Genomic DNA, 57,671 nt, shown 5'->3' on the forward strand with positions numbered 1-57,671 from the left:
GCACTGAGTTTTTTTACCACTAAGGCACGTTAGGCACTTAGGGTGCACTGAGTTTTTTTACCACTAAGGCACGTTAGGCACTTAGGGTGCACTGAGTTTTTTTACCACTAAGGCACGTTAGGCACTTAGGGTGCACTGAGTTTTTTTACCACTAAGGCACGTTAGGCACTTAGGGTGCACTGAGTTTTTTTACCACTAAGGCACGTTAGGCACTTAGGGTGCACTTAGTTTTTTTACCACTAAGGCACGTTAGGCACATAGGGTCACTAAGATTTTGGTAGCTTAGCAAATTCCTCTGTAACTAAATGTACTGCTGATTTTACAATATTATCGGTGTGAAAATTAAGCAGCAGGCCTTTGGGCTTTTCTGTTAACATCAAATAGGACAGTAACTGAGCTTTGTGTACCGGTAAGACTATCTCTACTGCTTTGAGTTCGATAATAATTATATCGTTCACCAGAAGGTCTAAACGCAAAGGTGTTGACAACTCTCTACCTTTGTAGGCAATTGGCACTAAGACCTGACGCTCCACTTTTAATCCCCTGATCCTTAATTCCTCAACCAAACATTCTTCGTAAACGGACTCTAGAAGTCCTGGGCCTAAGTGCTTATGCACCTCAATAGCGCAACCAACAATTTGATAAGCTAAATTATTGATGAATGATTGCGTCATACCTTAGTGTACCTTACTGCCTGAGTGCCTTAGTGGTTATTACTATTCAAACTCATTCTTAACCTCAAACCCCGCCTCCCTCAACACCTGATCCCGCCGGAACAACTCAATATCCGCCGCCACCATCTCACTACACAGCGCCTGCAAATCATAAGACGGCTCCCAGCCCAGCTTGACCTTGGCTTTGGAAGGGTCACCAATGAGGAGGTCCACCTCGGTAGGGCGGAAGTACTGCGGGTCTACAGCGACGACCTCGCTGCCGACCTGCAGGGCGTACTCCGGATTGGAACTGCTGCTGACGATGCCAATCTCGTTCACGCCCTCGCCCTTGAATTCCAGCTCCACGCCGATCTCGCGGAAGCTCATGCGGACGAAGTCGCGCACGCTCGTGGTGACGCCGGTGGCGAGGACGAAGTCCTCTGCCTGATCCTGCTGTAGCATCAGCCACATGCCTTCGATATAGTCTTTGGCGTGGCCCCAGTCGCGCTTGGCATCCATGTTGCCTAGGAAGACTTTGTCTTGTAGCCCGAGGGCGATTTTGGCGACGGCGCGGGTGATCTTACGAGTGACGAAGGTCTCGCCCCGCAGGGGACTCTCGTGGTTGAAGAGGATGCCGTTGCAGGCGTACATGTTGTAGGCCTCGCGGTAGTTGACGGTGATCCAATAGGCGTAGAGCTTGGCGACGGCGTAGGGGGAGCGGGGGTAGAAGGGGGTGGTCTCCCGCTGTGGGACTTCCTGTACGAGGCCGTAGAGCTCGGAGGTGGAGGCCTGGTAGAAGCGGGTCTTTTCCTGCAGCCCGAGGATGCGGATGGCTTCGAGGATACGGGTGGTGCCCAGGCCATCGGCATCGGCGGCGTACTCCGGGGCATCGAAGCTGACCTGCACGTGGGACATCGCACCAAGGTTGTAGATTTCATCCGGCTGTACTTCCTGTATGATACGGATGAGGTTGGTGCTGTCGGTCAGGTCGCCGTAGTGGAGGATGAAGCGGAGGTCTTCCTCGTGGGGGTCCTGATAGAGGTGGTCGATGCGGGCGGTATTGAAAAGGGAAGCGCGGCGTTTGATGCCGTGGACTTCGTAGCCTTTTTCGAGCAGGAGTTCGCTTAGGTAGGCGCCGTCTTGGCCGGTGATGCCGGTGATTAGGGCTTTTTTCTTCATGTTTTGTTTTTTGTTTTTACCACTAAGGCACGTTAGGCGCTTAGGGGTTTTACCATGGAGTTTCATGGAGTTTTTACCACTAAGGCACGGAGGCACTTAGGGGGGTTACCACTGTGCGCCTCTGTGGTGAGTAAAACCATGGAGTTCCGTGGAGTTTTGTGCACTGTGTGCCTCTGTGGTGAATTTAACCATGGAGTTTTTTCTTATGCTGTGTTGCCACAATTACGGGAAAATAGCCTTTAATTCCTAAACCACTGGCCTAGTTTGCGGAGGGGTTTGAGTATTGTGGTGTGGGGATAGGGTTTTAGCCCGTTGACCTGCCAGGCGAGGTGGTCTTCGCGGTTGGCGCGGATGCGGTGGCGGAAGCTGGCGTTGCTCATGCCACCGGTGCGCATTTTGACGAGTACTTCAGGCAGGTAGGTGGCGGAGGCTTTGTGCTTGTAGAGGAAGCGGAGCATGAGCTCATAGTCTGCTGCGGAGCGGAAGCGGAGGTCGAAGCTGCCGTATTGCTCAAACAGCGCGCGGCGGGCGAAGAAGGTGGGGTGGGGGGGCATCCATCCGTGCAGGAAGTTGCGGTGGCGGTAGGGGCCGGACTTCCAGTGCCGGACTACGTTGAATGGTGGTTGGGCTGTGACGTAGTGCAGATCGCCGTAGAGGGTGTCGGCTTGGGTGTCTTTAAGCTGCCGGGCTACCCGTTGGAGGGTACCGGGGGTAGCGTAGAAGTCATCGGCATTGAGGAAGGCTATGTACTGCCCGGTGGCGTGGGCTATGCCTTTGTTCATGGCATCGTAAAGCCCGCTGTCTGGCTCGGAAATGATTTTGGAGACATGGGGGTACTGCCGGGCAATGGCGAGGGTGTTGTCCTGGCTGACGCCGTCAATGATGAGGTGCTCGATACCGGGGTGTTGCTGCCTGGCAACGCTTTCCAGCGTATCCGCAATGGTGGCGCTACTGTTGTAGCAGACGGTGATGATGGAAAACGTGAGAGAAATGAGAATGGAATTTAATGCCTTCGTTCGATTGGCAGAGCCGGGCTAAAAACTTGGTGCTCTCTATTTTCTGACCCTTTTAGACTGTGTTGGGATTTCACCCTTTGGGCTGCATTTGCCAAATTTTATCCTGTACTTCGTTGCTCTTCAGTCGCTTAGCTCAGGCTAGGCTCCCTCATCGCGCCCCCGACGATGAATGTCGGGATCAAAGACTTGTTCAGAATAAAATTTGACTACATTCGCTCCAAAAGCGAATTCCCAACACAGTCTTAGTCTTGCACCCTCCGCTCTTTCTTAGCTACCGCCGGATTCCCCTGATAAATGGTGAAGGCTTCCAGATTTGAGGTTGCCACAGACTTGACCGAAAGGACCGCATGGCTCCCGCACCTGACGCCCGGGCAAACCAGGGACTGCGCCCCAATCCATACGCCATTTTCTAGTGTAATGGGGGCGGTGATGAGGTCAAAACTGCTTTTTTTGTAGTTGTGATTGCCACAGAGCAGCATAGCGCCCTGAGAAATGCAGCAGTGGCTGCCAATATCGACCTGATCGAGGTTGTCAATCCAGGCGCCTTCGCCTATCCAAACGTGGTCGCCGATGCGGAGCTTCCAGGGGAATTTGATGGTTACGGATGGCTTGATGACCACGCCGGTCCCCACCTTTGCTCCGAAGGCCTTCAATACCTGAATTTTCAAACCATTGATAATGGCCAGGGGATGGCGGAACAGTATCGCGCTGCAGAGCAGCCAAAGCAGTTCTTTCCAACGGGGAGCGCCACGCTGAAAAGCTTTGTTTTGGTAGCGGGAGAGGTCGGTTTGGGGCATCCTGGAAAAGGGCTACTTGGAAAAGAGCTTTTTGTAGGATGAAACCAGGTCTTGCTTTGCAAAATACTCCTTTGCAAAACGATGGGCAGACCTGGACCATTGTTCGTACTCATGAGCGGTCATTGTTAAAGCATGATGGAGGGCTGTTTTCCAGGCTTCCGGCTCAGATAAGGGCAGGTCCCAGCCTGCTTTATGTTTTTTTAGCCACCGCCACGGCGTTTGATCGCTAATCAGCACGGGCGTTCCAGTAGCTAAAGCCTCGAAAATGGCATGCCCAAAGTTTTCACCATGAGTGGGCAGTATAAAAAAGTGGTGAGCCAGCAGTGCGTCTTTTACCTTGGGCGGAGGCTGTTCACCCGCATAGCTTACCGAAATATTGGCAGGCAGTTTTTGGATGGCTGCTTCACAGTCTTTCCAGTAGCTCGGATCTTCCATAGGGCCAATAATGGTCAACTCCACGGGGTGGCTAATGTATTGCAGTACCTGCAAGGCATGGAGCAACCCCTTGATCGGGTGGATGCGCCCCACAAAAAGGAGTTTCCAGGCCGGAGCGGGGGCAGCTTTGACGGGCTTCCGGGCTTCCGGCTGTACGGGAAAGTTAGAAAGCTGTACTACCTTTGCAGCAGGGCCAAAAACCGAGCGGATATCTTTGGCTTCCGTGGCATCGGTGGCGTGAAAACAGATGCGGCGTTGCAGCCCTATGGTGTGCAGGAGGCTTAGCAAAAGCTTTTTTTTAATTGGCTTGAAAGCCAGGGCTGAACTCCGCAGCATCCCCCGTGGAGCCAAAACCACTTTTCCCCGGTGCGCTCCCCTGAGGTGCAACCATAGCGGCCAGAGCGTGAAGTCCGGGGAGAACATGCTGTTCAGGTACAGGGGGAGGGTAGGGTGCTGCCGCAAAATCGTTCGGATGCGCTTGCGCCGGTCAGCTGGGCTGAGGTATTGCACTTGTGTGGCAGTGCCTTCGTAGGCCACCCAATGGTTGGCGCGGATGCCCTCGTAGGGCTGCGTGTCGCCCAGGTCCCGGTCTCCGGTCACCACCAGCATGGGCATAGTAGGGGACAGGCCTTTTACCAGATTGACGGTGGAGGAAATGGGGCCGCCGGCCCGGTAGCCCGGAGCAAACCAATCAGTTAGCAGGAGTGCTTTTCCCAAAGGGTTAGCCATTGGCACTGCTGACTTTCTGGTAGAGCGACCAGTATTGCTGAGCGATACGTGCGGGCTCAAACCGCTTCACATTTTCAAATCCTGCCGCAACAAGCTGCTCCCGGTAAGCCGGATCGTTCAGAACGCGCTGTACGCCGGTACGGATGCTGTCTGTATCGGAAGGGTCAACCATGCAGGCGGCACTCCCGGCTACTTCGGGCATAGAGGAGCAGTTGCTGGTGATGACCGGGCAACCGAGGGCCTGTGCTTCTACGATAGGGAGCCCAAACCCTTCCAGCGTAGAGACGAATGCCAGGGCATCGGCATTACGGTATTTTTGTACAAGCGCTGCTTTACTGATCTTGTATGCATTGTGATAGCGGATGCGATGTTTTTCCAACAGGGCTTTCTGAACAGGCGTCAACTTGCCCACGATATCTAATGTCAGAGACAACCCCTCAATTGCCCGAATAAGGCCCTCCAGGTTTTTGTTGGCTTTGGTGCCAATGTGGAGTACAACCGGCGGGTGGTTGATGGCAGCGGATGGTATTGGAGCCTCTGCTACCGGCAGCGTGAGCGGGTTGGGGATCACTGCAATCTTTGCTTCAGGAATGGGAGCCAGTTCCAGCAGGTCTTTTTTGGTGGCCTCGGAAATCGTTGTGATGTACCGGGCGTGACGGGCTGGTAGGAACACCCAAAACCAAAAAAGCAACCGGCGCTTCAGCCCGCTGCTCCGCTTTAGGAATTCAAAATCATGGAAGGTGACCACGGTGCGCCCCCGTTCCAGAAAAGGAGTGATGTAAGTGATGTCACCGGTAACGTGGTTGACCACTCCTTGCTGCCTCCGGGCATTCAGCCCGTTTTTCAGGCGGGGGGCCAGCCCCTTGCTCGGGAAAGGCAGTGTATACCACTTTGGCGTTTCGGGGAAGCAGCCCTGCAAAGCTTCAAATACCTGCTCAATGCTGTACTGATGCGAAAAAGCTTTGCGGAAAAACAGGGTCACCTTCACCAGTCAGACCTTCCAGTTTAGAATATTCCTGGCGGCCCAGAAGAAGCCAAAGACCACAATACTGGCTTTGACCATATGATTGAGCACGACCACCAGTTCTGTTTCCGCCTTGACCACCTGAAGGAAAATCAGGGGCAGGAAGGCGATAAGCAGCAGATTTTGTCCGGCGTTTTTCAACAAAAAACGCCAAAATCGGGCCAGGAAAAAACCCCAGGCGCCCATAAAGAGAATGCCGCCAAAGACATTGTAGTTGCCATAGGCTTCCCCGACGATACTTATACCCATTGAGGTACCTTGGCTAATGTCCAGCCCGGTGAACCTCCGAAAGTTTTCCCGGCCGCCGGCCCGCGTTTTGTTGGGGTTTAGGAACCGTGGCAGGATTGATGCGGATATAGCTTGTCCGATGGTCTCGCCCCCAATAAATGGTGTCCGGGCAGGGATTTCATCCATGATGGCGCTGATGATCCATCCCTGATTAAGCCGCACATTGTTTTCTGTGCCGCTAAGCTGTTCGGCATTGCGGTTGTCCTGAAACAGAGCATCAAGTGCCAGGTCAGCGAATAACTCCAGCTTGTTGCCGCCGTACCCCTGCCAGACCTGCATTCGGTAGGCGGCTTTGATGGTTTGTAGAGTGGAAAGCGATAGAACACCGATGAGTATTGTCAGGTAAATCTGTGATTTGGAGGGCTGGTGCTTCAATGCCCAGAACATGTAGAAAAAGACCGACCAAAGCACGAGATCGTGGAACATTGCCTGCCTCAGTGCGCTTAAAAACAAATACCCCAATGCCAGGTAAAAGATGTTGCGGAGGCGTGGGTCATTACTAAAGAAAAGCACAATAGCACCGACAAACTTAAAGTTGGAGGCCAGGAATGCAAAAAAGCCCAATGTGCCCGGCAAAACACCGGAAATCAGGTCAAAAAAGACGCCAATCAGAAATACGCCCAGGCCATATTGTTTGTAACGCTTTAGTTGCGTCACAGGAATAGCCAGCCTGCCATAGCGACCCAGCCCGCCCAAAGTAGACAGTACGAAAAAGCCATAGGCGGGTACGATGTAGCCCATGTACTCTGCCTCGAGTACGTACATATAGTATTTATAATGGTTTGTAGGAAAGTTATACTCTATTATTGGGCCAATAATCCACTGTAGCCCCGCTAACAACAATAATAGTTCGATGATAGGCACCCCTTTGCCCAAACGCTGGGTAAAGCGTAATAAGACAAGCAAAACTACCGTCAATCCGATAATACTAAACGGTTCCATACAGGATCATAAAGCGTTAGCTTAGCGCTTGAATTAATGGTTGCAACTCCTGATTACAATAGTAGGTAGTATTCATCAAAGGCAACTCTAAACTAGCTAAATGAGTAGAGATTAAGCTGGAGTCCAGTTCATTGTAATTTAAGGAAAGTACTTGAGGTCGATTCTGACTATTTAGATAGGGTCTGCAACCAGCCAGTTCCTCAGGAACCCATACATTCAAACCACAAGCCAAATACTCAAATAACTTATTGGGGGCATTATAAATATAGTTCAGGTTGTGCCCATTATACAGAACCAGGCCAATGTCGAATGACTGAGCTATATTGGGTATATCTATATAATTTACACCTGCTTTAAAATAGCGGATTACTTCCTCGTCCTGCCCTTCCAGGAATTGTTGTACTTCCTGGCTCACATTATAGGCATAAATATCCAAACTCATTTGATCCTGGTGCTGTAGGACAAAATCTACTACAGACTTTATATGTGTATTTTCGAATGACAAAGCCCCAATATAAAGCAATCTAACCCTCGGCGAAGCCAGTCTACTTTTACGATGTTTTTGCCAGGATTCTGGTGGGTAATTGGCCAGGGTATGTAAAACCTGAGAAGGAATAAAAGGGTAATCCTTATGAAACAGCGCTAATCTTTGCCGATTCGTTTGAGATATCCAAACTGCTTTTTTATACAAATACGTTCGCTCCAAATGGTGAAAAAATCGTATTGACCCCATGGCAGCCTCATTAAATTCCTCAGGAGCGTAATACTCATGGTTATGAATAAAAACCTTGACCCTGGATCTGAAATACCTCTTATAAAGATAAGCAGGAGCTGCCGAATGGGGTTCATAATATAGGATAGCATCTGGCCGGAAACGCCACATATACCATAGCGGCTTGATCACCAATTGAAGATAAGCCCAAATTTTCAACAAAGGGTTAGCAACATAAGCGGGATAATCACTCCGGTATACCGGTATACTAGCCCTGTTGTAAACGGGTCTATGCTTAGTATTATGAGTGGAATAAACCTTCACGGTAAATGGCTTCCTCTGATGGATGATATCTAATAAGTTAGTAACCGGAGGATAGTACTCTAAAGGCAATAAATGTAAAATAAAAACCTTTTTCAAAATAATACGAATCAGGATGGATTGTTGGATATAATTCCAGTGGTCCGGCAGACGTCCCTTAGTTGGGACTCATAATCATATGCACTTTTACGTACTCTATCCAAACCGCGTTTGGTCACCGCTCGCAAGGCTTCATCATTTGCTAGAAAATATTTGACCCGCTCTACCATATCTCGCTCATCCTTATAAAAAATGGCTTCTCCTTCCCCGAAAAATTGACCAATCTCTTCGTTATACTCGGTCACCAGGGCGGTCCCACAGGCCGGTATTTCAAACGTACGAGTCGTATGCATCTCGGGAAAACGTTTGGATAACAACCCCAAACTTAAAGCCGATTCAGAGACTGCCTTGACATAGGCATCATTAATTAGACGATCTCCCAGGTAAGACAAGGGATAATCTTGATTCTGGGTAACAAAAGGTTTCCATTTTTTTCCCGCCAGGGCTACCGGTATACCTTCACGTAATAAAGCAAGCAAAGCTGCCCCACGTGACGGCTCATAAAGGCCAATAAAAACGACCCGCTTTTTTTTCTGGTCAAAGGAATGGCGAGGATAATGCAACGCTTTATTGTAGCCCTGGGGAATATATAATAGTTTTTCTTCTCCAATAAAAGCCCGATAATGCAGCAAATCAAAAGACTTGGTTGTAATCACAAAGTCGTATAAGGGTAAACTGTCGTAAAAAAAGTGGGAGACATTTTCTTTGAAGGCAGTATCGGGCGTATAATGAACTAACAACTCGCTACTTTTACTAAGCTGCTGCGTGACCTTTTTAGTGATAAAGACCGCCTTGTCTACCCAAATTACATCGTAATGACCGGAGAGTTGTTCTAAAATATAGGTATTGGTAGCCCCAATAACCTTACCTTTCTTAAACCGAAAAGCCAGAGAGCGCCAAATGGGATGGCAGCGATAAAAGGGCACATGGGTATCGATATATTCAAAAGAAACCGGTGCGGTGATGCGCCTCAGGGCTTCTGCTCGCATTTTGGAGGTGGTGCCTTCTGTATACTGCCCAATGTAGAGTACTTTCATTTATGTCAACAAGGTCTTTAGATGGTCTGCAACGCTCTTGCCAATGGCTTCCCACGAAAATTCACGCTGATTGTACGCAAAGGTACGCGCTCGCATTTGCTGATACCCTTTGGTATCGCAAAGGGCCCTTTGCAAATAATCTGAAATTTCTTGAATGTCATAAGATTTACAGAGAAAACCTGTTTCCTCGTGCCGCACCAATTCTGGAATGGCAAACCTATCAATACTGATCGTAGGGCAGCCATAATAGCCCGCTTCTGTAATCACCAAGGGGTTGGTATCCTCTCTGGTCATGTGCATGAGCACAAAGCTTTGACTCATAAGATCCACCATTTTTTGGCGCTCTGTTGGATCTTCTTTGCTTAAACGCCCGTGGTAGATGACGACTGGATCATCTAATAGGTTCGGTGGTGGAGCCCCACCAATAATCTGTAGTTTTAAACTCGGATACTTGGGCTCTAAGGCTTTCATGGCCTGATAGCTGTAGTCTCCTCCTTTTTGATAAAAGTCATTGGCAATGACCAATAAATTTAAGTCCCCCTTGTAAACATCCATCACGGGCAGCGGGATGCTGCCTCCTCTACCAACTGGCTTAAAATTATGAATCTTTTCAAAGGTCTTGGCAGTTTGCTGCAGCCCCCAACGCGATTCAAAGAAGACGGCCGCTGCATTAGACAGCCATTGTTTTTCCAAAGACAAAATGCGCTGGATGTCACTGTGGCTAAAGTCTTTATACGCAAAGGTGTTTTCAAAAAACTGTTGAAACCCCACATCGCAGTAGGCCGCGTAAGGAGTTTTAGGCTCACATAACACCCAGGGAGTGATGCCTTTAAAAAAAACCAGATCGTATGGGGCCGTGATGGCCTCAAAAGCTGCTTGTATGGCTTTTAAACGCTTATTGGAAAAAAAGAAAAAATGCCCAGGACGTTTTAAGAGCTTTCTGTTGATGTTGGACATCAGCTTAGACAGCCTGCTGTAGCCTGGGTTGATTTGGGCATAGGTACAGTCAAAATGTTGCTGTAGCTCTTGGTACATGTGAAAATTCACAGCATTGGCACCACCTGTTTGGCTTTTTTCTGGAATATTTGATATGTAGAGTACTCTACTCAAATTTGTATGGTTTAAATACTACACAAAATTTGAGACCAGCTCCGTCCACAGGCATCTTTAACAGCTTTGACCTTTCTAATTGACTTGGTCTCCCATAATAGTCTTATTATAGTTCTGGATAAGCGTTTCTTATAAAACCTCTTCGCTTGCGTTATATGGGATTGTTCTAATGGACAATGCTCTGAATTTAACATCTCCATAGATAACAAAAAATTGTTAATCAAATAGTCATGAGATTGCATACCTTTTTGATATTCTTGATCATCATGTTCCCGCCAATATACCAATCCTGGTTCTATTTTTAAAATAGAATGCGCTCTGGCCAAACGCAACCAGAACTCTGTATCGCCAATATACCTCTTGCCCGAGAATCCGCCCATTTCATCAAAAACAGTCTTTTTTATAATCGCTAAAGACGGCGGAAAGCCTAGGACTCCTCGCATCAAAAACTCTCGATAGTAAGCTTCTTTTGGCGCCATTACAAAAGGATATGGCTCAGTATCTTCTGCTACTTGCTGCGATACTCCTAAAGCACACTCAGGATGGTTCTCCATAGTGTCAACCATAATTTGCAAACCATGGGGGTAAATGAGATCATCGGCATCGAGGTACTTTAGATATTTCCCTTGGGCATAAGCTGCCGCCTGATTCCGATTGGGATAATCCCCTAAGTTCTGTTTATTCTCATAGACCTTAATACGAGCATCTTTAGCCGCATAGCTTTGGGCTATGGCTACTGAAGCGTCTTTAGATTGGTCATCCACTATGATCAATTCCCAGTCTTGATAGGTAGAAGCCAGCACACTCTCAATACAGTCGGCAAGGTATTTTTCACGGTTAAAAACGGTAGTTAGAATTGAAACTATAGGCTTACTCATATTGACAACTTAATTATACATCATTGCCTGATTTGAAAAACAACTTAATTTTTACTTGAAAACTTTGTAAATCGGAGAATCGAAGGAGATATTCTAGATATTTCATCCACCTTAAAATAAAATGTCTACAAACTACTATTCCAATTTTCTTACACCTCTAAAATTTAGTTGATTAAATGAATGTGTTTGGCTATTTTGTTTTTTTTTCATTTTATGAAAACATATGAACACTAATCATTCAATAAAGGCGGATGGATTCCAAATACAATAAACTCTTTAACTTGGATTTAAAAACAAAAAACAGATTGCAAATGAATGATGTCTGGCATAATATGAATCTTGGTGACTGCAAAATCCAATAGCCTAAACTATTCTTTATTAACCATTAAATTCTATATTAAGTTTAATTTATAAGTTTTTGGTTAGAGCTATCGTTATGATTATGATTTATATTTTTTTTAAGAGTATTCCAGCCACCAATACCTAATATTCTTTTAAATATCATCTTTATTATTGTTACCAAACTAACATGTCCATTAAGTAGATTTTTGTATTTCCGATTAATATCTTCTAACTGTCTAACTTTTAAATCGTATAACTCTTTATGGACAACATCTGTCAGTAAAGATTGTTCTATTTTTTTTTGAAATGCGTAGCCTTTTGGTGCAAAAATCACCATATTTTGTTTATAACATGTTTGGCATGAACTTTCCCAAAATAATGGTCGTAAGACATTATGTAGAACATAATTTTCAGTTTCAAATAAATTAACCCAGTATGACAACCATTGTTCATTAATATGATTTTGACCTGGTTGAAATGGAACTGCAGCCGAAAACAAAATAATTTTTCCAGCGTTCACAAGATTTTTTACATGTATTTTAGCTGAATCAGGACTTAAGTGTTCTGCCACTTCAAGACTGATAACAAGGTCATAATATTCATTTAGATTTAAAGGCTGTTCTAGGTCGAACTCTAAAAATTCGTTTTCGCCTAGATACCTATTTAACAAATCCGTTCTCGCCCAAGATCCATCAACACCCAATACTTTCTTAACACCATGACTCTTACATACATATAAAAAATTTCCAACACCGCAACCAACATCAACAACGCTCCTAGGGTTAAATAAATTAAGGATTTTTGGAATAATAATCTCTGGATCTTTTAGATTATGTTGCAACTCATCGTGAATATATTTCATTTTAATCTCTTTTAAACTTTTTAGTTAGGTAAGCTTTTCCAAATAAGTAAGTCATTAACCATAACTTACGTGACTCTGCTACACCATTATAAAGTAACTGGTCATAAAAACTATTTCCATATTCTTTCTTAAAATTATTTCCCCAATTACTAGGGTCTCTAAATGCTTCTATTCTGTGCTTTTTTGTTAATAAAGAAAAAATTGATTGATCCTGAAGATTATGTACAAACTTCTGACCATATGTTGGGTGATAAGACTTAACTTCATCACTTATATGATCATAAATAGTACACGTATTTAACCACTCTTGTATAAATCCTAAGGTATACTTAGTTTTACGATATAAGCTATAGCTTGCGTAACGTTGTCTTGATTCTAAAATACTATTTTCCAGTAAACCTAGATCTTGGCAAAGGTTATATTTGGTATATTCATATTCAAAATTTGGAGAATCAAAAACCATTAAGGAACTTTTTTTCTTTTTCATCAGTTGGGTTAAAGGTTTTACATCATCAATAAAAATTGTATCAACATCACAGTAAATTAATATATCATCCTTACCAAGTTTTTGAAGAGTTTTTAAAATTATATAAGGTTTCCATAAAAATAATCCGTTTCCCTTTTTAATATCAAGAATTTTCTTGTTGTTTAAATAGAAGGTTTTATCCCTATAGATATCGCTATCTGAGTATTCTATGATTTTATCAATACCACCAAAATTTTTAGCCGTATAGGATTGGAATTTTTGCATTTTGGCATAAGGCTTATTTGCATAATTTATTAAATATATCATTTTTCTCCTCTAATTTTATAAACAAATTCTGGTGCAATAGATAATTTTCTCAGGTTTACCTGATTAAGGAATGCTAATTGCGCATAATCATCATATGCCTTCTCGAAAGTATAATCTTCATCTAGAAGTTTTTTTAAGCCTTGAATTATATCTTCCTGTTTTGTGGTTAGATTACTCATGCATTCAATAGGTTGTTTAAACTTTAATCTTAGTTTGCATTTTATCTTTATATCACCATTGTTGCAGGGGTACTTCTTACATCTAGGCATTACACAATAAAAAGGCATCCTTGCGGGCATGGGTTCTGCCCACTGCCCACCTGATAAGGCCAACCAGGGGGTTCCCAAACAAGGTGCTAAAAAGGCAAAACCTGTATGAGGGGACAAAAACACGTCGGCGCGTTGTATAAGTCCTAACTGATTGTCCAAACCAACATCATAAGCGTTTATGGCGCCAGGAATACTGTTAATAAAGTCGGTAACAGTCTCTTTTGCCTTAGCCGTGCTCACTTTGGCTTTACTATGCACCCTGCTTAGGCCAGTTATTATAAAGGTGGCATTGGGGTAAGCTAAATGAATGGTATTAAATATCTTTTTCCAAGTCCTAAAACTAGGCCAAATGCTTTGTCTAGAAGCCCCTTTAAGCATTACTGCTATGAGGGGATACCCTATACGAGTTGGCAGCTTAAAACTTATTTTCTCTGTGGGAATTTGTATGGTAAAGGCACTGTAAGGTGCCGATGTTAATGCCTGCGGATGGGCATCTGGAGTATCGTTATAGCCATGCCATAGCCTGGCTTTAAAGTGTTTTTGTAACAAACGATTACAAGCTAAAAGAGATGATGTAAAATCCTCTGGGGTATATAACAAACGTTTTGGGAACACCACATAATCAAAGGTATCGGGTAGTTTTAACTGGGAAATTGACTCGGTGTGCTTACCATGTTCGTCATCTATAGGGTAGACTGCTTCAATAAAATTGCAATAGTCACCAAGTAAATAAGGACTTTTGTGATGAACCAAAAGATGAATTTTCAAATTGGGATGCGCTTTGTGGTAATTAGCAGCTACCTCAAGTGCCTCTACCAAATGCCCCACAGCCGGATAGTACACCCAAACTATGAGCAGCGATTTAGATGATATTTGTTGTGTTTTCGCTAACAAAATTAAAACTTCTCAGGTTCATTATAACGTCAAATTAAGTAAATTCTATTACTTTCTAAAAGTAGACCTATTTTAGCGGACTTATTTTAACAATCTATATAAAATCTTCAAGCTAATGTGCTTAGATAGAATAAAACGTCCTATCCGTAATTTATCTGCCCTGCTCATGACATGTCTAGAAGACCTGTAATATTCCAACCAAAATTCTGCTTGTTTTTTAGCTCTTTGGTGTTTTAATTTATTTGTTATTTCTGCATATGTATATTCATCAACAATATTAAAAACCAATTGATGCGTTTGTAAAGCGGAACCATCTTGAAACGTTTGCTGCGTAGCATTAGATTCATGACTACGATATAGAGCTAACACCTGATTTGAAGAAGCTATAGGGTAATTATTGGCAATACGGATCCACATTTCCCAATCTTCCATGCAGTTTAAACGGCGATCAAATGTCCCTATTGTTTCATAAACGTCGCGCTTCACCACCATAGAGGGAGTTTGAATGTATTGTTCGGTATATAATTTAGCCAACATATCGGGGACGATACCTTCTTCCGCTTGCAGCATCCCTGTCATCCCCGTCCAGCGCCCTTGGTCATCGATATATAGCGATCTACAAAACGCAGCACCTGCATCAGGATGGTCCTTTAAAAGTTGGGCCATGGTCGTATAAAAACCAGGGCGTACCATATCGTCCCCATGCAATTGGTGAATGTAATTTCCTTTACTAGCCTTTAGGCCTGTTTCATAATTTCGAACTTTGCCTACATTTTTTTCTTGGCGTATAAACTTAACTCGTCCCTCACCATAATGCTGTACCACCGCTTCCGGATCATCTTGGGTGGAATGGTCATCCACCACGATGATTTCCATGTGTTCTGGCCCCAAATCTTGGGCTAAAACCGACGCTAAAGTTTCTTTAAGGTAATGGGCGCAGTTATAGGTGGGGATGACGATTGACCAAAGTGGTCGTTTTGTCTCTAATGGTACAGGGTCTAAAACAATAAAATGCAATTCCTCCGTTTTTTTATGCATCATAGCCAATTAAGGGCATTTTTTTTCTTAAAACAATTTCCAATACTTTACGCGGCAAGCGAATGACCCACCAGTTATTGAGTTTTTTGATATCATAACGGTACCCCCCTAACTGCTCTTGGTGGGTTCTATTAAACCAAAGTGTCTTCCAAAAACCCCACCAATTATGAGGGTATTTATACCGGTAAGGTGGTGGTATTTGGTACACATTATCTGCCTCGGTATACACCAAGTCGCGTTGGCCTTCATGTAGATGATAAGCCTTAATACTGTAAGCGGGGTTCAATACCTCGTAACCGGCTTGCTCCAATTCATACATTAATCGGTTATCACAGCGCGGCACTCCTAAAGGAAATGCGGCTTGTAAAGTGGCTTTAATTGATCCTTTAATTATCCAAACATCCTGGCTACTGTTCTTATTATAAAGTTGCGGTTGTTTAAAGCCTGTGGTATCCCAGCGCGATAGGGCCAAGGCTTTACCCTCTAGATCTAAATACTTAAGCACCCCTAGATGTTCATCAAAATAAATATCGGTATTGGCGATGATGTGGATGTGATCACTTGGACTATTTTGGTTGATGTACTCAAAAAAATCTTGATAGGTTGGCCTTTGGCTCATGGGTACCACCCTTAACTTTTTATGGGCAAAGGCGCTTAAATCGCCTCCCTCATTAAACACCGTAATGCTAGCCAACGCCTTATTGGCCAAATTATGGGTTAAGCACTGCTGCAGTTCTGCACGTCGCGCTGCTTTTTTTTCAGGGTAGTAGGTAGTGTAAAGGTGGATTTTCAAGTATACTACATTTTATAAAAAAGTTCCTATTTTATTTAATAAGGAACGAGTTATAAGATAGATTTTTCTAAAAAACTGAGAGTTAACAAATGTTAAGTACTTTTTTTTTAAATTAAATTCCAAAACATAAAAATAGTATTGGTATAAATTGTATCGGGTTTCTTTACTTAAATCTAAAAACTTATAATTGAATTTCTTTAAATCTTTTTTATGGAGGTAAGTAACAATAGCCTTCGTTTTCTTATTATAATATGATTGATAAATTTTAGAACGATTAGATTTTTCAATGATTGGTAAATCATTCTTAATGTCAAATTTAGTTTTCAAATAATTAAACACCTCAGGTAACTCTTCAAATTTTCCAATATAATCTAAGGGTAAATCAAGTATTTTTGAGTATTCAAAACTCTCATATTCATGAGGTGCTGGCTTATAATTTAGTAAAAAATTATATAAATCTTTAGATTTTTCATTTTCATAAAATCCTCTTTTCCAAGCTGAAATCATCCGGTCAAACGGATTCCTAACTAATGCCATTTTAAAATAATCTGACCAAAGTATATCCGTTAATAATGACTTAGTCTGAGAAGCACTCAAATGTTTAAATTTATAATTGTCGACCTTAGAATCATAATTAAAGGCATTCTCTATACTTGTTCCTCCTGTTCTAGGAATATGAATAAATACAAATTTTCTATTATGATCTATCATAGGACATTAGTTTGTTTTTAGGATTTCTAACTTTGTTTCGCCCATATGAAAGGCAGTTTCCGAAAAGGAACTGCCATGAGATGCATAAATTTTTTCTGTTTTTGATAACATATATAAATCTATAACTGCATTTTCAATTCCTTTTCTAGTGGTTCTGTTCAACTCAAAATCATTAGTGTGGATTGCACCGGGAAACTTTTTGATTAAATATGCCTTTACTTGGGAATCGTCTGTTGCTAAAAAAAACTTTACATCTTGATTATTTTCAATTTCTTTATGTATGATCTGCTCAAACAATATAATTGGACTATTTTCAATAGCTTTTATATGATCTGTACGCCGTATATGTAATCCTATGACTTTATGATTTCGTAAGCTTAAGTACTGACTATCTATAATATTTTGTATGTAATTTTTTGGTTTAAATAAAGAATAATCCTCTGGATATAAAAAACGATGACAAGTATGGAATGAGATAACATCGTACTTAGCTAATTTATTTAAGTTTTTTTGCTTTTTAAAAAATTCTGTAACTATTTAGGTGTGGGTTCCTGCGGCAGCGTAGCTGCGAAGGAACGACTCGCCCCGCCAAGCGTTGAGCAACTCTTCATAGGCAGACAAGCCGTGCTTTTTTGCCGTGCTGCAAAAGCTTTTGATCCTTGCATAGTGCCGCGCACCCTGTAGGGTACGGAAGCAGCCACTGACTTTTAGCTTCGTTTTTAACGGGCGGATATCACGTTCGGCCAGGTTATTAGTGAAGGGCACTTCGTGCTCCCGCGTGAACCTCAGTACTTCTTCTTCGTATCGTTCCAGCCTTTCGAGCAGGTTCCTCCCTTTTGTTTTCTTCGCCCGGCCTTTTGGGCGGAGTTCGGGCGGCGGCTCTTCACGGCTGGCTTCTTTTAAGATTTGCCGGTAGCGGGACAGGACCGTTTTATATTTTTTAGCCGGCAGCACTGAGCTCCCGCCACTGCTAAATTCGTAAGCGTACATTAACAAACTGTGCATCTTGTCAGCCCACTGGCGCTCATGGTTTTCAGCTAGGCCTCTAAGCTCGCGCAGCAAGTGCGCCCCACAAAGCGCATGGCGGGCGTTTTCCAAGCCAAAATAGCTTGCCCAGCAGTCGTGCACCAGTGTGCCTGTATAGTTTTGAGCTATGCTTTCGTCGCTGTGCAGCGCCTGTGCGCCTCTTTTCTCATGCACAAACAGATAAGTAAACAGGCCACAGACAAAATTATGTGCCCAGTGCAGTTTGCCTGCCACCCGGGCACCGCTTTCGTCAGCATGCGCTACGGGGCTGGACAATGCCTGCTCTTTGATAACCGCCTCATCATCGGCCAGCTTCCCGTACATGCGCTGTACGGAAGTGGATACTGTATTCTCATTAAGCTCATACCCTGTCAGGCTGGCAAAGAGCTCCCCTATGCGCCCTACGGGCATGCTTTGCTCCACATTCAGCAGGCTGACTAAGGCATGTACCCTGTCGCCGTATTGTACGGGGGCTGGCACGCCGGACGGGAAGCTGCCTGTATGCTGCTCGCCACAGCAAGGGCAATGTTTGACCTCCAGGCGGTGCTCTTCTATTTGCAAAAGCTTCGGGGGGAGGTCAAAAACCTGGCGGCGCTCTAAGCTTATGCTTGGCACAGTGCTTTCCAGGTTCTGGCCGCAGCTGCATTTTTGCTCAGCTACCGGGTGGACAACAAGGCGGTCTGCTGCAGACGGGGCGACCATCTCAAGCGTCTTCCCCTTATGCCCAGACTGGCCTCCCTTCTTGCCGCCTTTCTTGCGCGGGAAAGCAGGGGCCTTCTTCAGCCCATCGCTGCTCGGAGGCCGCGACGAAGTCCGGCTGTTGGCTTTCAGCTGTGCTTCCAGCTCTGCAATACGAGCCAGCGCTGCTTCCAGCAGTGATTCCAGCTTTGCTATTTGCTCAGCTTGTTGCGCTATGATCTCGTCCTTGTTCACCTGTGCTAGTTCGCTATTTTTTCGCTATTTTGCAAATTGACCTAAATAGTTACAAAATTCTTTCACAGCATCATTTCTTATATCTGGTGAAATAGAATAAAAAGCCGAGTAAATATTTTTTAAAATCCTAGGCAACTTGTTTAACTTCTTTAAGAATAATGGTTCTGTACTGAGCATCTTAATTTCTGGAAGAGGCTCAAAAATTTCTTCAAAATTTGCTCCTACTTCATGATTATTCTCCCAAATAACAAATAATTTTTTTTTAAATAACTCCTTTAGAATGTAAGCAGAGTCTATACTCCTCATTCTATTACACAACCCCCCTTCAGTTTTTAAATAAATGCCGGATTCTATTTTTTTCATTTTACAAATTAATTAGATAATTTCATTTAACACTTAAAAAATTGATTTCCTTGCTATCATTCTTGTTGTAATAATTAATAAATCTGACAAATAAAACGGTGCATGATACTAGTGTTTTCTAGCCTTGGAATGTTATATAAATTTAAGTACGCCTCCCTCATTAAACACCGTAATGCTAGCCATCGCTTTATTGGCCAAATTATGGGTTAAGCACTGCTGCAGTTCTGCACGTCGTGCTGCTTTTTTTTCAGGGTAGTAGGTGGTGTAAAGGTGAATCTGGGACATGGTTGAATTGCTTATATTCTAATGTGTCGGGTCTAACAATTTTAAAAGGGCTTTGACTTGGTGTTCAGACGTATAATGCTCTTTAAAGTGGTTGTAGGCCTGTTGCCCCATAGCCATGACTTTAGCCCTATTCTTAGCTAATGCAAGCAAATATTCCGCAAACTCAGCTGTGGTATCTGCCACATAACCTGTCTCCCCGTCTATAATTAATTCTGGTAAAGCGGCATTATTAAATACCAAAGCCGGCGTTCCGCAGGCATAACCCTCTATGATGGTTTGTCCAAAGGTCTCCTCATAAGAGGTGGACACCACCACATCGGCTGCTGAAAATACAATGCTTTTAAACTCGGGTTGCCACACGCTACCCATAGGCTTAATGTTCAGCTCCTGTTTTATATCAGTGGGCAAGTCAGCCCCCATAGTTAGCACATGCAAATTATTTATCTGTTTTGAAACTCGTTTTATAACCTCTAAAAGCCGATACATACCCTTTCGTTTAGTAGATAGTGAGGCTGAAACCGATAGGACTATAACATCTTTTGTACTAAAACCCAAAGCTTGTTTGGCAATAGCTTTATCAATTTTTACCAGTTCACCTTCCGGAAGTCCCAGCGGTACACAATGAATATGGTCCTTATTGGTTATGTTGGCTTTTTCTATGACGTCATAGCTAAATTGGCTATTGGCAATAACATTGAGGCCTTTAAATGCGGATAAATATTGTCGTTTTTCTTTTTTTAGTGTCTTTTCTAAATTTCTTACAAAGGGCTGTTGAAAGCGCTTATCATCAAATAAGGTATGGAATCCTCCTAAAATCATAGAAAAATCGTGCGTGTACCAAAACACCTGTGTTTCCTTAGGAATATTTTTAAAAAAGCTTTTATAATCTAAAAAGCCCGCCACCCAATGTATAATAATAACATTGGCCCATTGGATTAAGGGGTGCTTGTGAATTTTATAATCGGAATGGGGAAAAGAGTACATCTCAGGTGCGCAATGCTGATGTACTTTTTTAAGTTGTAATGCATTTTTCTGATCTGCGGTAAGCAAAACCCCAAACCGCTCTAATATACGATGGTAAAATCTTGGAAAAAATTTAGGAAATACCTCTACATTTTTTACATCGCTAGTTTTTTGTAAACAAAGAAACTGGCTTTGCACTCCAGCATCTAGCATGCTTTTATGCAAGCGTATAGCGGCAATACCAGCACCACCAGAATCTTTTGTGCTAATATGTAAAATTTTATAACTTACCAACGTTTAAACAACTTAATAAGCTGTAAGCGATAGTGGTAGTACATCCTCTCAAAACGCCTATTAAATGTACTTGTTTTACCGAAACGATAATAGCGTTTTAAATAGGTAGTTCCTAATTGGGAAATTCTAGGCTGTTGATACCGCACATCTATCTCCGTGTCATAACTAAAGGCCGTGGCATCCTCACCTGGCAAGCAATGCGCACCACTACCATCTAACCCTATATTTTTAGATAGGGTTACATTTGGATATAAACATAAGCCTTGGTTAAGAAAAATAGAGGTATACCACATAATGGCCCAGGTGTTGATTTGCCCTGTGATATTATGTTTTAACTGTTCATGAAAATTAAGAACTCCATCCAAATTAAACGCTTTCATGATAGCAGGGGCTTGAATCTGTTCGTATAAATCTTGGGCATCCCAGTTAGCGGCATCCCAAGCGCTTTTCCAAGTCGCCCATCCCCAGCAACTCATAAACCTTAAAAAAAATGTCTCTGGCAAATTACTTATAGAATTGGTATAAGGTAAATAGGAGGCGATATGCATCACTTTAGACTCATTTTTATAGAGCTCTAAAGCCTCATTCATATAAGTTAAAAAACCCTTAGCCGTAACAATGTCGTCCTCTAAGACTATCACTTTACCAAATTGATTAAGGATTTTGGTGACGCCATCTTTAATGGAAACTGCTAATCCTTTATTGTTTTCTGACTCAAACAAGGTTATGGTTTTACACCATGTTTTTTCTTTTACAATAGTCCTGGCGTCTTGTATAGCATTAAGCGTTTCTGAAGTAGCATTAGCTTTTGGTCCGTCGCAAAACACAAACAAATGGGATTGATTCGCCAGCTCGTTAGCTTGCAAGGCTTCTAAAGTTTGACGTGTATGCTTTGGCCGGTTGTAAACAAAAAGGGCAATGGGTGCTAGCTGCATTAGCTATTAATTTAATTATTTAAATCTATCATTTCCTCCCAATAAGCCTTGGCAATTTTTTGAATATTCCACTCATTCAAAGCCAACTCTTTATTTTTCAATCCGTGATTAGCTTCTTTTAGCTGATATGCTTTTTCAATGGCTATTTTCAAACTTTCATCATCGCCAACTGCAAAGGTTGGATTACCCGTTTCTTTTAAAAGCTCCCCAATATCGGCAGTGTTTTTTCCCACCACCACTAACCCAAAGGTACAACCTAAAGTAATATTGCCTGAGTTGAGCTCGTTGGTTCTTGGTATAAATAAAAAATCAGCCGCATTCAAATAATAATGCGCCTCTTCTTCTTTTACAAAGCCTAAATTAGTCCGAAACGTCTTGTTTCTAGAGGCTAGCCACTTTTCAAATTTCCAAACCCATTCTCGTAGCCTGATATAGCCAATATTTTGCCTTTGAATCTTCCAGCCAGGGGCTAACAATACCTTATTACGGTAAGGGATGGCATCAAAAGCTTTTTTAATTAATGGTTTTTCATTTTCTTTTATGCTGCCGAATACGAGCATTACATGGGCATCAGAATCTATGTCCAAATACTCACGCGCCTCAATTTTTGTTGATTTACTAGGCAAAGACGCATAGTTATGGTGTGGAATGACCACATGTTTGATATAGTCTAAATCGGGATACCATTGCTTAAATTGTTGGATACTGAAATTGGCAAAGTGGATCACCGTTTTGCAATACGACGCCACAGTTTTATAAAGCTTTAAAAATTCCTCATCATGACGGGCATGGGGGTATTGCACATGGCGGGTGTAAATCAGTTTCGAATTTTTAGACCAATATTCTAAGCAGATAATCATTTTATTCCATAAAGCCTTAGGGATGGATTCTTCTGGCTTATATAAATAAGATTCCAACTCAAAAGATAAGTATTCTGGCCAGTGGATATGAATAATATCATAGTCCTTTTCCATTTTCCAGAATTCATTGCAATCCCAGGTCACTTCAGCATATTGCTCAAGGCCTTCTTTCAAATCAACGACAAATCTGTTTCCAGGCGTTGGTATGTTGGCGAAGAGTATCTTTAAGCGTTTTTCACTCATGGTAGTCTTTTGTATAGGGTGTTTTTGGTTGTATTGACCTTTCGGCTGCGCTTATTAATACCTGCTTTTATTGACTTCTCGACTGCGCTCGAAGTGACATTATCTCTGTCAGGTCGAGCATTGGTTGAAATGAAACGCTAGTTTCATTGAAAGCACCGTGCGTAGCAACTCGAAACCAGTGTCAGGTCGAGCGCAGTCGAGACTTTTTCACTATAATTACTTATTAAATAACCCTTCAATTACCTCTCGACTGCGCTCGAGGTGACAATCTTTGAAAGCACCGTGCGTAGCAACTCGAGACCAGGCGCAGTCGAGACCTATCCCTTCAAATTCCCTGCAGCAATCTCTCTGGCCTTAACCGCCTCATAAACCCGTCGCATCCCTTCTTTAATCGAAATTTTAGGTTCCCAACCCAAGTTGTCCTTTACCCAACTCATATCGCAATACCGGCTATGCACCCCTACAGGTTTATCTAATAAGGGTTTAATCTCAGGATTGTACCCAGCAAATTCTGTAAAAATACTAATAAGGTCTCTAAATGAGGTTAAAATACCTTGACCAATATTTATAGCCCTACCATCATGAATCTTATCCATAGCAACGGCAATAGCGTCTAATACATCATCAATATGCACAAAATCGCGCCCCTGATGCCCCGACCCCCAAACCTCAAAAGGGGCTTCTTTAAATACAGCACGCCTAGCAATAGCTGGTGTAGGATAGGAATAGTCTTGATCCTCACCATAGCCTGAAAACGGACGTATACAGGCAATGCGTACCCCGTAATGTTTAGCCGTGATTTGCGCTAAAAACTCGCCCGTAAGCTTGGTCCAACCATAGGTCATATCGGGTTGACCCATTCTTGTAAAATCGATATCAGACTCTTTCAACTGAATGGCATTGTCCTTTGTTTGTAAATCTATAGGATAAGCAGCGCTAGAACTTGGGTACAACACCCGCTCAGGTTGATGACGGCTCACCCAGTAAAAAAACTCAGCATCGATAGATAAATCTAAGGCCACCTGAATGGGATCACCATCAATCATGGCACGCCCCCCGACAATAGCAGCAAAATGGTACACATCGGCAAAGCGATCAATGTCAAGTCCCCATACCGTATTTACGTAATCGGGATCTTTCACCAAGGTTTGTAAGGTATTTCTAAAATCGTCTTGTATAAAGCATAGGCGCTCATCGGTACCGTAGATTTCCATAGGGCCCACTTGCTTTTGATAAGGAGCCTCTAACCAGGTTTTAGGGTGCTTCCCTACCGCCAAGTTATCAATAAAGACAATCCGGTCTTGTGTGGTATTGTAAAGGCGTTTCACCATGTTGCGCCCTACAAAACCGCAGCCGCCTGATATTAAATGTGTTTTCATCAAAGTATAGTTTCTATTTGAGTAATTTGTTTTTTAAAGAAATGATTCGAAGCGTTATACCGTTTTTACCAAAGACCTTCCAAAAATTGAAATCGAAATCCCCATAGGCTTTTGTTATCGACTTAGGATGTTTAAACAGCTGTAATGCCAGCGCTCTTAAAGCCTTTATTTTATGACTGTGTCCTGAATAGTAATTGATATAACATTGCTCAAATACCGCATATTTATCAGCCTCTAAGCCTTTAGTTTTAAATTCTTGTTTTAAGCTTTGCCACCAAAGATCTTTATATTGATCGTGATCTTTAGTCACCGTCATACGGTTGTGCGCATGAATACCTCGCATGGAGACTGGCCGTTTTATTTCACCAGCATATAAGGTACAAAAGCCTGCCAAACGCCGCCATAAATGAATGTCTTGGCGTAATCTTAAGGCCGTATGAAAATTGCCTACTTTTTTAAAAACATTCTTTTTTAAGGTAATACCGTTGGTACAAAATTCGCCTTTCACTTTAGGATGCCTATGAAACAGCACCCTAAACAGTTCCTTTGGCGACACGACATCACTTAAGGTTAATACTTCCTGATAGCCAAGCCCTTTTTCATAAAACTGCTGTTTCGCTTCCTCAGTTAAAAAGTGGGTGCCCACACAGCTATAGACTCCCTCGGCATCCGAGTGCTTCGCAAAAATCTCTTTATCTTTTTTAAAGCGATTGGGCAAATAGTAATCGTCAGCATCTAAAAAAGCGATATAATCACATTTAGCTTTTTGAATACCTAAATTGCGTGATGCTCCCGCACCATGATTGCCCTTATCGGGGTGTTGATATAGCCTTACCTTTTCGAACTCCTGTTCTAAAGCTTGCGCTACCCCCAAGGCCTTATCGGGTGAGGCATCTTCAACCAAAATGACTTCGCCAACCTCTTCCAAATGCACGGCAGATTCCACCGCTTTTCGCAAATAGGCTTCGGCGTTGTACACTGGGATGATGACGGAGACTCTAAACATTTTAGTTACTTATTGTCTTTAACCAATGACTCACATGAATATAGGCCCAAAATTTCCATTTATAAGTATCTGCATCAGCACTATCTAATTTTTTAGTAAATTCTTTATTGAGCGCTTTACCATCAAAATAAGGATTATTTAAAAACTCAGAACTGTTAATTTGCTTAAGAAACCAATCTTTTAAATCGGTTTGAAACCACTCTGTAGTCGGCGCATTAAATCCGGTTTTTAATGTATTTAGGCGGGTCTCGTCTGGTAAAATACCCTTTACTGCTTCGCGCAGAACAAGCTTAGTATAGCCACCACCTACTTTAGATTCTGATGGCAACGAAAAAATATATTCTACTACCCGATAATCCATAAATGGCATGCGGCATTCTATACCATTAGCCATAGATGCCCTGTCGTATTGATGGAGTAAAAATGGTAATGGCGATGAAAAAAATTGCTGGTACAAGGCCTCTTCAAAGCTATTGGGCTCGAGATTATTAAACACTAAAAGATTGTTGGCTTGAAAGTGTCGAAGCCCCATGTACGTTATTACTTTTTTTATGGGCCATTTTAAAATCTGCTTGATATCTGACCAAGCTTGTTTTAACAAGTGGTTATAATGACCACGCACCCAACTTGAAGCTTTAGGGTGCAACTTGCTGTACGTGTTTTTAACGTCTAACAACCATAAAAGTGCTCCTTTCTGCAAAGCACCTTTCATAGCATTATAGCCTAAGTAATAACCGCCTAGCATTTCATCGGCCCCTTGGCCATCTAAGGTTACTGTAATATTTTGTGATTTTATATAACCATAAAGCTGCCAAATTGGGAAAAAGGCAAAGGCAGGCATTGGTCCGTCTGTTTGCGCTAGAGCTCGTTCCAACCTTTCTTCTGAAGGAGGGCCAACTATTTCTACATCTAAGTTGATATCAAGTTGCTTGGCCAGTCTTCGTGCATCTTGTGTTTCATCAAAAGAAATACCTGGAAAACCTGCGCAAAAACTCCGATGTGTAAAATTAGAAAAGCGTTGGTTTTCATCCGCTTTAAAGGTGCTGATCAAAGACGATATGGTCCCGCTATCTATACCACCAGAAAGGCAAGTACCAACTGGGACATCACTTCTAAGCCTTACTTTACAAGCATCAGCTAAAAGTATTTTTAATTCTTGCGCTTGCGCCTTTAGTGTTTTTGGTACCTTTTGCTTCTTCAGTTGATACCAGCGTTCTATGGATACTTTATTGTTAACTAATAAGAAATTGGTTCCAGCAGGTAATGACTTAACTTCATTTAGATAGGTTTGTGCTGTACCGTGATAAGAATGATCAAAATTTAGTATCGCCTCAATTGTTTTCTTATTTATACTAACACGTTCACCCAAGTGTTTATGTAAAGCTTGAACTTCTGAGGCAAAGACCAACTCTTCACCATCCCAAAAGTAATATAATGGTTTTATACCAAAACGATCTCTACTTAAAATAAGTTTGTTGTTATCAACGTCATAGATAGCTAACGCCCACATTCCGTTAAATTTGTTGAGCATTTGCGAACCCCAAGCCTCATAAGCTCGAAGAATTACTTCTGTATCTGTTTCAGAATTAAATTTATAGCCTAAGGTTTTAAGTTCATCTCTAACTTCAATAAAGTTATATATCTCCCCATTTAAGGTAATTACAAATTTACCATTTTCACATTGCATAGGTTGTTTTCCTGCTTCTGATAAATCTAAAATAGATAAACGTCTATGCCCTAGAGCAAGATGTTGTCTCTCGTTAAACCATATACCTCTGCCATCTGGCCCTCTGTGGGTAAGATAATTCGTTAAATTATCAATCTCATTTAGAGCAACGCTAGTATTAATTCTATATATTCCTGCTATTCCACACATTACATTTGTGCTATTTGTTCAAAAGCCTTTTGATATTCTGCTTTAATGATGGTATTGTTAAAGCGACTATAACAAGCTTCTTTACTACGATTTGCAAAATTTTCTCGAAGTTGATTATTATTTATTAAATTATAAGATTGTTCAATTAATGCTTCTATATCCCTATATGGGACTATAAAACCTGTTTCTTTATCCAATATGATTTCTTTATTACCCCCCGTATCAAAAGCCACAAAGGGTAATCCTGCGGCTTGTCCTTCCAATATGGCATTACTGAAATTTTCTTCTAGGTTTGGAGTTATACCTAGGTCACATTGCATCATGTATATAACATTAGTTTCCCAGTTTATATGTCCTGGTGTATATAAATGATCTTTAAATTCTTTTAATTCGTAAACTAAGTCATCTGGTAAATGTCCAGACAAATAGAAAAATAGATTATTATCATGAGCTAATAGACGTCTTACAATTTCAAAAATATAGCGCTTTCCTTTTACAACAGAGCCTGCTGATGGAATATATATAATTTTTCTATCCCTTGGCAACGTAGTATTAGTTTTAGCCTGACTTTCTAAAGCTTTAAAGTTATCTTTCTCCATAAAGTTTGGTATTCTAAATACCGGTTTATTATTATAAGTACTGCCCTCATAACGCTGAATCATATAATAAGAAGGAGATATTATAGCATCTACTTTTCTCATAGCGCTCTGTTCCATGCTGTAAGCAATATCTAAATCTAACCAATCAGAATTTTCTAAAAGTATGTGATTTTTAAACCTACTGTAATTATGATGAGCAAAACAAACTAACTTAGTGCCTTTTGGCTTTTGAAGTAGATATGCTGGTATGTTAAAATCTGGAAGAAGAATTATATCTGGTTTAAAGCGTCTTAAGTATTTATGACTCTTTAAAACAGGGATAAAACTACTTATTATGGCTTTTACATTTGAAAGCTTGGAACCTTTACTTTTGGCTTTGTATCTACATTTTACAAGCGATAAAATAAAGCGATTAATTAAAGGAATGGTCGCCAATTTCACAATTTGTTCATCAAATTCATTCACTGTTTCATTGAAGGCAAATACTTGAATGTCGTATTCATCTTTCAATAAATTATAAATATTATAGTGCGAAGTAGATACACCCCCGCCTTTCGGTGGAAAAGTTTGGGTATATAAAGCTATTTTAAGTTTAGTCATGTTTTAAATTTTGATACAGGGCATCAAGCTGTGGAGCTATCACCCGCCAATCGTATTCCTGTAGTATCCGTTCCCGCGCTTGGTCTCCTTTAGAATGGGCATAAGCTGCTTCGGTCTTTTGCACTAAATCTTCCAAGTTATCTGCCTCATATAAATACCCATACTTCTCAGAATGGATCACTTCTTTGGTGCCATAAGTGTTCACACCAACGACTGAACGCCTCAGCGCCATTGCCTCCATAAGTACCGTAGGTAAGCCTTCAGAACGGCTGGTCACCACAAACACCTTACAAGCCGCAATGGCGTCTAATAAAGCTCCATGCTCCATAGTGCCTAAAATGGTTAAATTAGAACCTAAGGGTACGTTAAATTTTTTATTTAAAGCTTCCTTAGAAATCCCCCTCCCTATAATGACAAAGTCCTTATCAGGAAGAGCATTGGCGAGTCTTAAAAAATCACCGGCATTCTTAATATCCGAAATTCCCGAGGCAAATAGAATAAAATCCTTTAAGCCATATGTGGCGATAAAACGCTCTGCATTGGCTTTATCACATTTGGTCACATTCACCCCATTGGGTATATACACCGTATCAATCTGGTATTGTTCTTTTAAAAAGGCTTTTAACCAATGGGCAATAGCTATTTTGACATCGGCTTTTTTGGCTTGCTCAACCAAGGCCTTATTAATAGCTAACTGCCAGGGTGCCAAACCCTCGTCCCAATCCTTTTCAAAATAAAGGGTATGATAGGTATGTACCCATTTAGCCCCTTCTTGTTGAGCCCTTTCGCAAACTGAAATAAACCAAGGATCAACATGGGAATGCAGCAAACGATGACGCAGCAATGGCGGTGTTACCACCGCTTTATAATAAGGAAGCAATTGGTGTTTTAGTAAAAACTTAAGTAAAGCCTCATTTGGCAATGTCGTTGTTCGTGTTTTAGAAAAAATATGGATACTCTGCAAATGGTGCGATACTCCTCCTAAACTGGCAAAATACGGTCCTATAAACACCTCGGCTGCCGATCTTTTATACCCAAAGACATGACGTTGCACCCACAACCGTCTTAAAGAAGCCATAATACCTTGTTGCCATTGGTGCAGGTAAAACCATGCCGATTTAAATTTTCTTAAAAGCACCTTTATGAAGCCGATGTATAACGGGTTATTAATCCCAAATAGTGATCTACCATCTGTTCAATAGAAAAATGGTCTTTAATTCTTTGCCGATTATAAGCTCCTAACTCTTTGGCCAAAGCCTTATCCTCTAATACTTTTATCATCTTAGCAGCCAAATCCTTGTCGTCATTAGGATGGCTTAAACACTGTTGGGCATAAGTATCTCCTAAAGCCTGCTCATGCCCTGGTATGTGGGTAGCCACAACGGGCTTACCCAAGGCCATGGCTTCCAATACCGCGTTGGGGCAACCCTCTAAATTAGAACTGTGTACCACCATGGCCGATTGCCGTATTAAATCGTTAGTATGGGGCGTGGTCCCAATAAAATAAACGCTATCCGCCACTCTAAGATCAAAACAAAGTACTTTTAGCGCCGTCTCCATCCCTTTAAAAGTCCCTGCTAAAACCAAAACGCCGCTTTTGTTGCGGGCTTTGAGTTGGGCTTGTACCTGCTGCCAAGCTTTTATTAAGGTGGTATGATCTTTAAACTTATAAATACTGGCCAACATACTAACAATCATCGTATCCTTAGATAGCTTAAGATGATCGTGCCAGTCTATGGCCTTTTCCTGTACCTCAGGAAGCACAATCCCATTATTAATAATGCTTACTTTAGATGCTGCAACACCTAATTTCTCAATCAAAACATTCCGTCCTGGCCATGAGTTAGAGACGACTACGGGCACATTGTTGATAGACCAACGTTCTAAACGCGACCCATACACTTCTCTACCTTCGTCACGCTGATTCCAACAAGCAAATTGAGCTCCTGTCAGCTTCCAAACAAGCCCAATATATTTACTATTCAGCGTAATAAACGGAATAAACGCATAGGGCTTTAACCCTCGTAAAAATAGCGTTAATTTTAGTAGTGGTATAAGGTTACGCTTAAAGGGTTGATAACTGTTAAACGGATACACCGTGTAAGGGATACCCTTAGATTGTAATACGGTCTCGGTAGATCCTCCAGAAAAGGCTATAAGTTTTACCTTAAAGCCTCGTTGTAACAACTCCTCGGCTAATAAAATGGCTTGGCGTTCGGCACCACCCATACCTTTTAAGGTACCAATAACGATAACAATAAGTTTCCGTTTAAGGTCTTGAACTTTTGGCATTTTAAAAGTATGGTCTGAGGCTCTTAATTGATTCATAACATAGCTCGCTTAGCCCATAATGTAATACTATGGGGAAAGTGAAGAAATTTAAAGCTCTTATACCACGTCTCTAGCATTTTTAGCCATTTTGCATGAACCATTCATCTAAGACCAACAACAACCAAACTTTAAAGCCATTTTTTTCATCTAATAGCTGTTGCAAGACTAATGGCTCAAACAATTGCCTTAAGATACCATTGGGTGCCTGAAATCTTTTTTTAATAGCCTCAAAATTAGTACCTGTAAATAGCCATTGCTCAAGAGGGATTTCAAAACCCTGCTTTTTTCTCTCTATAAAAGCCTTATCAAAATCCTTGACTAATAATTGTTTTAAAAGGTGCTTGCCTTGCCATCTGCCGTTTTTTTGTTTTAACAATAGCTCAGATGGTATAGTAGCAGCTAATTCAAATAGCGTTTTGTCTGTTATAGGCGTGCGCACTTCTAGGCTATTAATCATGCTGGCAATATCTACCTTGGTTAAAATATCGCTTGGCATAAACACCTTGATATCGAAATACTGTGAACGGCTGAATTCGCTTTGCTCTCTATAATCCTCGCCATATAAAAACTCTATCTCATCGTGTAAGTCGATCAAAAATTTATAAGGTGCCTGCCAAAGTTGTTCTCTGCTTCGGTCATCCATTCTGCTACGGTAGCGTAGGTAATTACTCAATTTATCAGTTGGTTTGGCAAGTTTGGGGTAACGCTTGGGATAGAGTTTATTGGCTAATGGATACAAGGATGCCACAATATTATTTTTGAAGACATTATTTGGCTGGTGTCTGTTAATTTTCTTTAGCCAAAGCGGATAATGACCATAACCGGCAAAAGCTTCATCGGCACCATCACCCGATAGCACCATTTTCACATCTTTAGATGCCAGCTCGCTTACATAGAATGTTGGTATAGCAGAGAAATCTCCAAATGGCTCCCCATAATGTTTAACAAGTAAAGGTAAAATTTCTAGTGCATCTCCATCTAAAGTAACACTGGTGTGGTCGGTTTCATAACGGGCTACTACCTGCTCTGCAAAATGGGTCTCGTTGACCTGTGAATCTTTAAAACCTATAGTGTAGGTTCTAATGCCAGAACCCAAATACTCAGTCATATACTTAACTATGAGTGTGGAGTCTATACCTCCCGATAAAAAGGCACCAAATTCTACATCCGATAATGTGTGCATGGCAACAGAGGTTTTAAGGCTATGCTCCAGTTTGTTCAACCATTGCTGTTTGGTTTTTCGCTTAGGGCTAAATTTAAGGTCCCAATATTTCTTAATATTCTTTACGGTACCGTCAAAACCTACCACCATAAAATGCCCGGGCATTAACTTTTTAACCTTTCTGTAGATGCTACGAGGTGCAGGAATGTATTGAAATTTCAGGTATTGGTCTATGGCATAATAGTCAATATCAGCCTTAAAGTCAGTAGTTTCCCTGAGTGCGCTAATTTCAGAGGCCCAAGCAAAAGTGTCAATGTCATTGTAATATACTAGTGGCTTGATGCCCAAATGATCGCGAGCCATAAATAATTCCTGCTTGGTTATGTTTAAAATAGCAAAAGCGAACATACCTCTGAAATGTTTCACGCAATTATTACCATAGTACTCATAAGCCTTCAAAATCACTTCGGTATCTGAAGTAGTTTTAAACAACACTCCCTTAGATATAAGAGTTTGTCTAATATTCTTATAATTATAGAGCTCACCGTTATAGGTGATCACTAGGTCTTCGGTATCGTTTTTCATTGGTTGTTGCCCCGATTGCAAATCTATAATAGAAAGGCGCTTATGACCCAACCCTACATTTTGATGCACAAAATAACCCTCTTCATCGGGACCACGATGGTTAAGCTTTTTATTAATAGCTTTTAAAGCTTTTAAATCAAACTTGTGTGATTTTGATATATATCCTGAAATGCCGCACATTATAACTTATGAGATGTTTTGTTAAGCGAGGAAGACCAGCTACCGTTAATCAATATATGTGCACCACTTGCAAAATGAGAAGTCATATTAATAAAACCTGCATTATCGAGCCTACAGTAACTAGAAGAAAAGTCAGGAGAGTTTATCATCACACTCATAGCATGTTTACCCGCATTGAAATTTACTTTGGGAATAGTAAGCGTCACATTATGTCTTTGATGTTGATTTTGTTCTATTAGGAAAGCCTGAAGATTTGTGTCTAAAACATCACCAACGGGCATCATTTCTTGGTTCCAAAAGACAAGTTGTAAAGCTGCTTTCTTGATGTGCAAATCTAATTTCACAATCATTTCAATATGTAAATCTGAACCATGTGGAACAGTCAAGGTATCTCCAAAGTGTGCCGTTTGTTTGTCAACACTGAACTTAAAGTCAATCACATGAGCCTCACCACTACCTACAATGTTTTGCTTCCCACTTGGAAAAATGGCATAATATTTTTCTATACCCTTTCCTACATCCGCCGTAAACAATTTTTCCTGACCACGATGTAAAAGCATTACTTTATTGCAAACTCTGAATATCATAGGCATGCTATGAGTAACAAATATAACAGCTGTGTCTTTCATCAGTTCGCCGATGGCATTTAAACACTTAAATCGAAATCCTATATCTCCAACCGCCAATACTTCATCAACAATTAAGACGTCTGGCTTCATCTGTGCCGCCACGGCAAAGCCAAGTCTTACCTTCATCCCAGAGCTGTAGTTTTGCACAGGCATATCTATAAACTCGCGAATTTCTGAAAAGTCGATAATCGCTTCAATCTTTTCGTCAATTTCTTTACGGGTAAACCCTAGGACTGCACCGTTGTTATAAATATTTTCACGACCTGTGAGTATAGGGTTAAAGCCTGCACCAAGTTCTATCAAGGCCCCCACACGACCACGCATGGTGACTTGGCCTTCATCGGGGTTAATTAAACCATTGAGTATTTTAAGCAAGGTAGATTTTCCTGCCCCGTTATGGCCAATAAGCCCCAAACATTCCCCACGCCTAAGCTCGAAATTAATGTCTCTAACCGCCCAAAACTCTTTAGGTCGTAATGCGCCCACTTCATGAGAAGAAGAGCGCCCAAACAAATCTTTAACTCCATACCATAGACTGGTTTTTAAATCTTTACAGAACTTTTTGGATAACCCTTCTACTTTAACTAATACTTCACCTGCCATAACTATGCACTTAAACGTTCTACAATAACCGGAATGGCTCGTCTATAAATCATTAAACTAAATATTAATAACAATAATCCAACAACCATTAGAATACTGTAATACACCCACTGCTCAGGGACATCACCTACCGCCAAGGCGCGTGTTGTAGTGATTAATGGGGTAAAAGGATTATAGGTCATAACCGTCTTCATGATGCCTGATTTGGGAATGCCATACACCACAGGGGTTAAATACATGATTAAAGACAGCCCCATGGTGGTTAATCTTGAAATGTCATTATAAAGTAGGCCTATTGGTGTTAAAAGTAAACCCAGCGCTGTACCAACCATAACAGCACCTAAGAGGGCTAAAGGCACTAACAGCAATGACCAATGAAAGCCCACTCCAAAAACAAATACAAATAGGATGAGTAAAATTACTTTAACACTGCTGTTAAACAAAAGTTTGTATACCCCTGATAACACCAAGGCTTCTTTTGGAAAATTGATTTTTGTTAGTATGCTCCTTGAGGCATTGGTGCTTTGGGTTGGAGAGTTAATAGACTCTAATAAAATAGACCATATAAGCGTCCCAGAAAATGCATACACTGGATAGGGCATACCCGTATCGGCAATAGTTACCGTACCGCTGCTTTTTAGAATAATCCAAATAAGTGCCGAGGCCACTGGAGTAATAAATAGCCATAAAATACCTAGATAGGATTGGCGGTATTGCGCACTAATATCGCGTTTGGCCAATTGCCAAGCTAAGAAATGAGACCCCCATAAATCTTTAAGAGTGTCCTTTAGCAAGCGTCCTACCGCAGTACTATTTTGTCGTTTGTAAACTTTTATTGGTAAATGTTTGGACATATTATCTTTTAAAGTCTAAATGTATATCCCATATATGAAATTTTTTTTGACTGATTTCTAGTTTTATTCTATTGTCAGTTCGAGTGATTGAGCTTAGACTATGTTTGGAGCTTACTCCTATTGCAAACCAAGGACTTATGAACCCCGCTGAAATGCGGGGCAGGCTCTGGCGTCATCTTTTTTAGCTTATTTGACCCTGACGATAAATGTCTGGATGTAAACACCCGCCAAACGCGCTAAAAAAGATTTAGCAGGAACCACAATTCCTTGATTTTCATGACGAACCCGCTCCAAACATAGTCTTAGACTATGTTTGGAGCACCTTTACGTTGCAAATTAGCGCTTTATAAACCATGGCGTCCGTTTTTTTCGGTCACTTAGCCCCGACGATGAATGTCGGGATGTAGACACCCGCTAAACTTCCCTTAAAGCCGTTAGCCAGAACCATAAATCACTGATTTTAAAGGCAAAAAACCTCTAAGTATAGTCTTAGTGTTCACAGATTTTGTTGATTTTATTGCCTACCCGCCTTAGGTGGGTAGGCACACCAATTGATTATTCCAACTGGATTTTTTTGCTAGGCCACTTTCTTTGATGCACGCTACCCTACATCTGCGAAATTTATGACCTTCATCTTTGGGAATCTGTGGATTACCAGAACCGCCACCAGGCCCTCTTTTTATCATCACTATAATAGCCATAGCCATAGCCATAGCCATAGCCATAGCCATAGCCATAGCCATAGCCATAGCCATACCCATACCCATACCCATACCGAGTCCCTTTCTTCACCCCATTCAGAACGATCCCCATTTTGGGGAGTTTCTTTTGTTTGTAGACTTCTTCGGTGATCATCAGGAGGTTTTTATCTGTTTTGCCATGCCTGGAAACCACGATACTCCGGTCTACCTGTTGAGCGAGCAGCAGGGCATCGGTCACGAGCCCCATAGGCGCAGTGTCTACAATGATGGCGTCGTAGGCTTCCCGCAATTCCTTAAAGAGTTGGGTGGTTTTGGCGCTCATGATCAGCTCGGAGGGGTTCGGTGGGATAGGGCCACAGCCGATAAAAAAGATATCATCCTGCCCGGGCACCGGCTGCACAATATCTGAAAGGGACGCCTGATCGACGAGGTAGTTGGTCAGCCCCTGTGGTGCGGTGGCACCGGTGAGGTAGCGGGATAATTTTGGTTTGCGCAGGTCGAACCCCAAAAGAACGGTTTTTTTACCCGCCAGGGCTTCAGACATGCCCAGGTTGATGGAAATGAAGCTTTTGCCTTCACCGGAGATGCTGGAAGTCACCAATGTCACTTTATCTGACTTGTCACCCTGTGAGAGATAGTCCAGATTGGTACGCAGGAGGCGGAACATTTCCGCCACAGAAGAGCGGCTGCCCCTTTGTACCACGATGCTGTCTGCTTTGGGGGAGGTACCGATCATACCTATAAAAGGCGTTTGAGTAAGGTTTTCGATATGCTTGCGGGTGTACACCTTATTGTCGAAGTAAGCCAGCAAAAAGAGTAGCCCGGCAGGGATGCCAAGCCCCAGCAGCCCGCCCAGGAAGAAAATACGCTGCCGGTCCGGGGAGACTACTCCCCCTGTTACCGGTTTATCGAGCAGGCGGGCGTTAGCGGTTTGGGCAGCGATGGAAAGCGCTGTTTCTTCCCGTTTTTCCATCAGGTAGAGGAAGAGGTTCTCTTTTATTTTTTGTTGCCGCATGATCTGCAGCAGTTGCCGGTTGATTTCCGGAATGCGGGCGATTTTCTGTTCAACGGGGCGCAGGGATTCCTGCAATTGCCGGGTTCTTTGCCGTAGTTCTTTTTGTACGGTATTGATGCTTTGGAGCAAAATATTGCGCAAGAACTGCAATTGTTCATCGTAGGTGGCCAGGCCGGGATTGGCCGTTGTAGCCGCTTCAAGGAGTTGATCCCGCTCAAAGATAGTCTCGTTATATTCCTTTGCGACTTCACTGAGCTGCGTGGACAGGATTTGGGAAGTCAGGGGCAGGGTCTTATACTGATTGGAATCTGCCTGTATGAAGGTTTCCAATTCCTGCAGGAGCTGTTCCTGTAGGTTCAGTTCCATCAGTTGCTCATCTACAGAGGTGAGTTTTTCCAGGTAGTTGGCATTTTGGTCCAATCCGGAAAGGGCATTGTCCTGCCTGAAGGTTTCCACCTCTTTTTCCACGCTGTAGAGGTCTTCTGTAATAAAGCGCAACCGTTCGTCGATGAAGCTCAAGGTTTGCCTGCCTGCTTTGTTTTTCTGTTCGATGACGGCCTCATTGTAAAACAGCGCGAGGCAACTCATGATGTCAATGGACCGTTGGGGCAGAGGGTTATTCATGACCATGTCAATGACATTGGAGTTCCGGGCCGGGCTTAGCTTCAGGGCATTGGCGAACCTTCTTGCGGTTTCCTCTGCGGGAGCTACTTTAACAGTCAGGTCAGCCCCCGGCTTTAAAAGTTCCTGGGTTTGTTTACTGAGTGTCCAGGTGGTCTGATCGAGGGTGAAGGGCTTTCCCAATTCCTGAATCAGCGTATCCGCTTCTCCCTTCAGCACGGCGAATTTGCCATTGTCTTTGAGTTCAATTTTGAGTTGGTGGTATTGATTTTGCTCCGCCGGCTGTATGTCGGATAGTATTCCGGACCATTGGCTGCCATAGACTTCTGTGACCAGAATATTACCCTCAATCCAGTAGCTGATATTTAGTTTCAGGGAGTCTACCACTTTGAGCATGAGTTCGGAAGACTCCAGGACTCTTAGCTCATTATTGATATCGACCCTGTCTCTGAGCCCCAAATCTTCGGCAATGATATCTGTGGAGAAGGCCTGCTGTTGCTCTTCGTTGATCAAAATAGATGACCGGACGCTGTAAACAACGGTGCTGTAGCGTAAAACGAGCCATGCTGCCGTAATTCCGATCACAAGCCCCAGGGCCAGCCAGTACCAATTGCCCAGGAAGAGGTAGAGGTACTCCTTGAGGTCGATGCGATTGTTGTTTTCGCTTCCCGGGTTGTCGGTAGGGAGTTGTGTTAGGGGTTGTTGCAAGTTTTTGGTGGTTGGCTGTCCGGTTTTGTAAAATGCGAATGAGCCGTTATCTGCTCAGGGCAATAATTAATGAGATCAAAGACAGTCCAGCCGTAGTATAAGAAATAATCCGCTGAGCTGGGTCCGCCACCGTAGCAATCCGCGCCTGAATCGGCTCTACATAGATCACATCATTCTGCTGCATATAAAAATAGGGGGAGGTAAAGATCTCTGCCGATTGCAAGTCGAGCCGGGTGTAAATGCGCCGCCCTTCCTCTTCGCGTATCACGAGCACATTATTGCGGTTGGCATAATCGCCGAGGTCTCCCGCCATTCCTATAGCTTCCAGTAGGGTCACCCGTTTATTGGACAGGCGGATGAGCCCGGGCGCATTCACTTCCCCCAGCACGGTAATTTTCAGGTTCAGGTAGCGGACATTTACAACGGGGTTCACCAGGTATTCTTCCAGCTTCCCGTAGATGAGGGCTTTGGTTTCTTCGAGGGTGAGCCCCTTTACCTTCAGCGGCCCCAGTACCGGGAAGTCAATGTACCCATCCTGGTCTACGAGGTAGCCCTGGAAGATTTCGAGCCCGAAAAAGCCGCCGCCGCCACCGCCGCCTCCCATTTGCTGCATATTGCCGCCCCCCTGTTGTCCCTGTGCGCCCAGGTTAAAAGGCGCTGCTGCCTCTTCGTTTATGGAGGAGACTTCGATGCGCAGGGCATCTTCCGGCTGTATCGTCAGGTTCATGGCGTTGACGATTTGCTCGGGGGTGTCTTCGGGGAGGTTGGCTTCGTTGAAGTTGATGAGTTGGCGGTGTTGGACGCAGGAGGAAGTGAGGAGGGTGGCTGCCAGAAGGAAAAGTATGTTGATGAGGGTTTTATTCATTGGGAAATTTTGGGCTAAGATAGGGTTTTTGGGTTTTATGGTGTTGTGGTGTTGTGGTGTTTTGGTGGTTTGGTATTCTGGTTTTGTGGTATTGTGGTGTTCTGGTGTTTTGGTTGTGTGGTGTTTTGGTTGTCTGGTATTGTGGTATTATGGTGTTGTGGTTTTGTGGTTTTTCGGTATTCTGGTGTTGTGGTTTTATGGTGTTTCTGGTTTAATCTGTGCGTGGTGCCTCCCCTTTAGGGGATCGAGGGGCAGCGAGGGTTTTTGGGTATTATGGTTTTGTGGTGTTTTGGTATTCTGGTATTGTGGTGTTTCCGGGGTTTGGCTTGGGGGGTGGTGTTTTGGTGTTTTGGTTTTGTGGTTTAATCTGTGCGGGTGGTGCTTCCCCTTTAGGGGACTGAGGGGCAGCGAGGGTTTTTGGGTATTATGGTGTTTTGGTTTTTTCCCTCCTTCGCCTACAGGCTTCGGCGGACGGAGGGTGGTTGGATTATCTTCTGTTTCCTCTGGGTTTTCTGCCATTTTCGCGTTCATACGCTTTGATGTGCTCATCTTCGAGTTGGCGTGCTTTTTTTCTGCCAATGATCCCTTTGATGAGGATTTCTCCAACATAGCGGATGATGCCTACGGCTGCATTGAGAAAATTGATCTGTTCACGCATTCTAGAGGAGTAGCCATCTTTTCCGATAGGTTTGTCGCTAATGCCATATTTGAAGATGTCTTTCTCCTTTCGATCGTGTATAGCGTAGAGATGGTGCTCTTTTTCATTATCGAGGCTATTTCCATGCTTTGCCATACCACTCAGTCTCTCCAGCCCTGCTTATTACTATACGTCTCGATAGGGTAGGCAGGTATATAGTCATAGGGTTTTCCGGTTTTAAGCTCGAAAGCTTCACTGGGTACATAAAGCAGGGACTCGAAGGTCAGGTCTTTGGGCATGGCTTCTGGCTTATCCAGTACCTTTTCGTAGTAGTCTTTTCCATTGGCAATGACACAGGCCCGGGCATAAAGGAAGTTGTCTACAGAAAAGTAGGCATCTGGCTGCCAGGCGTCCTCGCCGATATGAAGGGCGTATTCCTTTTGGTCGAGCCGGTATAGCTTTTCAGAGAGGAGGTCGGCAAAGCTGTAGATGGAGCGGGCATCGAGTTGAGCAAGCTTTTCTACTGCCGGGCGGACGATGGCGTCATCTGTTTTGGCTTCCCAGTCCAGCAGGTCAATAATCCCCCAGAAGTCATGTTCGTTCAAGCTGCTGCCGGGCGCTGCCTGAAGGATGAGGTTGACCTCTGCCCCGGGGTACTTTTCTTGCAGCTCTTTGAGTTTGTCTTCGTTGAGCTGATGGATGGGTATTTTGATGTTCTGGGTCATGCCGCTGTTTGGATAAGTGGCTTTTAAGTTAGGTTTTTTTGGGGAGTGGGGCAAGGGGGGGAGTGGTGTTTTGGTATTCTGGTATTGTGGTGTTGTGGTTTTTCGGTTTAATCTGTGCGGGTGGTGCTTCCCCTCTAGGGGATTGAGGGGCAGCGAGGGTTTTTGGGTTTTGTGGTATTATGGTATTATGGTATTGTGGTATTGTGGTTTTGTGGTGTTTTGGTGTTCCTGGGGTTTTGGTTTTATGGTGTTTTGGATCGGGCGGCTATGAGTTTGGCTAGCATGTGGGAAACGTGTTCATATTCCTTTATGAGTTCTTCTGTTATTTTGGGGGGCAGGTAGCCGATTTCTTGTGCGATTATGAGTTGGGTGATGACTTCTGCGGTTGAGCCTTTTGCGATGTAGAAGTGCCGGATGCTTTGTTTGTTGGTGTCTAGCTCGTCTCCTTCGGCGGTGTTGGAGGGGACGGAGACTGCGGCGGCTCTGATTTGGTCTCGGAAGCGGAAGTCTTGTTTGAATTTTGTGTGCTCATCGGTTACTTGGTAGATCCTGACGGCTAGGTTTTTGCTTTGTTGCCAGACGCGGAGTTTTTTGAAGTTGCCGATGGGGGGGGGATTTTGGTGGTTTGGGGTTGTGGTATTGTGGTATTGTGGTATTGTGGTATTGTCCCTCCTTCGCCTATAGGCTTCGGCGGGCGGAGGGGGCAGCGTGGGTTTTTGTGGTTTTATGGTATTGTGGCTTACTGGCGGCTGTACTTCCGGACCTCATTAGCGATGTGGTTTTTGATAAGTGGCCAGGAGGTGTCGGAGAACATTGTTGGCATCGGCTCGCGTTCTGCATCCTCGAAATAAGCTAGGCTACGGAGGGCTATCCATTCATTTCCATCGGGGATTTTTTGTTGGTAGAACTGCATTATTTCCGGGAGTGGAAATTGCTGTAGCAGGAAAATGCCATTAGGGATTCTAGTAATCCCAGAAGCTCTGCCGAGACTGTTTTTCTGTGTAGCACCGGAATGCTTTTTTGTCTATATTCAATACTAAGCTTAGGAAAGCTAGACTTATGGCATCGAGGTTGTTTAGAGATACTACAATTTCACGAAGCATATCTGGTCCATACCATTGTTGAATGAGCTTCCAGTCTTCCAGCTTTCCGTAACGCATGACCCGCTGTACGATGAAGTGCCGATGTTCGTGCCAATGGATATTGGAAACGGGTGTGTCCCAGAACATACGACCGGACAGGGCAGTTGCGGATAGAGGGGGACTGGTTTCTTCCGGTTTTGTGGTTTTATAATTTTGCATATTTAGAATAACCAATCTTTGGTTGGAATCGTTTGAGGGGGGGCTTGGTGTTGTGGTGTTTTGGTGTTTTCCCGCCTTGGCCTGTTGGCTTTGGTGGGCGGTGGGTGTTGTGGAGAGTCCTTGTCCACAGATGTTCTCAAATGTTATCACAAATGGTCGCAAATGGTTTGGTGTGGATTTGTGCCTTTATTTGTGTGTATTTGTGGAAGAGACCTTTGTGAGCATTTGTGGAAGAGACTTTGTGGATCGCCTCACCTAAATCTTCATTCAAATAGTTCGGTCAACGGGATATCCAATCCTGGAAGCACGGTGGATACGGCGTTTTCTCCCGTTACGTATGGTTTGCTGCCCACGTAGTGGCCCTGCTCGCTGAGGGTGTAGATGATGATGCTGTTTTCTGTGATGTCGACCAGCCAGTATTCTTTGACTTCATTTTCCTCGTAGAGTTCAAATTTTTCTTTGCGCTCTATGCGGCTGTTGCCGGGAGAGAGGATTTCAATGATGAGGTCGGGTGCGCCATTGCAGCTTTGGTCATCTAATTTGGATGCATCACATACGACGCAGATATCGGGTTGGACGACGGTGTCTTTTCCCTTTTTGTTGAGTTTTACATCGAAGGGGGCGTGGAACAACTGACAGGTTTTCTTCCATAGGAAGGGGTCTAAAAAGTGGAGCAGGTTTCTGCTCACTTGCTGATGTCTGACACTTGGTGCCGGGGACATTTTAAATACGCGCCCTTTTATGAGTTCTACCCGCTCTTTGAATTCCCACTGCAGATAATCTGCATAAGAGTACCTTTTATTGAGGTCCAACTGATTGATATCGGTAATCATCGTTTAACCATTTGATTGGTACTTGTAAATTTGTCCACAGATGTTCTCAAATGGGGATTGATCCACAGATGTTCTCAAATGTTATCACAAATGGTCGCAAATGGCTTGGTGTGCATTTGTGCCCTAAATTTGTGAATATTTGTGGAGAAAAAATCCGTGAATATTTGCGGATAAGCCACTAAGCGTCAGCCGCAGCCTCAACCCCATAATACGCCATATACCACTCCACAAAAGCCCCAATCCCCTCTGCCAAAGATGTATTCGGCGCATGGCCTGTTGCTTCAATCAAAGCCGAGGCATCTGCGTAGGTCGCTTCCACGTCTCCCGGCTGCATAGGCAGGAACTCCTTTTCGGCGGTTTGCCCGAGGGCATCCTCCAGGGTCTCGATGAAAGAGAGGAGGTCCACCGGCGCATTATTGCCGATATTGTAGAGGCGGTAGGGAGCGCTGCTGCGGTCGGCGGCAGGCGCGACGGGGTCCCAGTTGGGGTCCGGCGCGGGCGGCTGCTGCAGTACCCGGGCGATGCCCTCCACGATATCATCGATATAGGTAAAGTCGCGGCTCATCTTGCCATGGTTGAAGACCTTGATGGGCTCGCCTTTTAGTATAGCCTCCGTAAAGAGGAAGTAAGCCATATCCGGCCGTCCCCAGGGCCCGTAGACCGTAAAGAAGCGGAGCCCAGTGGTCGGCAGCCCAAAGAGGTGGCTGTAGGTATGGGCCAGCAGTTCGTTGGTTTTCTTGGAAGCCGCATAGAGGGAGACCGGGTGGTTGACCGGGTCGGTGGTGCTGAAGGGCACCTTGCGGTTCATGCCGTACACGCTGGAGCTGGAGGCGTAGACGAGGTGCTGAATATTGTGGTAGCGGCAGGCTTCCAGTATATTGGTAAAGCCGAGGATGTTGCTCTGCACGTAGGCGTTGGGGTTTTTGAGGCTGTAGCGCACCCCGGCCTGTGCGGCGAGGTTGATGACGGCGTCAAAGTTTTCTTCGCGGAAGAGCTGGTTGAGGCTGTTTTGGTCTTCGAGCTTGAGCTGTATAAAGTGGAGGTTGGGTTGTGTTTTGCTGGTAATCCGTTCTTTGTAGGCGACTTTATGTTTGTCGAAGCCGGCGGCTTGGAGGCGCCCCATTTTGAGGCTGACGTCGTAGTAGTTGTTGATACTGTCGAGGCCTACTACTTCGTGGCCGTCTTGGGTTAGGCGGTTGGCGAGGTGGTAGCCTATGAAGCCTGCTGTTCCTGTAATCAGTATCTTCATTTATAGATGTATGCTATGCGTGTGGGATGAACCACTAAGGGTGTAAGGGCGTGAGGCACACCAAGATTGGCAGCTGTCTGTAAAATCATTAGTGAAGCTTAGTGTCTTAGTGCCTGAGTGGTAAACCTTTTCTTTCTACGGCTTCGCCAACGATAAGTCGCAAGGGCTTATCAACTGGAATAAATCAGTACTGTATTATCAGCGGGGATGCTGACAAGCAGTGTTGGGAGTGTTCGTTGTGTTTGCCCTGTCATGTGTTAGACGGTACAAAAAAACGAAGGGGTTTTGAGAGTGCCAAACTTTTTGGGGTTTTTTCTTTTGGGTTGTTTTTTGTAAGGGTAGTCACGGAGGGCAACTTTGCGCAAGGCTTGGTCTTCCTGGTGGTGGCTTGGGGCGAGTCAGGTGATATGGTTTTTTGGTATTATGGTATTGTGGTTTTTTGGTATTATGGTATTGTGGTTTTTTGGTATTGTGGTTTTTTGGGGGCGGGCGGTGCCGGTCGGTGTAGCTGGGCGTTCACATTTCGTACCTACGGCACGAGGCGATGGTTGGTCTTGGGTGTTACCTACATTTTGCCCCTAACGGGGCATGGGCTGTGGTTTTGTGGTGTTCTGGTTTTTCGATTTAATCTGAGCGCGGTGCTTCCCCTTTCTCTGAGCGCCGAAGCTAATGCGAAGGTGAGGGGCAGCGTGGGCGGTTACTTTCGAGCGGTGCCGGTCGGGGAGGCTTGGGAAATCGGAACGCCGGGGGCTCTCCCTTCCCCCGGCGTTCTGTAAGCAGTGCCCAGCTGGTGAAGCCTTGGCGTTCACATTTCGTACCTACGGCACGAGGCTACGGGCGGTCTTGGGTGTTACCTACATTTTGCCCCTAACGGGGCATGGGCTGTGGTTTGGAACTGTAAAACAGAGAAATGTACCCATACGGGCCTTGCTGCGCTTCGGAAATGTAAAACTGGAAAATGTAAAAGTGGCGAGCGTTGCCGGTGGGTTGGTCTGCGGGAGGCGGTCGCAAAGCGGCTGTTGCTTTGGGGGACATAGGCTGGCGCTGAACCTTAACCTTGGTGGGGCTGCTTTGTGGACCAACCTTAACCTTTAGCTGGGGGTAGGTTGGGGCGAGCGTTGCCGGTCGGTGTGGCGCTATTTTTTGTGACGGAAAAGGTAGAATTTCCACCCCCGACCCCCGCCAGGATTGTAATGGTTTTTGTGTTGGGTGATGGTGGATAGCGGGGGACACAAGCAGTGCCATAGGAGCATTCTTGGGATACGAGCAGTGCCGTTGGTACATTCCTGGGTTTCGAGCGTTGCTGGTGGGTGTGGCAGGCTCGCCCGGCGCACTTCTTTCGCCGGGCGTGCTTGTTGGGGAGGTCTTGGGGTGCGAGCGGTGGTGGTGGGTGTGGGAGCTTTGCCCGGCGCATTAGCAGAGCGGTTTCAATTAAATTTTTAAATTATCAGGGTTTCTTTTGGAATGGATTATTGCATGGATATGAACTGCTCCACTTATGAAGTCATAGATTATGATGTGCTTTTTAAAGTTACAGCACCTGAACCCCGATTCTCTTAACTTTCTATTCCGGCAGGGTGCACAGGATTCGGGATGCTTTTCAAGCTTTTCGGCCTATTCGACTAATTCATTCATGTACTTATCTGCCGATAGCGCTCCACTTGGTAATGTTCAATAATGTGTGTCTCTGGGTTAAAAACTAGTTATTCTGTCACGTGTTCCAGCCGTATTCTGTAGGCCGTAGGCCGAAAGAATACGGCTGGAACAGCGTGCGCCGCGGCTCATTCCACCGTCACATGCTGCAGATAACGGTCGCCGTACAGCTCGATAAGCTCCTGCTGGATAGTCGACCATTTGAAGACATTCCGGCTCCAGCTCTTGCGCTTGCGCTGAAGGCTAAGATATAGTTGTTTCAGCAAGGCATTCTCCGTACACCAAGCACCTTTTGTCTTGGTCACTTTCCGCATCTGACGGTGCACGTTCTCCACAGCATTTGTCGTGTAGATCATACGCCGTATTTCAGGGCCAAAGTCAAGAAAGGCAGTAAGCTCCAACCAGCTTTCCCGCCACTTGTCGCTTACATGGCGGTACCGTTTGCCCCACTTAAGCTCAAAGGCTTCCAGGGCCTGGAGCGCCTCCTTTTCCCCGGCGGCTTGGTAAATACCCTTGAGGTCCCTGACAACCGCCCTGCGGTCTTTGTCCTGTACGCCAATCAGGCTAGTGCGTATCATGTGCACGATACAGCGCTGCACCGTGGCTTGTGGGTATATCCGGTTGATGGCTTCCCCAAAGCCAGCAAGCCCGTCGACGGCAAAGAACAGGACATCCTCGACGCCACGGCGCTTGAGCTGCTCCAGGTACAGCGACCATTGGTGGGCGCCCTCACTGGCACCTATATGGATGGAAAGAATATCACGCTGTCCTTGCGCGTCCACGCCATAAATAGTGTAGATCGCCTTTGTCACCACCTGCCCTTCTTCACGGATTTTGTAGTGTATAGCATCCAAGTAAATAAGCGTGTACAACGTCAATAAAGGCCGCTCCTGCCACGTCTTTATCTCCCCCCACACCCGGTCGGTAACAGCACTGATTGCACCGGTACTCAGCCGGGCACCAAACATCTTTGCTAAATGCAGCCTTATGTCCTCAACGCTATTGCCCATCGCATACAACTCTAGAATCTGGTCTTGAAAGCCTGCTCCTACCTCGCGTTCCCATTTGCCTACCGTCTGAGGGGTAAAATTCCCCAGGCGGTCACGGCTCGTTTCAATCTCTATCTCCCCAACATCGGTGCGCAGTTTCTTCGACCGCCCTCTGCCGTTGCGCTTGTTGGCTATTTCAGAGGCTCTTTGGCTAGCCAAGTGCGCGTCCAGTTCCCCTTCCAAAGAGGCCTCTATCAGGTGCTTGACTAAACGTTTGAGGACACCACCTTCTCCAAATAGCGGCTGGCCTGATTGTAGCCCCGCTATCGCTGACTCTTCAAAGCTGCTGAAGTCGAAAGGCTCTGTCTGTTCTTCTTCTTGGTTGTTCTTTTTCATGTCGTAAATCTCGCATTTTTTACGAGACACACATTTCTAAACACTCTCCTCCACTTTGCGCTAAAATATAATCATGAATCTCTGCTAGCATTTCCAAAGCTGAAAATGTCCAGGAGACTATTGTTTTTTCGTCCAATTTTCAACTTGTTTTTTTACATCTTCAGTGGTTAATGTATTCCCTTCTTTTACTTCCTGCCTTGAATATTCCAACACTGAAATTAAATCTTCAATAGAAATAGGGTCTCCTTCTCTTGCCAATTCGCCTACTGAGCCAAAGGAATCAATGATTCCAAGGTTCTTTAAGGATTTAATGATCTGATGGAAATCTTTTAAATTCGAAGGCTTTACATTTATATAATAGGTCTTGCTCATGATTTTGCTTTAACGGAGTACGGCTTGGTTCAATATCCAATTTTATTCTGAAACCTGCAAGTTCGCTAATGTTGCTTCCTCTGTCTGGTACTCCCCAACCCTTTTTTTGATAGAATAAATTTCGATGACGAACAGCCATGTCAATTAGAATTCGGTTACAACAGTTTATGCGGGCGGTTCTTCCCCTTTTCTCTGAGCGCCGAAGCTGATGCGAAGGTGTTGGGGGATTGAGGGGCAGCGTGGGCGGTTGCTTTCGAGCGTTGCCGGTCGGTGAGGCTTGGGAAATCGGAACGCCGGGGGCTCTCCCTTCCCCCGGCGTTCTGTAAGCAGTGCCCAGCTGGTGAAGCCTTGGCGTTCACATTTCGTACCTACGGCACGAGGCTACGGGCGGTCTTGGGTGTTACCTACATTTTGCCCCTAACGGGGCATGGGCTGTGGTTTGGAACTGGAAAACAGAGAAATGTACCCATATGGGCCTTGCTGCGCTTCGGAAATATAAAACTGCAAAACGCATAATATAACCCATACGGGCCTTCGGAAATGCTCTGCCCGCTGAAGTAGATACGAAGGAGGGTAAAAGTGGCGAGCGGTGCCGATCGGTTGGTCTTGGGGCGAGCGCAGTGTCGGCAGGGCTTGATGAAATCTAATCCCTGTAAATTCGGATTAAACGAGTATGGAGCGTTTTAGATTCCTGTATAGATCGGTGAATCTTTTCTGCAAGTTGTTTATTGTCTGGATTGTAGGTGCAGACGATGATGCCTGCGTGTTGGTTACTGGCTTTGTGCAACTTGATGAAATCGAGCCGGTTGAATGTTATAACGCATCTGTTTAATGTGGTTGCTTTTTTAGGACCTCAGGGTCAGGCATTCCAATCTGGTCTAGCCCAAGGTCAGTTAAGGTGATTAAGTCATACCCCAGGTTTTGAAGATGAGTACTGGCTTCTCGGCTGAAATTTTCATCGGCCAGGAGCAAGGGGTAGGTCACCATTATACTTCCTCCTGTTCTTGTTCTTTCAAATCCTGGTCAATTTCGGGGCGATGGCCCAGGTAGTAGCGCCAGGCATTAGTTAAGTCTTCGGCTGTAAGGGTTGGGAAGTTGCGGAGGATATCCAGGTCGCTGGCTCCTTCCTTTTTTGCTTCTACGATGATCCATACGGGGATTCTGGTGTCGCGGATACGGGCGCGTCCTCCGCAAACGCCTGGGGTATGCCGGATGCCTAATTCCCGGATATTCATCATTTCTACGATGTGGGCGAGGACTTTGCTGCGCTCATCTGGTGTGAGTCCATCAATTAGGGCGGTTACTTGTTCCAGCGTCGACATAGTTCTTCTTTATTTGAAGATAACGGTGAGGAGGCGGATAAAGTTCGTGGTTGGGACGGGTCTTGCTTTCGAGCGGTGTGGGGTGCAGCTGGGCTTTCACATTTCGTACCTACGGCACGAGGCAAGGGTTAGTCTGGGAGGTTACCGACATTTAGCCCCTACGGGGCATTGGTTGTGGTTTGGAACTGGAAAACAGAGAAATGTACCCATATGGGCCTTGCTGCGCTTCGGAGATATAAAACTGCAAAATGCATAATGTAAAATGTAAAAGTGGCGAGCGTTGCCTTTGGAGCGGTCTTGGGGCGAGCGTTGCCGGTGGGTGTGGCTGCTTCGCCCGGCGCACTTCTTTCGCCGGGCGTACTTGGAGGGGGGCACTATTTTTTTGATAATGGGGTCATCTCCTGAAATAGGAAATATAAAACTGCATAATGTAAAATGTAAAAGTGGCGAGCGTTGCCGTTGGAGCAGTCTTGGGGCGAGCGTTGCCGGTCGGGGAGTGCCTGGGGTGTTGGGCGGGTGTTGCCGGTGGGTGTGGCGCCCTATTATCTGTCTGCAGTTTAGGCAGCTAATCTTGCAGTAATTTTTCTAGTTGGTCAAGTAGTTTTTGGACTTGAGCCGCCATTGGCTGTATGGCTTTTTCATCTATTTCCTCAAAATCTTCGTAGTCTGCGTCCTGTCGCATAGCGAATAGTTTATTGAAAGCAACGCCAAGCTCTTTTTCTATTTTACCTGTTTTGATGAGCTCTTGGTTGAATCTTGATTTGATACCGCTATGAGTGGTTACTCTGATTTCTTGCTTAGCCATGTATGCTGAAACCATGTAAAAGCTGGCGTAATAAAGACGGTTAGCTGCGGAGTCCCACCGCATAGCTTCCAGCAAAAGTTGTGCATCCCGGAAAGTTTCTTTTGCTTTATGGATTCGAAAAGCGACCAGGTCTTTATTAGAATAGCTCACAGTTCTACGCCTTCTTCCTCAATAATTTGGTGGATGGGCATGACGGCTCTTTTTTTCCACTCTTTTTTTTGATGGATGATTGAGCTTATCACTTCATTTGTTTCGAGTTCTATTTCATAAAGCCTTTTCCGAATTTCATCTTTTAAATCAGTAGTTGGTTCTTGCTCCAGTAAGATCAGAAAGTCCCAGTCTGAATCGCTACGGTTGTCTTGTCTTGCCTGGGAGCCGAATAGAATGACTTGAGCGTTTTGCTCTATTTTTTGGAGCTCTGCTCTGACCAAATCGGGAATAGCTGCTTGCTTTTTGGCATTTATGGCGTCCATGACTATCGCTTCTATCAGTTTATACGCTTCCTTTATCATTAACTAATTTATAACGGTCATTTCCTGAAAAGAGTTGACAGGATATCGGTTAAAATGCTGGACAAGGCTGTCAATAAGAAGCCATTGGGCAATTTCTTTCCGGAAATGTGCGGCAATGCTGATCTTGCTTTTCTCAAATCCGTTTTATGGGTGGAAGTCGTTCGGTGTGGCTGGGCTTGCCAGTCAGGCCGCAACTCCGAAGATGCCACCTGACTTGTAGCTTTGATGTGCTAAGGTACTCAGGCGGCGATTTAGGAATCGCGGCCTGAGGCTGGGCTTGCTTGTCAGGTCTCGACTCCGGAGTTGCTGAAAATTAAAAAGGTTGGATTTCCACCCCCGACCTCTGCTAGTATGGGAATGGTTTTGTCCGTACGGAGGGTGATGGTGTATAGCGAGGGGCACGAGTAGTGCCGTGGGTGCAGTCTTGGGATTCGAGCGTTGCCGGTTGGGGTGGCTGGGTTTCACATGCTGTACCTACGGCACAGGGCGCTGGGCAGTCTTGGAGGTTACCGACATATTGCCCCTATGGGGCAGTGGGGCTTGAGTACGTATGCCGGTCCTCGACTTCGAGCTTTGCCGAAGGGTGTGGCGGTGGCAGTCAGAACGCCGGGGGAAGGTAGTGCCCCCGGCGTTAGGCGAGCGTTGCCGGTCGGTGGGTCGTCAGGAGGCGGTCGCAAAGCGGCCGTGGCACTGGGTGACGCAGGCTGGCGCTCAACCTTAACCTCAGCCTTAGCCTTCCCCGGGCAATCCGATGATGAGGTTGTCCTTGGGCGGTACCGAAGCAGGATAAGGTTGCCGATTCTGCAAAAGGCTATGTCGGCCGGAGAAGGGCCAGGAAGTGGCTTCCGGGGCAGACCGTTGACGGTCTCCTGCGGGGGGCTAGCGTTGCCGTGGGTGCAGTCTTGGGATTCGAGCGTTGCCGGTTGGGGTGGCAGGCTCGCCCGGCGCACTTCTTTCGCCGGGCGTGCTTGTTGGTGCGGTCTTGGGATTGGAGCGTTGCCGGTTGGTGTGGCTGGTTCGCCTGGGGCGCGACAATTAATTGTCGTCTCCGGGAAGACAGCGCGGCGTTCTCAACCTCAACCTCGGTCAGGCTTTGCCCGGGGACAAGCCTTGACCTTGGCAGGGCTTTGCCCGGGGCCAACCTACTCTGGCTGACGTAGCCTATACCGATAGACAAAGCATGGCGTAGTCAGCAACCTGGGCCGGGGCTTTTAGAACGCCGGGGGAAGGGAGAGCCCCCGGCGTTAGGCGAGCGTTGCCTGTGGGTGTGGCGCTATCCATTTGGCCATATCCTGAAAATAAGTTTGCCGTATATCATATAAGATACCGGTAAAGGGACTCAATGAAAAAGCCATTGGTCAATTTCTTTCTGGAAATGGGCTGCAATCTCCTGTTTAGTCAGGTTGTACCGGGGTTTGAGGTGATTGATATTGTCGTCTTCTACATCATCCGTGTAGATCATGGCCATTTGGAAGAGGCGCTGGTTGATATACTGACGATTAAGTGGTTTGCCACAGCAAACCTACTCAATGCATGCCCGTGTTCCGTTGCCTTTGGGCTTTGATCACCTTAAAGGCAGGAGGGTCAGCATTTACGCTGGGAAGTGGCTTACTCTGATATCGCAAATCCAAGATCCCAGACGATGAATGTCTGGATCCAAGACCCAGACGATGAATGTCTGGATCCAAGACCCAGACGATGAATGTCTGGATCCAAGACCCAGACGATGAATGTCTGGATCCAAGACCCGACATTTATCGTTCCCCGTGCTGGCCGTTAGCGCCAGTAGGTGACCACTTCGTATTGCGTATACCTGGCATTAGCCGTTCGATTATAGTGTACATTTCTGCTACGGAAAAGCCTTCGAGGTTTAATGCATACAGGTCATAGTAGTCTCTGAAGCGGGCTCTGAGAAAGAGCGTATTGACCTTCATTCCTGTCAACAAGTCGAGGTTGGCTAAGTATAGGTTTTGGGTGAAGTGTAAATTATTCCGGAGCGCATCCCAGTCGTTTGCAAAGAAAGTGACTTTTACGCCCTGAACATCCAAATCAAGTTGTTTGTCGGTATCCAGCTGTATGGAAAATGCTGTTCCGAATCGTCTTTCAATATGGTTTAATATTTCAGGCGTATTGAGCTTTGCCTTCCAGGTAAAAAGATCAATGTCTTCACTAAGCCGATGATGAAGATATAGGCTTAGCCCTGATCCTCCTACGAAGGTGTAGTCTTTTAGCCATTCGAAAGTGGCCAGATCAAGGAGTACCTGCTTCGTCTTTGGCAGCAAGTAGTTTAAGTCGTTCAAGTCTGGGGTATTCACAGGTCCGCTGTTGTAAGAAGGAATAGATATCGGGTATTCTGAAAAAGAATGTGCCGAGGTAGATGTTGAGTTTATGATAGCGTTGGTGTGGGACGATTTTCGATTCCCAAACTGCTCTGATGTTGCCTTTCTCAAAGCAGTTAAATAATAGCAGCAGACCGTCTGTATCACTGTGTAGCAGTGCCTGTTCGATCAGGATGCTGTCGGGGAGTTGGCTGGCTTTTGTGCTGTCGTATGACCACAGATGGTTGTGCCGTATCAGGTATTGGATTAGGTTGTCTCTGCACATGTTTAAATAACAGCTGGGGGTTGGAAATCGTTCGGGGCAGTGGAGAGGAGTATGATCCTTGCGGGCCCTGCAACGCTTTGGAACTGCAAAACAGAGAAATGTGACCCATCCGGGCCTTCGGAAATGCTCTGCCCGCTGAAGATAAGAGGGAGGGTAAAAGTGGGGAGCGGTGCTGATCGGTTGATCGTGGGATTCGAGCGGTGCCGGTCGGTGTGGCAGGCACGCCCGGCGCACTTCTTTCGCCGGGCGTGCTTGTTGGTGCGGTCTTGGGATTGGAGCGTTGCCGGTGGGTGTGGCTGGGCTTTCACATTTCGTACCTATGGCACGAGGCAGTGGTTGGTCTTGGGGGTTACCTACATTTTGCCCCTAAAGGGGCAGTGGGCTGTGGTTTGGAACTGCAAAACAGAGAAATGTACCCATACGGGCCTTGCTGCGCTTCGGAAATGTAAAACTGAAAAATGTAAAAGTGGCGAGCGGTGCCGATCGGTGGGGCCTCTGGAGGGCGGCACCTGGGCGCTTAACCTCAACCTCGGTCAGGCCTTGCACTGGGCCAACCTCAACCTTGCCCTCGCCTCCGTGCTCCTCCCTGCCACCGTGCCACCGTGGCTAAGCATTCCCCATCCGTCGCCCCACCTTGCCTTCCACCCAGGCGGGGACATCGAGGTAGTGGATGGCTTTGCGCTCGAAGGGGCTGTGGAGGAAGGGCTGCAGGGCGGTGTGGAACTGCCGGAAGGCGGCGGTGTGCTCAGACAGGGGCTTGTTGGACAGCTCTGCTAGGAAGCGGAGGGTGCGGGCGAGCATGGGGCTGAGGTCGGTGGCTTTGGCGAAGAGGCGCTGCACGGCACGCAGGAGGTAGTCGAGCAGGCGGTAGTTGCCGAGCTCGTAGTGGCACAACAGGTGGAGCATGCGGGTGTTGTGGAGGAGGTCTTCGCGCAGGGAGCCGGCCTTGAGGTGGATGATCTCGTTGAGGTAGTCGAGGGCGGCTTCGTACTGCCCGTCGCAGAAGTGGAGGTAGGCGAATTTGTAGTAGAAGAGGAGGATGCGGTGGACGTCGGTCTGGGCTTCGAGGAGGCGGAGCTCTTTTTTGAGGGTGGGGATGAGCTGTATGCCGTCCTGGTACTGCCGGCTGACGAAGGCGTGGTTGAGGCGGCTGAGGTGGAGGTAGACGCGGGCGGTGGAGCGGGCGGTGGCGTCGAGGGCGGGGGCGGTGCCGTGGTAGAAGGCTTCGAAGCCGGTGAGGCAGTCGCGCAGAGCATCGGCATCGTCGAGCATGTAGTGGAGCACCATATTATAGTAGAGGGCGCGGATGTAGAGGGTGGGGTCTTTTTCCTGCATCTGGGGGTCTTCGCGGAACAGGGCGGCCCACCGCCGGGCGTAGATCAGGGCGTCATCGAAGTTGAGCAGGATGTACTGGTGCCACATATAGCCCTGGTAGAGGTTGGCTTTCTCAAAAAAGGTGAGGGGGCCGTTGAGGTGCTCCTTGGGGATATGGGCTTCGAAGAAGGTTTGGACGTTGGCGACTTCGCTTTCGGACTTTACATGGCCGTGCTCGATGTACCAGCCTTGTATTTGTATGTTGAAGTTGGAAAAGAGGTTGCTGGAGTGGGCGATGCGGCTGCGGTGGCTGGCTTCCTCGAGCAGGCCTTCCATCTTGTTGGCCACGCGGCGGCTGCGGGTGATGTGGCGGGCTTCGATGAGCTTCTGGAACTCGATGATCTCGAGGTGGAGGACGTCCTGATGGTGGGCTTCGGCTTTGTTTTTGACGCTTTCGAGGGTGCGCAGGGCCTGCATGTACATGCCTTTGCTGTAGAGAATGCGGGCGAAGTCGATCTGCTCGTGTATGAAAATCTCAATATCGCGCTTGATGTAGAGCAGGCGGAGGCTCTTGAGGAGCTGCTGGTAGAGGTGGCGTTTGTGGTTGGGGAGGTTGCGGGGGGAGATGGGCAGGGCATCGAGGATGGCCTTGTCGTCGTAGGTGTCCATCTGATTGAGGAGGTCGAAGAGCTGCACGAAGGTGGCGTCGCCCTGATAGCGGCTGGCGTAGAGCTTGAAGTTGCGCTTTTCGGCCCGGGTCATGGACTGAATGAGGTGGTGGAGGTGGTCGCGTTTGGTGTTTAGTGGCACATTAAACGGATTTTATAGTTTTGAAAAACAGGGGGTTAGGATTTGTGGTTTGGTTTTGGGCATCACATCAAAAAACAAAAGTAGCTATATTGGGGGAGTATCATGCGCTACATTTGTAATTATCACAGAATACAGTTCCGCAGGCCCGGCCAAAAGTTGACAAAACTTTAAAGGATTGACAAAATGAAAAAAATAGAAGCGATCATCAGGTTGTCCCGTTTTGAGCAAATCCGGGATGCGCTGGCGGGTATTGGGGTACGTTTTTTTACCCTTACGGAAGTCAAGGGCTTTGGGCTGCAGATTGGCCCCAAGATGACTTACCGGGGCAGCACTTACGATGCTGATTATATTGCCCGTTTACAGCTCGATATTCTGTGCGAGGACGAAAAGGTCGATGATATTGTCAAAACCATCAGTGCGTCCGGTCGTACGGGCGAGGTGGGGGATGGCAAGATCATTGTCTATGATGTAAAGCACGTCGTCCGCATCCGCACCGGGGAAACCAATGCGGAGGCCTTGTAAACCTCGTGCCCTTAACCTATTTGCTACGCTGCTGCTGCACACCATCTTATTTTAACTTCCTGTTGCTGAGGTCAGGTTTGCCTCCCGTTGAGGTGGTCTTGGTGTTTTAGCCCTGTCTTACCAATAACCAAATTAAGCTGCAAGAAAAGACTGTCTGCCATCCGGTAGTACAGTAATTGCTGTTTGGCGAAAGCCGGCGGTGTATTCTGTGTGAGGAACTATTTGAAGAACTACTTTAACGACTACGTTTATGGATCAGGCATTATTCACGGCAAATAATGTATGGATGTTGGTTTCGACGGTGCTGGTCTTTGTGATGCACCTGGGCTTTTCGGCTCTGGAAGCTGGCTTTGTACAGAAGAAAAACACGGTCAACATTCTCTTCAAGAATGCGATGATCATTTCGATTGGGCTGCTGACCTACTTTATTGTGGGTTTCAACCTCATGTATCCGGGTGTGAATGAAGGCGGCTTCTTTGGCTTTGGCGGCTTTGGGCTGTCGATGCCGGAAGGGGACGCAGGCGGGATTGCCTACGCAGATGGCGGCTACACTTACTACACGGATTTTATATTTCAGGGCATGTTTGCGGCTACAGCGGCGACCATTGTTTCCGGGGCGGTAGCGGAGCGGATTAAGCTCAATGCCTTCCTGATTTTTGCGACCTTGTTCGTGGCCATCAGCTATCCCATTACCGGCATGTGGAAGTGGGGTGCGGGCTGGCTGGATGCGGCGGGCTTTTACGACTTTGCGGGCTCCACGCTGGTGCACGCGGTAGGCGGCTGGGGCGCACTCGCGGCCGTATTGCTGCTGGGCGCGCGCCGGGGCAAGTATCAGAAAAACGGGGGCATCAAGCCGATTCCGGGGCACAGCATGCCGTTGGCGGCAATCGGGGTTTTCCTCCTGTGGTTCGGCTGGTTCGGCTTCAACGGGGGCTCGGTGCTGTCGGCTGACCCGGTGGCGGTCTCCCTGGTGTTTGTGACGACTTCCCTCGCGGCTTCGGCCGGGGCGGTAGGGGCTTTCTTTTTGTCCTACTTCCTCTTCAAGTCGCACGACCTGTCTATGGTCCTCAACGGTATCCTGGGCGGCCTGGTGGGCATCACGGCCGGGGCCGACCTGATGAGCCCTATGGAGGCCATCATGATCGGTGGCATTGCCGGGCTGATCATCCCGGTCTCTGTAGTCTTCTTTGACCGTATCAAGATCGACGACCCCGTGGGCGCCACTTCCGTCCACCTGATGTGCGGGCTCTGGGGCACCCTGGCGGTAGGCATTTTCGGTGCCAAAGCCGGGCTGGGGCAGTTGTGGACGCAGCTGTACGGCACCCTGGCGGTGGGGGGCTTCACCTTCGCCTTTGCCTTCGGGCTGATGTATATCCTCAAGGTGACGATCGGCATCCGCGTCAGCGAGGAAGAAGAAGAGCGCGGCCTGGACGTGGCCGAGCACGATATGGAAGCTTATGAAGCGGGCACGGTGACCGAGCCGGCTTATCAGCTGATGAAATAGTACAGCCCTGCGTTGTACTGGATTAGTATGAAAAAACGATAAGGGCCGGGGATGCCCGGGTAGCCTGAGGGGGTTGTCCCGGAACGGTCCTGGGAAAGGTTAAGGTTGAGGATAAGGTTGAGGGGCTTGGCGAGGTCTCCAAGGCGTCGACCGCAAAACGGTCGCTCCCTGCGGAGGGCCCCGGTTGTTCTCAACCCCGACCTCAGCCTCAACCTGGTCCAGGTACCCCCAAGCCCGGCAGGAACGATCAAAAAATGACCACAAAACTCAAATAGATCATGGCAAAATCAAAGTTAGAGTACATTTGGCTGGACGGTTCTGAGCCCACGCAGGGGCTGCGTTCCAAAACCAAGATTGTAAAAGACTTTAGTGGTGCCCTGGAGGACTGCCCGATGTGGTCCTTCGACGGCAGCTCCACCAATCAGGCGGAGGGCGGTGCGTCCGACTGTCTGCTCAGGCCCGTAGCGATTTATCCGGACCCCGACCGCCGGGCGGGCTTCCTGGTGATGTGCGAGGTGCTGAATGCGGATGGCACGCCTCACCCGACCAATGGCCGGGCTACGATTAATGATGACGATGCCGACTTCTGGTTTGGCTTCGAGCAGGAATACTTCCTCTGGGACCTGGAGACCAACAAGCCGCTGGGCTTCCCTGCCAATGGCTATCCGCGGCCGCAGGGGCCTTACTACTGCTCCGTGGGCGCCGGCAATGCTTACGGGCGGGAGGTCATCGAGGAGCACCTCGACCTGTGCATCGATGCCGGGCTGAATATCGAGGGCATCAACGCAGAAGTCGCTGCCGGGCAGTGGGAGTTTCAGGTGTTTGCCAAAGGCGCGCACGAGGCTGGCGATCAGGTATGGGTGGCCCGCTACCTGCTGGAGCGTACGGCTGAGAAGTACGGGCTGGGCATCAACTGGCACTGCAAGCCTCTGCAGGGCGACTGGAACGGATCGGGCATGCACGCCAACTTCTCCAACTCCCTGCTGCGGGAGGCGGGCAGCCGCGAGGTGTACGATACGGTTTGTCAGGCCTTCGGTGCCACGCCGGATGTCATCAAGGCGCACATCGAGGTATACGGGGAGGACAACCACCTCCGCCTGACCGGGTTGCACGAGACGCAATCGATTGACAAATTCAGCTACGGGGTTTCTGACCGGGGCGCGTCTATCCGCATCCCGATCGCCACGGTGGAGAATGGCTGGAAGGGCTGGCTGGAAGACCGCCGCCCGAACTCTGCTGCAGACCCCTACAAGGTGGCGGCGCGCATCATCAGGACCGTCCGCTCGGCCGATGTGATGCAGCCGGCTTAACCCCGTAATGGCTATACATTGACCTTATAGTTCCTGCATAGAAGTATGCGATTTTCTGCCTCCGGTAAAGTCCGGGGGCAGTCTTGTTGGAGCTGTAGGGTTTGGGCTGGGGCGAGGTCCGTAGCAAGGATAAGGTTGAGGATGAGGTTGAGGCCACCCGGGGTCTTCCACTTGGAGCGACCGTTAGCGGTCGCCGCCTGGGCGGTCTGGCTGGGACCTTCAACCTCCTTCCGTAGCCAGCCTGGACGAGCCAATCTCAGCCTCGACTGGTGCCC

Annotated in this window: 56 protein-coding genes and 2 pseudogenes; 5 read left to right on the forward strand and 53 right to left on the reverse strand. The window is 45.8% G+C overall.

From position 1 onward, the window contains the following. Window positions 1-266 precede the first annotated feature (266 nt). The 49 genes and pseudogenes from IX84_RS19175 to IX84_RS19400 all read right to left on the reverse strand — a co-directional run bounded on the left by IX84_RS19175 (window position 267) and on the right by IX84_RS19400 (window position 49,332). Entirely contained in the window at window positions 267-674 is a 408-nt protein-coding gene (locus IX84_RS19175) for a GxxExxY protein (protein ID WP_044224433.1), read from the reverse strand. A gap of 42 nt (window positions 675-716) precedes the next feature. Then, window positions 717-1,832, reverse strand: coding sequence for a GDP-mannose 4,6-dehydratase (gene gmd, locus IX84_RS19180; protein ID WP_044224436.1), 1,116 nt, complete (start codon window positions 1,830-1,832; stop codon window positions 717-719). A gap of 239 nt (window positions 1,833-2,071) precedes the next feature. Then, a complete protein-coding gene (locus IX84_RS19185) occupies window positions 2,072-2,830 on the reverse strand; it encodes a glycosyltransferase family 2 protein (RefSeq protein WP_202965273.1) in 759 nt (252 codons plus the stop codon). A 260-nt stretch (window positions 2,831-3,090) separates the two neighbouring features. After that, complete coding sequence (locus IX84_RS19190) at window positions 3,091-3,645, reverse strand: putative colanic acid biosynthesis acetyltransferase (protein WP_044224441.1); 555 nt, start codon at window positions 3,643-3,645, stop codon at window positions 3,091-3,093. A 12-nt stretch (window positions 3,646-3,657) separates the two neighbouring features. Then, window positions 3,658-4,809: a glycosyltransferase gene (locus tag IX84_RS19195; RefSeq protein ID WP_044224444.1), complete on the reverse strand. Its 1,152-nt coding sequence runs from the start codon at window positions 4,807-4,809 to the stop codon at window positions 3,658-3,660. Further along, on the reverse strand, window positions 4,802-5,797 hold the full coding sequence (locus tag IX84_RS19200; protein ID WP_052516216.1) for a glycosyltransferase family 4 protein: 996 nt from the start codon (window positions 5,795-5,797) through the stop codon (window positions 4,802-4,804). The genes IX84_RS19195 and IX84_RS19200 overlap by 8 nt, the downstream gene beginning before the upstream one ends. Before the next feature lie 3 nt (window positions 5,798-5,800). After that, window positions 5,801-6,886, reverse strand: coding sequence for a hypothetical protein (locus tag IX84_RS19205; RefSeq protein WP_044224450.1), 1,086 nt, complete (start codon window positions 6,884-6,886; stop codon window positions 5,801-5,803). A gap of 193 nt (window positions 6,887-7,079) precedes the next feature. Then, window positions 7,080-8,195: a glycosyltransferase family protein gene (locus tag IX84_RS19210; RefSeq protein WP_152605144.1), complete on the reverse strand. Its 1,116-nt coding sequence runs from the start codon at window positions 8,193-8,195 to the stop codon at window positions 7,080-7,082. Window positions 8,196-8,206: 11 nt separating this feature from the next. Further along, window positions 8,207-9,232 (reverse strand): CgeB family protein, encoded by a 1,026-nt coding sequence (locus tag IX84_RS19215; protein ID WP_044224458.1) that lies wholly within the window; start codon window positions 9,230-9,232, stop codon window positions 8,207-8,209. After that, complete coding sequence (locus tag IX84_RS19220; RefSeq protein ID WP_152605145.1) at window positions 9,233-10,342, reverse strand: glycosyltransferase family 4 protein; 1,110 nt, start codon at window positions 10,340-10,342, stop codon at window positions 9,233-9,235. A gap of 11 nt (window positions 10,343-10,353) precedes the next feature. Beyond that, the gene (locus IX84_RS31235) at window positions 10,354-11,220 is read right to left on the reverse strand and encodes a glycosyltransferase family 2 protein (protein WP_052516217.1); all 867 of its coding nucleotides are present in this window, start codon (window positions 11,218-11,220) and stop codon (window positions 10,354-10,356) included. A gap of 403 nt (window positions 11,221-11,623) precedes the next feature. Beyond that, window positions 11,624-12,424 (reverse strand): class I SAM-dependent methyltransferase, encoded by an 801-nt coding sequence (locus IX84_RS19230; protein ID WP_052516218.1) that lies wholly within the window; start codon window positions 12,422-12,424, stop codon window positions 11,624-11,626. 1 nt (window position 12,425) lies between these two features. Continuing rightward, the gene (locus IX84_RS19235; protein ID WP_044224464.1) at window positions 12,426-13,217 is read right to left on the reverse strand and encodes a hypothetical protein; all 792 of its coding nucleotides are present in this window, start codon (window positions 13,215-13,217) and stop codon (window positions 12,426-12,428) included. Continuing rightward, on the reverse strand, window positions 13,214-14,254 hold the full coding sequence (locus IX84_RS19240; RefSeq protein ID WP_152605146.1) for a glycosyltransferase family 9 protein: 1,041 nt from the start codon (window positions 14,252-14,254) through the stop codon (window positions 13,214-13,216). Before IX84_RS19240 ends, IX84_RS19235 begins: the two co-directional genes overlap by 4 nt. Before the next feature lie 207 nt (window positions 14,255-14,461). Continuing rightward, entirely contained in the window at window positions 14,462-15,421 is a 960-nt protein-coding gene (locus IX84_RS19245; protein WP_052516219.1) for a glycosyltransferase family 2 protein, read from the reverse strand. Further along, a complete protein-coding gene (locus IX84_RS19250) occupies window positions 15,411-16,211 on the reverse strand; it encodes a hypothetical protein (protein ID WP_044224471.1) in 801 nt (266 codons plus the stop codon). The genes IX84_RS19245 and IX84_RS19250 overlap by 11 nt, the downstream gene beginning before the upstream one ends. 12 nt (window positions 16,212-16,223) lie before the next feature. Next, the gene (locus IX84_RS19255; RefSeq protein WP_044224476.1) at window positions 16,224-16,922 is read right to left on the reverse strand and encodes a sulfotransferase family 2 domain-containing protein; all 699 of its coding nucleotides are present in this window, start codon (window positions 16,920-16,922) and stop codon (window positions 16,224-16,226) included. 6 nt (window positions 16,923-16,928) lie between these two features. Next, window positions 16,929-17,219: an O-fucosyltransferase family protein gene (locus tag IX84_RS19260; protein WP_044224478.1), complete on the reverse strand. Its 291-nt coding sequence runs from the start codon at window positions 17,217-17,219 to the stop codon at window positions 16,929-16,931. Between the two features lie 240 nt (window positions 17,220-17,459). Beyond that, entirely contained in the window at window positions 17,460-18,881 is a 1,422-nt protein-coding gene (tnpC, locus tag IX84_RS19265; RefSeq protein ID WP_052515688.1) for an IS66 family transposase, read from the reverse strand. Between the two features lie 24 nt (window positions 18,882-18,905). Next, window positions 18,906-19,244, reverse strand: a complete 339-nt coding sequence (locus IX84_RS19270; protein ID WP_044224483.1) for a hypothetical protein — start codon at window positions 19,242-19,244, stop codon at window positions 18,906-18,908. 303 nt (window positions 19,245-19,547) lie between these two features. Beyond that, window positions 19,548-20,786 carry a glycosyltransferase gene (locus tag IX84_RS31240; protein WP_152605147.1) on the reverse strand — a complete coding sequence of 413 codons (1,239 nt, stop codon included), beginning with the start codon at window positions 20,784-20,786 and terminating at the stop codon, window positions 19,548-19,550. Continuing rightward, window positions 20,780-21,721 (reverse strand): glycosyltransferase family protein, encoded by a 942-nt coding sequence (locus IX84_RS19280; RefSeq protein ID WP_044224486.1) that lies wholly within the window; start codon window positions 21,719-21,721, stop codon window positions 20,780-20,782. The genes IX84_RS31240 and IX84_RS19280 overlap by 7 nt, the downstream gene beginning before the upstream one ends. A gap of 11 nt (window positions 21,722-21,732) precedes the next feature. After that, on the reverse strand, window positions 21,733-22,824 hold the full coding sequence (locus tag IX84_RS19285; protein WP_044224488.1) for a glycosyltransferase family protein: 1,092 nt from the start codon (window positions 22,822-22,824) through the stop codon (window positions 21,733-21,735). 317 nt (window positions 22,825-23,141) lie between these two features. Next, a complete protein-coding gene (locus tag IX84_RS19290; RefSeq protein ID WP_044224490.1) occupies window positions 23,142-24,203 on the reverse strand; it encodes an NAD-dependent epimerase/dehydratase family protein in 1,062 nt (353 codons plus the stop codon). A 13-nt stretch (window positions 24,204-24,216) separates the two neighbouring features. Next, window positions 24,217-25,209 carry a glycosyltransferase family 2 protein gene (locus IX84_RS19295; RefSeq protein WP_052516221.1) on the reverse strand — a complete coding sequence of 331 codons (993 nt, stop codon included), beginning with the start codon at window positions 25,207-25,209 and terminating at the stop codon, window positions 24,217-24,219. 1 nt (window position 25,210) lies between these two features. Beyond that, on the reverse strand, window positions 25,211-27,085 hold the full coding sequence (gene asnB / locus IX84_RS19300; RefSeq protein WP_044224492.1) for an asparagine synthase (glutamine-hydrolyzing): 1,875 nt from the start codon (window positions 27,083-27,085) through the stop codon (window positions 25,211-25,213). Continuing rightward, a complete protein-coding gene (locus tag IX84_RS19305; protein ID WP_044224495.1) occupies window positions 27,085-28,284 on the reverse strand; it encodes a glycosyltransferase family 4 protein in 1,200 nt (399 codons plus the stop codon). The genes asnB (IX84_RS19300) and IX84_RS19305 overlap by 1 nt, the downstream gene beginning before the upstream one ends. Next, window positions 28,277-29,362: a glycosyltransferase family 4 protein gene (locus IX84_RS19310; RefSeq protein ID WP_081968848.1), complete on the reverse strand. Its 1,086-nt coding sequence runs from the start codon at window positions 29,360-29,362 to the stop codon at window positions 28,277-28,279. The genes IX84_RS19305 and IX84_RS19310 overlap by 8 nt, the downstream gene beginning before the upstream one ends. 62 nt (window positions 29,363-29,424) lie before the next feature. After that, window positions 29,425-30,612, reverse strand: a complete 1,188-nt coding sequence (locus tag IX84_RS19315; RefSeq protein ID WP_081968849.1) for a glycosyltransferase family 4 protein — start codon at window positions 30,610-30,612, stop codon at window positions 29,425-29,427. A gap of 82 nt (window positions 30,613-30,694) precedes the next feature. Then, a complete protein-coding gene (gene asnB / locus IX84_RS19320) occupies window positions 30,695-32,542 on the reverse strand; it encodes an asparagine synthase (glutamine-hydrolyzing) (RefSeq protein WP_044224503.1) in 1,848 nt (615 codons plus the stop codon). Continuing rightward, entirely contained in the window at window positions 32,542-33,774 is a 1,233-nt protein-coding gene (locus IX84_RS19325) for an ABC transporter ATP-binding protein (RefSeq protein ID WP_052516222.1), read from the reverse strand. Before IX84_RS19325 ends, asnB (IX84_RS19320) begins: the two co-directional genes overlap by 1 nt. 2 nt (window positions 33,775-33,776) lie before the next feature. Continuing rightward, entirely contained in the window at window positions 33,777-34,628 is an 852-nt protein-coding gene (locus IX84_RS19330; protein ID WP_044224506.1) for an ABC transporter permease, read from the reverse strand. Between the two features lie 651 nt (window positions 34,629-35,279). After that, entirely contained in the window at window positions 35,280-37,673 is a 2,394-nt protein-coding gene (locus IX84_RS33855) for a polysaccharide biosynthesis tyrosine autokinase (protein ID WP_044224509.1), read from the reverse strand. A gap of 46 nt (window positions 37,674-37,719) precedes the next feature. Then, window positions 37,720-38,538 carry a polysaccharide biosynthesis/export family protein gene (locus IX84_RS19340; protein WP_044224512.1) on the reverse strand — a complete coding sequence of 273 codons (819 nt, stop codon included), beginning with the start codon at window positions 38,536-38,538 and terminating at the stop codon, window positions 37,720-37,722. 487 nt (window positions 38,539-39,025) lie between these two features. Beyond that, entirely contained in the window at window positions 39,026-39,331 is a 306-nt protein-coding gene (locus tag IX84_RS19345) for a hypothetical protein (RefSeq protein ID WP_044224514.1), read from the reverse strand. A 5-nt stretch (window positions 39,332-39,336) separates the two neighbouring features. Next, complete coding sequence (locus IX84_RS19350) at window positions 39,337-39,900, reverse strand: DUF4240 domain-containing protein (protein WP_052516223.1); 564 nt, start codon at window positions 39,898-39,900, stop codon at window positions 39,337-39,339. Window positions 39,901-40,142: 242 nt separating this feature from the next. Then, window positions 40,143-40,628 (reverse strand): four helix bundle protein, encoded by a 486-nt coding sequence (locus IX84_RS34655; RefSeq protein WP_081968852.1) that lies wholly within the window; start codon window positions 40,626-40,628, stop codon window positions 40,143-40,145. Window positions 40,629-40,639: 11 nt separating this feature from the next. Then, the gene (locus IX84_RS33505; protein WP_160213829.1) at window positions 40,640-40,813 is read right to left on the reverse strand and encodes a hypothetical protein; all 174 of its coding nucleotides are present in this window, start codon (window positions 40,811-40,813) and stop codon (window positions 40,640-40,642) included. Between the two features lie 49 nt (window positions 40,814-40,862). Further along, window positions 40,863-41,351: a DUF6922 domain-containing protein gene (locus IX84_RS19360; RefSeq protein WP_152605148.1), complete on the reverse strand. Its 489-nt coding sequence runs from the start codon at window positions 41,349-41,351 to the stop codon at window positions 40,863-40,865. A gap of 113 nt (window positions 41,352-41,464) precedes the next feature. Next, window positions 41,465-42,034, reverse strand: a complete 570-nt coding sequence (locus tag IX84_RS19365) for a Uma2 family endonuclease (RefSeq protein ID WP_044224516.1) — start codon at window positions 42,032-42,034, stop codon at window positions 41,465-41,467. A gap of 178 nt (window positions 42,035-42,212) precedes the next feature. Further along, window positions 42,213-43,283 (reverse strand): NAD-dependent epimerase, encoded by a 1,071-nt coding sequence (locus tag IX84_RS19370; RefSeq protein ID WP_044224520.1) that lies wholly within the window; start codon window positions 43,281-43,283, stop codon window positions 42,213-42,215. Between the two features lie 1,431 nt (window positions 43,284-44,714). After that, a pseudogene (locus IX84_RS34660) lies at window positions 44,715-44,882 on the reverse strand (type II toxin-antitoxin system RelE/ParE family toxin); the annotation flags it as partial. Between the two features lie 182 nt (window positions 44,883-45,064). Further along, the gene (locus IX84_RS19380; protein ID WP_044224525.1) at window positions 45,065-46,321 is read right to left on the reverse strand and encodes an IS256 family transposase; all 1,257 of its coding nucleotides are present in this window, start codon (window positions 46,319-46,321) and stop codon (window positions 45,065-45,067) included. Between the two features lie 117 nt (window positions 46,322-46,438). Next, a complete protein-coding gene (locus tag IX84_RS19385; protein WP_044224528.1) occupies window positions 46,439-46,693 on the reverse strand; it encodes a hypothetical protein in 255 nt (84 codons plus the stop codon). A gap of 643 nt (window positions 46,694-47,336) precedes the next feature. After that, a pseudogene (locus IX84_RS34665) lies at window positions 47,337-47,522 on the reverse strand (DUF5615 family PIN-like protein); the annotation flags it as partial. After that, window positions 47,522-47,680, reverse strand: coding sequence for a DUF5615 family PIN-like protein (locus tag IX84_RS34670; RefSeq protein WP_193789874.1), 159 nt, complete (start codon window positions 47,678-47,680; stop codon window positions 47,522-47,524). The gene IX84_RS34670 and the pseudogene IX84_RS34665, both read right to left, overlap by 1 nt. After that, entirely contained in the window at window positions 47,680-48,015 is a 336-nt protein-coding gene (locus IX84_RS19390; protein ID WP_063978290.1) for a DUF433 domain-containing protein, read from the reverse strand. The genes IX84_RS34670 and IX84_RS19390 overlap by 1 nt, the downstream gene beginning before the upstream one ends. Window positions 48,016-48,580: 565 nt before the next feature. After that, window positions 48,581-48,970 carry a HEPN domain-containing protein gene (locus tag IX84_RS19395; RefSeq protein WP_044224531.1) on the reverse strand — a complete coding sequence of 130 codons (390 nt, stop codon included), beginning with the start codon at window positions 48,968-48,970 and terminating at the stop codon, window positions 48,581-48,583. Beyond that, window positions 48,967-49,332: a nucleotidyltransferase domain-containing protein gene (locus IX84_RS19400; protein ID WP_052516225.1), complete on the reverse strand. Its 366-nt coding sequence runs from the start codon at window positions 49,330-49,332 to the stop codon at window positions 48,967-48,969. Before IX84_RS19400 ends, IX84_RS19395 begins: the two co-directional genes overlap by 4 nt. 54 nt (window positions 49,333-49,386) lie before the next feature. On the opposite strand from IX84_RS19400, the gene IX84_RS33515 reads away from it, so the two are divergent. After that, window positions 49,387-49,545 (forward strand): hypothetical protein, encoded by a 159-nt coding sequence (locus tag IX84_RS33515; protein ID WP_160213831.1) that lies wholly within the window; start codon window positions 49,387-49,389, stop codon window positions 49,543-49,545. 1,129 nt (window positions 49,546-50,674) lie between these two features. Then, the gene (locus tag IX84_RS33025) at window positions 50,675-50,896 is read left to right on the forward strand and encodes a hypothetical protein (protein ID WP_152605149.1); all 222 of its coding nucleotides are present in this window, start codon (window positions 50,675-50,677) and stop codon (window positions 50,894-50,896) included. 190 nt (window positions 50,897-51,086) lie between these two features. Here the strand turns inward: IX84_RS33025 and IX84_RS19405 are convergent, their stop codons facing one another. From IX84_RS19405 to IX84_RS19415, 4 genes are all read right to left on the reverse strand, one after another. Next, window positions 51,087-51,632, reverse strand: coding sequence for a nucleotidyl transferase AbiEii/AbiGii toxin family protein (locus IX84_RS19405; protein WP_160213833.1), 546 nt, complete (start codon window positions 51,630-51,632; stop codon window positions 51,087-51,089). Continuing rightward, window positions 51,583-51,936, reverse strand: coding sequence for a hypothetical protein (locus IX84_RS33520; protein ID WP_044224538.1), 354 nt, complete (start codon window positions 51,934-51,936; stop codon window positions 51,583-51,585). Before IX84_RS33520 ends, IX84_RS19405 begins: the two co-directional genes overlap by 50 nt. Window positions 51,937-51,938: 2 nt before the next feature. Further along, the gene (locus tag IX84_RS33030; protein ID WP_152605150.1) at window positions 51,939-52,244 is read right to left on the reverse strand and encodes a hypothetical protein; all 306 of its coding nucleotides are present in this window, start codon (window positions 52,242-52,244) and stop codon (window positions 51,939-51,941) included. Between the two features lie 298 nt (window positions 52,245-52,542). Then, on the reverse strand, window positions 52,543-54,060 hold the full coding sequence (locus IX84_RS19415; RefSeq protein ID WP_152605151.1) for a hypothetical protein: 1,518 nt from the start codon (window positions 54,058-54,060) through the stop codon (window positions 52,543-52,545). A gap of 183 nt (window positions 54,061-54,243) precedes the next feature. Between IX84_RS19415 and IX84_RS19420 the strand changes: the two genes are divergently transcribed. The 3 genes from IX84_RS19420 to IX84_RS19430 all read left to right on the forward strand — a co-directional run bounded on the left by IX84_RS19420 (window position 54,244) and on the right by IX84_RS19430 (window position 57,396). Next, a complete protein-coding gene (locus IX84_RS19420) occupies window positions 54,244-54,582 on the forward strand; it encodes a P-II family nitrogen regulator (RefSeq protein WP_044224544.1) in 339 nt (112 codons plus the stop codon). Window positions 54,583-54,832: 250 nt separating this feature from the next. Further along, window positions 54,833-56,086: an ammonium transporter gene (locus tag IX84_RS19425; RefSeq protein WP_044224546.1), complete on the forward strand. Its 1,254-nt coding sequence runs from the start codon at window positions 54,833-54,835 to the stop codon at window positions 56,084-56,086. 278 nt (window positions 56,087-56,364) lie between these two features. Further along, window positions 56,365-57,396 (forward strand): glutamine synthetase beta-grasp domain-containing protein, encoded by a 1,032-nt coding sequence (locus IX84_RS19430; protein WP_044224548.1) that lies wholly within the window; start codon window positions 56,365-56,367, stop codon window positions 57,394-57,396. Window positions 57,397-57,671: the final 275 nt, after the last annotated feature.

The organism is Phaeodactylibacter xiamenensis (assembly GCF_000759025.1).
Lineage (GTDB): Bacteria > Bacteroidota > Bacteroidia > Chitinophagales > Saprospiraceae > Phaeodactylibacter > Phaeodactylibacter xiamenensis.

What these genes read in the sequence shown, in the direction of transcription:
- IX84_RS19175 (WP_044224433.1), bottom strand. Translation starts at nt 674, where the DNA reads ATGACGCAATCATTCATCAATAATTTAGCTTATCAAATTGTTGGTTGC.
- gmd (WP_044224436.1), bottom strand. Translation starts at nt 1,832, where the DNA reads ATGAAGAAAAAAGCCCTAATCACCGGCATCACCGGCCAAGACGGCGCC.
- IX84_RS19190 (WP_044224441.1), bottom strand. Translation starts at nt 3,645, where the DNA reads ATGCCCCAAACCGACCTCTCCCGCTACCAAAACAAAGCTTTTCAGCGT.
- IX84_RS19195 (WP_044224444.1), bottom strand. Translation starts at nt 4,809, where the DNA reads ATGGCTAACCCTTTGGGAAAAGCACTCCTGCTAACTGATTGGTTTGCT.
- IX84_RS19205 (WP_044224450.1), bottom strand. Translation starts at nt 6,886, where the DNA reads ATGTACGTACTCGAGGCAGAGTACATGGGCTACATCGTACCCGCCTAT.
- IX84_RS19215 (WP_044224458.1), bottom strand. Translation starts at nt 9,232, where the DNA reads ATGAAAGTACTCTACATTGGGCAGTATACAGAAGGCACCACCTCCAAA.
- IX84_RS31235 (WP_052516217.1), bottom strand. Translation starts at nt 11,220, where the DNA reads ATGAGTAAGCCTATAGTTTCAATTCTAACTACCGTTTTTAACCGTGAA.
- IX84_RS19230 (WP_052516218.1), bottom strand. Translation starts at nt 12,424, where the DNA reads ATGAAATATATTCACGATGAGTTGCAACATAATCTAAAAGATCCAGAG.
- IX84_RS19235 (WP_044224464.1), bottom strand. Translation starts at nt 13,217, where the DNA reads ATGATATATTTAATAAATTATGCAAATAAGCCTTATGCCAAAATGCAA.
- IX84_RS19245 (WP_052516219.1), bottom strand. Translation starts at nt 15,421, where the DNA reads ATGATGCATAAAAAAACGGAGGAATTGCATTTTATTGTTTTAGACCCT.
- IX84_RS19255 (WP_044224476.1), bottom strand. Translation starts at nt 16,922, where the DNA reads ATGATAGATCATAATAGAAAATTTGTATTTATTCATATTCCTAGAACA.
- IX84_RS19270 (WP_044224483.1), bottom strand. Translation starts at nt 19,244, where the DNA reads ATGAAAAAAATAGAATCCGGCATTTATTTAAAAACTGAAGGGGGGTTG.
- IX84_RS19280 (WP_044224486.1), bottom strand. Translation starts at nt 21,721, where the DNA reads ATGCAGCTAGCACCCATTGCCCTTTTTGTTTACAACCGGCCAAAGCAT.
- IX84_RS19285 (WP_044224488.1), bottom strand. Translation starts at nt 22,824, where the DNA reads ATGAGTGAAAAACGCTTAAAGATACTCTTCGCCAACATACCAACGCCT.
- IX84_RS19290 (WP_044224490.1), bottom strand. Translation starts at nt 24,203, where the DNA reads ATGAAAACACATTTAATATCAGGCGGCTGCGGTTTTGTAGGGCGCAAC.
- IX84_RS19295 (WP_052516221.1), bottom strand. Translation starts at nt 25,209, where the DNA reads ATGTTTAGAGTCTCCGTCATCATCCCAGTGTACAACGCCGAAGCCTAT.
- asnB (WP_044224492.1), bottom strand. Translation starts at nt 27,085, where the DNA reads ATGTGTGGAATAGCAGGAATATATAGAATTAATACTAGCGTTGCTCTA.
- IX84_RS19305 (WP_044224495.1), bottom strand. Translation starts at nt 28,284, where the DNA reads ATGACTAAACTTAAAATAGCTTTATATACCCAAACTTTTCCACCGAAA.
- IX84_RS19310 (WP_081968848.1), bottom strand. Translation starts at nt 29,362, where the DNA reads ATGGCTTCTTTAAGACGGTTGTGGGTGCAACGTCATGTCTTTGGGTAT.
- IX84_RS19315 (WP_081968849.1), bottom strand. Translation starts at nt 30,612, where the DNA reads ATGAATCAATTAAGAGCCTCAGACCATACTTTTAAAATGCCAAAAGTT.
- asnB (WP_044224503.1), bottom strand. Translation starts at nt 32,542, where the DNA reads ATGTGCGGCATTTCAGGATATATATCAAAATCACACAAGTTTGATTTA.
- IX84_RS19325 (WP_052516222.1), bottom strand. Translation starts at nt 33,774, where the DNA reads ATGGCAGGTGAAGTATTAGTTAAAGTAGAAGGGTTATCCAAAAAGTTC.
- IX84_RS19330 (WP_044224506.1), bottom strand. Translation starts at nt 34,628, where the DNA reads ATGTCCAAACATTTACCAATAAAAGTTTACAAACGACAAAATAGTACT.
- IX84_RS19340 (WP_044224512.1), bottom strand. Translation starts at nt 38,538, where the DNA reads ATGAATAAAACCCTCATCAACATACTTTTCCTTCTGGCAGCCACCCTC.
- IX84_RS19345 (WP_044224514.1), bottom strand. Translation starts at nt 39,331, where the DNA reads ATGGCAAAGCATGGAAATAGCCTCGATAATGAAAAAGAGCACCATCTC.
- IX84_RS19350 (WP_052516223.1), bottom strand. Translation starts at nt 39,900, where the DNA reads ATGACCCAGAACATCAAAATACCCATCCATCAGCTCAACGAAGACAAA.
- IX84_RS33505 (WP_160213829.1), bottom strand. Translation starts at nt 40,813, where the DNA reads ATGCAGTTCTACCAACAAAAAATCCCCGATGGAAATGAATGGATAGCC.
- IX84_RS19365 (WP_044224516.1), bottom strand. Translation starts at nt 42,034, where the DNA reads ATGATTACCGATATCAATCAGTTGGACCTCAATAAAAGGTACTCTTAT.
- IX84_RS19370 (WP_044224520.1), bottom strand. Translation starts at nt 43,283, where the DNA reads ATGAAGATACTGATTACAGGAACAGCAGGCTTCATAGGCTACCACCTC.
- IX84_RS19380 (WP_044224525.1), bottom strand. Translation starts at nt 46,321, where the DNA reads ATGAAAAAGAACAACCAAGAAGAAGAACAGACAGAGCCTTTCGACTTC.
- IX84_RS19385 (WP_044224528.1), bottom strand. Translation starts at nt 46,693, where the DNA reads ATGAGCAAGACCTATTATATAAATGTAAAGCCTTCGAATTTAAAAGAT.
- IX84_RS34670 (WP_193789874.1), bottom strand. Translation starts at nt 47,680, where the DNA reads ATGGTGACCTACCCCTTGCTCCTGGCCGATGAAAATTTCAGCCGAGAA.
- IX84_RS19390 (WP_063978290.1), bottom strand. Translation starts at nt 48,015, where the DNA reads ATGTCGACGCTGGAACAAGTAACCGCCCTAATTGATGGACTCACACCA.
- IX84_RS19400 (WP_052516225.1), bottom strand. Translation starts at nt 49,332, where the DNA reads ATGATAAAGGAAGCGTATAAACTGATAGAAGCGATAGTCATGGACGCC.
- IX84_RS33515 (WP_160213831.1), top strand. Translation starts at nt 49,387, where the DNA reads ATGCTGGACAAGGCTGTCAATAAGAAGCCATTGGGCAATTTCTTTCCG.
- IX84_RS33025 (WP_152605149.1), top strand. Translation starts at nt 50,675, where the DNA reads ATGAAAAAGCCATTGGTCAATTTCTTTCTGGAAATGGGCTGCAATCTC.
- IX84_RS33520 (WP_044224538.1), bottom strand. Translation starts at nt 51,936, where the DNA reads ATGTGCAGAGACAACCTAATCCAATACCTGATACGGCACAACCATCTG.
- IX84_RS19420 (WP_044224544.1), top strand. Translation starts at nt 54,244, where the DNA reads ATGAAAAAAATAGAAGCGATCATCAGGTTGTCCCGTTTTGAGCAAATC.
- IX84_RS19425 (WP_044224546.1), top strand. Translation starts at nt 54,833, where the DNA reads ATGGATCAGGCATTATTCACGGCAAATAATGTATGGATGTTGGTTTCG.
- IX84_RS19430 (WP_044224548.1), top strand. Translation starts at nt 56,365, where the DNA reads ATGGCAAAATCAAAGTTAGAGTACATTTGGCTGGACGGTTCTGAGCCC.